The organism is Vibrio renipiscarius, from assembly GCF_000827885.1.
Classification (GTDB): domain Bacteria; phylum Pseudomonadota; class Gammaproteobacteria; order Enterobacterales; family Vibrionaceae; genus Vibrio; species Vibrio renipiscarius.
This window is the reverse complement of record NZ_JTKH01000005.1, coordinates 1-57,671: the sequence shown is the minus strand read 5'-3', so window position 1 is coordinate 57,671 and position 57,671 is coordinate 1. Positions and strand designations below refer to the sequence as shown.

Below are 57,671 nucleotides of genomic sequence, written 5' to 3'. Positions count from 1 at the left end.
GCGGCAACACTGGCGACAATATCTGGGTTTTTGACCATGGTGACGGTCATCGCGTCATTATCAGTCGTCTTTTTGATTTTATTTTCAGCGACGTGCTCTGGTCGGTAATCGGCGACAGCGGCGCAGCTGATAAATACATCGCTCTGCTGTGCGTGATTCATCACGGCCTGATGCATTTCAAGAGCGCTCTCGACATTCACGCGTTCACAGCCTTGCGGTGTGGCCAGTGAGACAGGGCCGCTGACGAGAGTGACTGTAGCGCCCAGTTTTTTGGCCATGTCGGCTAATGCAAAGCCCATCTTGCCTGAGCTGTGGTTGCTGATATAACGCACCGGATCGAGCGCTTCACGGGTTGGACCAGCCGTGATTAATACCGATTTGCCTTTTAGTGGTTTATCGGCAAAAAACTGCTCACACAATCCGACCAATTGCATTGGCTCTAGCATACGGCCAGGGCCAACATCACCACACGCTTGCTCACCAGCGGCTGGGCCCCAGATGTGCATACCACGGCGTGCTAACGTCGCAATATTTTCTTGAGTTGCTAAATTGAGGTACATCTGCTGATTCATCGCAGGAGAAACGGCAATCGGCGCATCGCTAGCAAGTACTAACGTTGTTAGAAGGTCATTACCCATGCCAGCAGCCATGCGAGCAATCAAATCGGCCGTGGCTGGCGCCAATAAAACCAAATCTGCCCACTTAGCCAGTTCAATGTGACCCATTGACGCTTCCGCCGCGGGATCTAACAAGCTGTCCGATACGGGTCTGCCTGAGACCGCTTGCATCGTTAACGGAGTAATGAATTCTTTTGCGGCGTGTGTCATCACAACCTGAACTTGTGCGCCTCGTTCAATGAGACGACGAGTTAACTCTGCGCATTTATAAGCAGCAATACCGCCACTGATGCCAAGTAGGATTTTTTTTCCTGCGAGTGTTTGCATGTTTGAATCTCCAAATTTCTGTCGCAGATAATATCACAACCTTTCGTGGGATCCGGTGGGATTAAATGATGTGAAGTTCACGGAACGGAAGCCTCAGCCGTTATCTTCAAGTTTTATTTTTCTGCGTTTTTTATTCGGTTCAAAAAGACGTTGCCCATCATTGATAGGTTGCACAGTTACATGATGGCGACATCGCAGAAGCGAAACAGCAAAGACGATTTCGATTTTGCTGATGAGTTTTGTCCAATGGACTCTCAAATATCCTCCAAACAGTGAGAGAGTCATGGCGATAAAATGTTTGCCCGATCAATTAATGCCCCGAGAGAAGCTGCTTTCTCATGGCGCATCGGCATTAACGGATGCCGAGCTGCTCGCGATATTCCTTCGTACAGGCACGCAAGGTATGAACGTTTTGGAGCTTGCCGACACGCTATTGCAAAATTTTGGTTCGTTACGAAGTTTGTTTGCTGCCTCTGAATCTGAGTTTTGCGAGCATAAGGGGTTGGGTAAGGCGAAGTATGTACAACTGCAGGCGACGTTGGAGATGAGCCAGCGTTACTTGAGTGAGACGCTAAAGCGGGGTGACGCACTGACTAGCCCGCAACAAACTAAGCTATTTTTATCCAGCTTGTTGCGTGATCGCCAGCGAGAAGCCTTCTATGTTTTGTTTTTAGATACCCAGCATCGTGTGATTTGTGCCGAATTAATGTTTGAAGGCACGATTGATTCTGCCAGCGTTTACCCAAGGGAAGTGGTGAAAAGAACACTAGAACACAATGCGACGGCTTTGATTCTTGCGCATAATCATCCCTCAGGCGTCGCTGAGCCGAGTCGGGCTGATCGACACATTACCCGCCGTTTAAGCGATGCATTGGCATTGGTTGAAGTGAAAGTACTCGACCATTTTGTGGTAGGAGACGGTGAAGTCGTTTCTTTTGTGGAGCGAGGGTGGATATGAATCACAATTTTAGTTGTGAGTTTGAATAAATCTAAGTACAATCCCTCGACATTTTTTAGACTAAATTCAGCTCTGCTTAAAAAAAGATCACTGAAATCTGTAAAAAGGATCTGTTCGGGTATTGAGCAATGCTAACCAAGTTAGTATAATGCGCGACCTTTGATAGCCTTGTATAGATATTCTATAGCGGATCTAAACCTCTATCCTTCTGTTTAAGAAATAGAAGAGGTTCGGCCACCAAGGTTGATATCGAGCTGAAACGATTTTGGAGAAGACATTATATGTCACGAGTATGCCAAGTAACTGGTAAGCGTCCAGTAACGGGTAACAACCGTTCACACGCACGAAATGCTACTAAGCGTCGTTTTCTGCCGAACCTACAAACTCATCGTTTCTGGGTAGAGAGCGAAAAACGTTTTGTTAAACTACGCCTTACTGCAAAAGGTATGCGCATTATTGATAAGAAAGGCATCGATGCCGTTCTTGTTGACATTCGTGCACGTGGCGAAAACGTTTAAGAGGAATATAGGCAATGGCAAAGAAAGGCGTTCGTGAGAAAATTCGTCTAGTATCATCTGCTGGTACTGGTCACTTCTACACAACTGACAAGAACAAACGTAACATGCCTGGCAAATTTGAGATCAAGAAATTTGATCCAGTAGTTCGCCAACACGTTATGTACAAAGAAGGCAAGATCAAGTAATTGATTCTTCTTTGAAGCTTCTTATTAAGAAGTTTGAACGATAAAACCCAGCTCTCGAGCTGGGTTTTTTATTATCTAAAACTCCCATATACTTCGACTAGAGACTTAATCTAGGAAGAAAAGTATGCGGTCTACTCGTCATCGCCGTCGTTGGAACAATCTGCTCATCTTGGGTGTGCTTGCGTTTATGCTCGTACTTAACCTGCCTACCTTGATCCAAACTTACTTATTAGATGACGTCACTGAGAGTGAGCATCCCTTTCTACTCAATCCAAACCAAGATCTGCACGCGTTACATGCGACTCAATGGTCACTAACCAATGAGTACGGTGCATGGAAACTGAATGTTCAATCGACAATTTTGCCTCAAGATCTTGCACAGCGTTGGAATTCACTTGTCGGGACAGAAATTACCGATGAAAACTATCAGTCTCTGAAAGCCAATTTGACATCACCACAATCGATTGAAGTGTGGTATGAGGATCAAGAAGAGCCACAAAGGATCACTTATTACCAGTTACCTCAGTTTTGGCTATTAAAAAACTGGCAAGATAAGTGGATTGCGGTGACCGTTGAGCCAAGTTATTTGTTTCCTACTGAATTATCAGAGAAATAACGGAGATTATCGTGCCTGAGTTACCTGAAGTTGAAGTGAGCCGTATGGGGATTACCCCTCATCTTGTTGGACAAACGATTCGTCGTTTGACCTTTCGAACGCCTAAGCTACGTTGGGATATTCCAATGGAATTAAAGCAGTTAGAAGGGCATGTGATTCGAGATATTCGCCGCCGGGCTAAGTATTTGATTATTGAAACCGATGCGGGCTGCGCGATTGTGCATTTAGGTATGTCGGGCTCATTACGAGTATTGGACGCGGAGTTTTCACCGGCTAAACATGATCATGTCGATTTAGTGCTGACTAATGGCAAAGTGCTGCGCTACAACGATCCACGCCGATTTGGCGCTTGGTTATTTAGCCAAGATGGCGAACATGCTGTCCTTGGCCATATGGGACCTGAGCCTCTGACCGATGATTTTAATGCAGACTATATGCTGAAAAAAGCGGTGAATAAGCGCGTTGCGGTAAAGCAATTTATTATGGATAACAAAGTCGTAGTGGGTGTCGGCAACATTTACGCCAGTGAATCTTTGTTTAGCGCCAAGGTACACCCAACACGCGCTGCAGGCAGCTTAACGCTGGTGGAGTGGCAGACACTAGTCGCCGATATCAAACAAGTTTTGGCCCACTCAATTCAGCAAGGTGGCACCACGTTAAAAGACTTTGCTCAAGCCGATGGTAAACCGGGATACTTTGCACAAGAGCTGCAAGTGTATGGCAAAGCCGGTGAGCCTTGCCCAAGTTGCGGTGAAGAGATTAAAGCGCTTAAGATCGGCCAAAGAAACACATTTTTTTGTTCGTGCTGTCAGTTGTGAGAATTTCTTTATACCGTTATTACTGCATTTGCCCTGATTTTTGAAAGTATTTCTGTGCCACCAGAAGAGATATAAGACGCTCACGTTTCGCATCTTTGAATTGTGCTACCCACTGTTGAGCATTATGGATTATAGCCTCTGCTTTTTCAGGGTGAGAGAGGTAATAGTCCATCTTTTCATCCAGATCGGAAAAGTCATCTTTGATTTCCACAAAATGCGTACCCGCTTGTAGTCTGCCTTCCATAAACCATGTCTCAAAGCGCAGCTTTGGTGTAAAGCACAGTGAATTTGAGGACATGATCCATTTAAGGTTGGTAGCTACATCCATCCCTTCAAGACTGAGAATAAACTTGTACTCTAACTGTTCAGCAATGGTCATGGATTTTTTCACATAGTTGAGTTGCCTCGGATCGCTATCTTTGTTATCGACACGGCCTACATTACAACGTGGGTTTCCACAATGTGTGGCTAATAGAGCTCTTCGGTTCGGTCGAAAACCGGTGCCGCGCCATACCAACATATCTTTCTTTTCACTGTAGGGTTTATCACTATCGATAAAGACATAGTGTCGAACAGCATTCAGTTTTAATAATACTGAGTTTTGATTATCACCTTCAATCGGTCTGCTTTTTAAAAAGCTTGGCACATTAGGCACATCGACAACATCGCCATTAATATACTTAAAGGTGAATTTTTGTGGGAAGCCCTTAATCACTTTGAGTAAATCATAGTAGTAAGCACTTCCACCTGTCTGTTTGAAGTTTTTAACTTTGACTAAATCCACATCGCTTAACGTGAAGTTTATATTGTATTTGCAGTAATAGTTAACGCGGTCATTTAAGTAAGATTGATTGAAGTTACCGCGTTGAGCGATGACTTTTACTCTTACAAATCGAAATAAAGCGGCTGGTAGATGGGGCAGCAATCCATTTGATAAGTAGTATTTGAGTTTTTTCATACTGATTTTAGTTTAGCTAAAATGGCACTATTGACTGACGTTGGCACAAATTGGGCGACATCGCCACCATGGGTCGCGACTTCTCGGACAATGGTCGAAGACAAGAAGGCAAACTCTTCCGCCGGCGTTAAAAATATGCTCTCTAAACCGGGTAGTAATTTACGGTACATGCTGGTAAGGCCAAATTCGTACTCAAAATCCATTGTGGTGCGCAGCCCACGAATCAGCACGTCACTCTGTTGTTCTTTTGCAAAATCAACCAGTAGGCCACTAAAGCCAATGACAGATACATTGCTAAGATGGGCGCATGATCTTTTAACCAGTGTGACCCGTTCGTCTAACGTAAACATAGTTTTCTTAGAAGGGCTTGCCGCGACGCCAATCGTGACAGAATTAAACATGCTGGCGGTACGCTCTATTAAATTCAAATGGCCATTGGTAATGGGGTCGAACGTACCTGGATAGATGACACTTTTACTCATCGCATGATCCCACTGTAAACTGGTTAACACCGTTCTCACAACGAGTGAGTTTATTGTCGATGGTATTTTCTAAGATTGCATCATTCTCAGCTAACGAAGCGCGTGAGTTTTCATTATGATAAAGATGGTAGCCTACGCCAGAGAATTTAAGATATAAGCGTTCTTTTCCTGCATTTAACATACGGTGAACAAATTCACTGTCTTCTCTGCCCCAACCAACAAAATCCTGATTGAAACCATTCACCTCGATCACATCCGCTCGCCAAAATGCCATGTTGCATCCTCGAGTCGCTTTGTCATTATTGCGTACATATGAGAATACTTTACTGAGTAGACGGCTGGTAATGCAGTTTTTACGGTTGCGAATCCCCTTTGTGAAAATAGAGGGTACTAATCCGTGATGCATTATTTCCTGGCTGCAGGTTTCGTCTGTCAGAACTCTACCACCTTGAACAAAACGATTAGCTTGCGCGACTTGTTTGTGGGATTGAATGAAGGTTGGAGATAGCACCATATCGCCATCGACCATGATCAGATAATCACCACTCGCTTTTGCTATTGCTCTGTTACGACTCATGGCGAGCTGGAAGCCATTATCTTCGTGCCAACTGTGAATTAATGGAACGGGGAAGTCTGAGCTAAATTGGTCAATGAGCTGCTTTGTGTCATCGCGGGAACCATCATCAGCAACAATCACTTCATCAGGCATAACAGATTGGCGTTTTACACTCTCAAGTACCGCTTTAAGGGCTTCTTTCCAATTATAAGTGGTAATAATTAAAGTGGTTTTCATGACTTCTTAGCCTGTTCACGTAAGTAGAGATCGATGTATTTGACGAAGGTTGAGTGCATGCAAAGCCATGCGAGGATAAAGCCATGCTTACCATCTAAAAAACCACGCTTGATAATGTACATTTTAACAAAGCTTGCAAGGGCGTGAACAATCGCGGTCGTCAGGCCGGATTTTTTCTTTCCTTCGCGCTCATCTGTCCAAGCTTTTAGGTAGCCTGTGGTTTTATTGATGTAGTGGTGCAAATGCTCATACGTGTAATGATTTAAACGCCCATCCAGCTTAATGGTCTGGAAGCCATCATCTTCGACTTTCTCATGCACTAGTGCGTCATTGTAATGGGTATATTCGGCGCGATATAAACGTACGATCCAGTCAGGCGACCAACCAGAGTGATAAATGAATTTGCCAAATGCGGCGCTAAGGCGATTTACTTTGTAAAGTACATTGGGTTTGTTAGCTTCTACCGCCGCTAAGATACTGGCTTTTAATTCAGGAGTGACCTGTTCATCAGCATCAAGCCAAAGTACATAATCAGAAGTGACGTATTGCTGGGCGAGTTGACGTTGCTTGCCAAATCCTGGCCACTCTGAATGGGTGTAGAATTTATCGGTGTATTGGCGCGCAATTTCTTCTGTGGCGTCTGTGCTGCCAGAATCGAGCAGGACGATCTCGTCAACCCAACCTTTCACGGTATCTAGGCATGCTTGTAGGTGCTTTGCTTCATTTTTGACAATGAGAGCAACGGCTAAAGTTGGTTTAGACAAGAAAGTCTTCCTTTTGAGTCAATTTGAGAGCGTTAAGTTTACTGAGTTTGATGATGCAAATCTTCTACAACGCGATCAAACATTGTGATCACCTGAGCACTCGTGATGCGATTCATCGCTTTTTCATCTTTCGCTCTGGTACGCCAATCTAAATCCACGCTGTATTTTCCTGTTTCATCAAAGATGACCTCTTCATAAACGGAAACAGTGTAGTCTAAGTAGCGATAAGGGCCGACACGTTTAGGGTTGTGGTGAGCATATAGACCAATAATAGGTGTTTGCATGGCGTTTGCCATGTGAGCTGGTCCTGTATCTGGCGCGATAACCATATCAACGATATCGATTAAAGCCAGCATTTGCATGATGCTGCTTTCTCCCACTAAGTTAAGGCATGGCTCAGTAAGTAATGTTTGAATATCTTGCGCTAAATCGATTTCTACTTGAGCTGGACTACCCGCTAGAATAACATTCCAGCCGAGTTGGCGAGCATGCTGAATGACGTCGACATAACCTCGGGCGTTCCAGTTTTTGTAAGCTTTACTTGCTCCAGGTACAACCAATAGGTTTGGTTTTTCGAGGTTAATGTTTGACTCTGCCCACTGTTTGTCAGCATTAGCGTAATGCAGTGACCAATCAGGTTCATTAAGCTCTACACCAATTTGCGTCGCGAAGGCCATTAAGCCATCGACCACATGTAAGGATGAGGGAGAGGGTACTTTACAGTTGGTAAACAGCGTCTGAAAGTCTTGGCTACGCTGTTTATCAAAACCGAGCTTATATTTGGCCTTAATACCAAGGGTCGCAATGCTGGCACGAATCGCGTACTGCATGTGTAATAAGGCGTCGAACTCTCGGTCTTTCAGCTGTTGCCACAATGCTTTGTAGCCTTGCCAACCGGCTTTTTTATCAAACACAATGATTTCAATGTTTGCTACTGCTGCCAGCAATTGCGCTTCAAGCTTGCCTGTTATCCAGGTTATTTGGGTATTTGGCCATTGCTTTTGAATGGCTTGCACCGTTGTGATGGTATTACACACATCACCGATAGCAGATAGCCTTAAGATACAAAGAGATTGCGGGGCTGATTCGAACAACGGCATGAGAAAAACTCTATCAAAATGACCAACAAGAATTATGCAGTTGGGCTAAGGGAATGTAAAATAAAACTACGAAACGAAGTAGGTAGAGATAATGCAAACGCTCAAGTTTGATAACCAAGTCGTGTGGTTTGATGAATCACTGATTGCAGAAGAGCAAGTAAAACAGGCCTTTGATGCTAGCTATTGGCAAGATCAAGACAAAGTGGTTGGCAGCGCTACTGGGCGCGGTACCACTTGGTTTATCCAACTCGACTCGATGCAGGGGGCGTTGCGCCATTACCGACGTGGCGGATTATTTGGCAAACTTGTTAAAGACCATTATTGGTTTTCTGGCTGGGATAAAACGCGCAGCGCAGCAGAGTTTTCTTTGCTATTTAGTCTGAGAGAAGCTGGAGTTAATGTACCTAAGCCTATTGCCGCTCGTGCGGTTAAATCAGGGCTCACCTATCAAGCCGATCTTTTGAGCGAACGCATCCCTGAGGCAAGAGATCTTGTAAGTATTTTGCAGGAAAAACCATTACCAGCGGAAATCTACCAACGAATTGGCCTCGAAATCCGCAAAATGCATGACGCTGGCGTGAATCATACCGACCTAAATATCCATAATATCCTGCTAGATCAGCAAGATAATGTGTGGGTTATTGATTTTGATAAGTGTCACCAGCAAGAGGGTGACACTTGGAAGCAAGCTAATTGGGATAGATTAAAGCGCTCTTTTGAAAAGGAATTAAAGACAAAAGAAATCCATTGGAAACAATCTGATTGGCTCTGGCTTGCTTCCAAATAAGTGATGTTATATTTGTTTGGTAATCTCAATGATCTCAGTGGTTGAAATGGAAGGTGTTCGAGGGAAGTAAACTACTTCACATATGTCGTTGAACTCATCAAACTTACCTTTCCAATCATCACCCATTGCGAGTACGTCAGCTTTAAAAAACTCGATGTATTCTCGTTTTTTTTCAAGAGAATGCTCAACAAACACTTCGTCAACAAACTTTAGAGATTGAATGATCTTTACTCGACTTTCTTGATCATAAATAGGATTACGATTTTTTTTCGAAAAATTGAGTTGGTCACTTGATACTCCAACAATGAGAGTATCCCCAAGGCTGGCACAACGCTCAAGAATATTGACATGACCAATATGGAAAACATCGAAAGTTCCAAATGTGATAATGCGTTTAGACATGATTATTTCGCTCCTCTAAGTCAAAACATACTTCTATTGGATTATGGCAAATTTGGTCTTCTTTCTTAGGAATCACCATATAGTCACCATATTTATCCGTGAGATATTTCTCAATGTTCTTTGGGCATGCGATAGTAATGTCTTCAAAGGGAAGTTGCTGTAAAGGGTAGAGGTCTTCTACATGAATTGCATCTTTAAAAGGTGCATGACCAATAATTTTAGTCCCTTTACCATTATGTTGTCGATGTTTGTTATCTATATCTTTAAATAGCTCAGTAGAGGACTTGAATCCATAGATGGCTTTGTAGAATAGAGTTTTCGCTACTTTAGCTAAAGAGCTACGTTTTCGTTTTGAAAGTAATGTGCGGCGGAATTTACGGGCTGCATTATCAATAAGCTTTTTTTGATCCAATAAATCATCGGATACTTCATCCCATGGAAATATATCGATAAAAATACCGTGATTAATATCAAATGTACTCATTCTATTTTCAATAAATAAAGTATTAGTATCTCTTACTTTACTAAAATAAAGAGAGTACTCACTCTCAGTGCTAAAGTTCTGAATAAAAAGATTTGTTGGTAGCTTGCCTTGAAGCTTTAAAAAACGGTCATAATCATTCCTTGGCATCGCAATATCAATATCATCATCCCAAGGAATAAAGCCTTTATGTCTTACTGCACCTAGAGCGGTACCTCCGATGGCAAAATAAGTTAAGCTTTCCTCTTCAAATAGCTCGATCAATTGTTTGATTATTTTGACTTGATGTAGTTGAACTTGACGCGTTGTATTCATAATTTACTCGAGAAGTTTAAGCGTTTTTTCTATAGCACCGCCATACAGAGACATAAAACTCTCACAGCGTTGTTTCGTTTTAGTTGGGTTTTGCTGCCATAGTTGTTCTATTGACGTTGCAATTTTATTTGGTGCTGAAGCAATGGTAACTAAATTATGCTTTAGCAGTGATTCAGTAATATCTTGAAAGTTAAAGTAACTTGGCCCGGTTACAGAGGCAATACCTGCGGCTGTCGGCTCTAGTAGGTTGTGTCCGCCTACCTTATGGCCGAGTAAGCTCCCTCCCATAAAGCACGCGTCAGCAGTACTTAATAGCGTGAGCATTTCACCCATAGTATCTGCGAGATAGATCTGTGTATCAGGTTCTATATTTACCGCTTTAGTTCTTCTCTCGACTATAAAATCTTCTTTAGCGCATAGCTGTGCCACCTGATCAAAACGCTCGGGATGTCTAGGGACAATTATCAGAAGCGCATTTTTTCGGTGAGCTAAGATAATTTTATGGCTATCCAACATTATTTCATCTTCACCAGCGTGAGTACTTGTTGCGATCCAAACTGGACGAGTCGGGCCTATACTTTCCCTTAAGATCTTGCCTTGCTGTTGGATCTCCTTGGAGATTTTTATATCGAATTTAATCGAACCAGTAATTATAAGCTTGTCTTTATCTACTCCTAATTGAGCAAATCGTTCAGCATCCGCTTGGGTTTGGCAAAGGATTTTGCTGATCTTGCAATGCATATGACTAAATAGATGCTTAATCATTGCGTAATTATGGAATGATTTTTCAGACAGCCGTGCGTTGACAACTATAATAGGGATATTGTTTTTGTGGACTTGATTAAGCGTATTTGGCCAAAGTTCAGTCTCAATGATCAGTAGTTGCTTTGGATTAATCTTGTTGATGAAAGATTGCACGGCACAACTGAAGTCAATGGGCATATAGCGATGCTCTACCATTTCACCAAGTTTGGCTATTTGTGCCGCGCCAGTGCTGGTTGTTGTAGTGACTATAATTGCCTGTTGAGGTTGTTTCTCTTTGATTGCTTTGATTAGCGGGGTTGCCGCAATGCATTCACCGACAGAGACCGCATGAATCCAAATTGGCTTAGTGGGACCAGTATAGGCTGGGCACCACCCAAAGTGCTCTTTCCAGCGAGACCCAAAAGTTGGTTTATTGGGGCGTTTACGATATAAACCAAATAGTAATAATGGTGCTGCTAATATTAATAGTAGCGTGTACAAGGTTCGGGCTAACATGAGCTTATCGTCAATGACTCTAATTTATGAATACTAGAAATAACGGAGTTAGGTGAAAGTTCAGTCAAACATTTTAAATGCTGAAACTGACATTCACGCTTAAAACAAGGGCGACACTCGATATCAGTAGATAGAATTTCAACTCGATCTGTTAATGGTGGTGTATATTTGGGTGAAGTTGAACCATACACAGCCACGACGTTACATTCTACAGCGGCAGCGACGTGCATTAAGCCTGAGTCGTTAGCAACAACAGTTTTACACAGAGCGAGCAAGTCTACGGCTTCAATTAGACTCGTTTCCCCGGCCAAGATATGAATACTTTGCTGGTGCTCTTTCCCAGCTAGAGCGCGAATTTTTTCACAGGTTTCTTTATCTTTATTTGAGCCAAATAGCCAAATGTGTCGGCCTGCTTCGCTCATAGCTTTAGCGACATTAGCATAGTGTTCTTCAGGCCATTTTTTTGCCGGACCAAATTCTGCGCCAGGGCATAAACCAACAATCGATTTCGAAGTATCTAAGCCAAACTTATGGACCGTAGCGTCTTGTATAATCTTATCTATTTGCAGCTTTGGGCGTGGCAACGAATTTAGTCCACCAAGGGAAGAAGAATCGTTCATATGTTCTTTGGGATAAGCGAGTGCTACGTAGCGCTCAACCATATATTGAAATGATTTCATGTTGGGTCTTAGATCATTCAATAACCCGTAGCGAATTTCCCCTTTCCAACCGGTTCTCATTGGAATGTTTGCAAACCAAGGTATCAGCGCTGATTTGGCTGATTTAGGTAAAATATAAGCGTGATCATAGTGACTGTTACGTAACATTTTACCTATTCTACGTCTTGCAAAAAAGTTGAACTCACCGTGACCAATAGGCATATCAATTGCTTGATTTACTTCGGGCATTCTTTCAAGAATTGGCTTACACCAACTTGGTGCGATGACATCAATCAGACTGTTAGGGTTTTGTTGCTTTAAAACAGAGTATAAAGGTTGAGACATAACCATATCACCAACCCAAGACGGACCAATAATTAATATTTTCATGACGAATGAACTCGTGAATTATTATTACTAGAGAATACGGCGCCGGCAAAGATAGCGACGCCGACAGTAAAGAAAATGATACCGGAATGATGAGCAAGGTAGTGCTGGGTTAAACTAAAACCGATAACAGCAGTAACATGAACCGCCCCAGCAAGAGCCAGATAGTATCTATCATTGTACATGTTTAGAGTTCTAATTTTTTTTAAAAATAAAAATAACGGAACACCAAAAAAGGAAAGGATAACAGCAAGTCCAATTCCTCCTTTTGTTTGTAGTTCTTCAAAAAATTGATTGTGAGCGCGGTTATATTTTAAAGCGATAGGAGCAACAATGCCTTGCTTGATTTGTCTTTCTTTCGCAATTTTCACCCCATCAAACCCCTGTCCGAATATCGGATTTTCTTTTGCTGAATACAGAGCTGATTTCCACATTTCAATGCGAGCCCCCGAGGAGCTATTTGAATTTTCAGCTTTATATTTTTGCAAATCTGAAGCAAAGGAATCAATTCTGACTTTGACATTAGGGTATGCAAAAGTAAGGCAAATTAATGTGGAGAATAGCGCTACCCATCGCGATCTATTAGAAAATTGTTTTCTATGAACCCAGAGTAAGGCGATGAGAATGAATGGCAGCGGAACCCATGCTCCACGCACTCCTGAAAGTAGCGTTGTTGTTAATCCTAAAATAACACCAATAGCAGCAGAAATAGTTAAGGCTTGATCATTTATAGATTTTGCGTAGAAAAAAGCAACAATAGATAAAAGGCTTAAACTACAAGCAATGCCACCCGCCTGAATGATCATGTGTCCCACACCATTTAATGCTCTTCCCCCAAGTAGAAAATAATGATAAATAGCAACAAGACCTGCTAAGTTTGTACCGATTGCCACTCCCCAAAATAGCCATTTTGTTTTTGGAGGGTATTGCGTAACATAAAGTAAAATTACAACACCTAAGATAGAGCGGCTGGGCATGTCTAATTGACTTATGTCACCACCATAAATAAATAATGATAGAGCTGAAATTAAAAAATAGGCCACCATTGCCGTGGATATCATAACGATATTACTATTTTTCAATGCGGGCATGGTTTTATACAAAGCAACCATCGCTATTAGAGCTAATGGTATAAATGCATATTTATAACTCGAAGAACTTACCAGTATACAAGAAAAGAAAAAAGTACAGAGGAAAGTAGACAAGGTTGAGGTTATAGATTTTTTAGTCAACATGGTACGTGTTCTTGTTATTTCCAAGTTTTCCAATCATTCTCGTAGCGAGATTTGAAAAGATTATAATAGTTACTATCATCTTGTTGAGTCAGCAAAAGTTGCAAGATCCACATGTATTGCTCAGGCTTTGGTTCCACAAAATGTTCAATAGCGTTATTCATGGCGCGCGCATCTGCTTGATCTGATGATTGAAGTTCGAGCGCTGGTAACACTTCAATTGAAAACTGTCCCGTTTGCGGATCGATAGACGCAAATAGAGGTACAATATGTGCCTTAGAGAGCTTTGCTAACTTGCTTAAGCCAGGAAGTGTCGCTTTGGTTGTCGCAAAAAAATCGACAAATTCACTAAGGTCGGCGCCATGGTCTTGATCTGGCAGGTAGTACCCTAAGTAACCTTCTTTTATCGATTTTATGAATGGTTTGATTCCGCTAGAACGCTCGTAAACTCGACCTCCATATTGAACTCGCTGTCTATGCATTAACCAGTCAGTTACGGGGTTTTTTTGTTTTTTCGCCATGGCAGAAACGGGCATATCCATCGAGGCTAACATGACTGCGGGAATATCAATCGCCCAAGAGTGAGGGACAAGTAATATCACGTTTTCGCCCGCATCGGTTAGCTTAGTGAGGTTATCCTTGTTTACAAATTCACACTGTTGTTGCAACCAGGATTTGGAACGTAACGATAGCAATGAAAAGCGAAGAATGAATACGCCTGCCGTGTAGAGCATTTTATAAACGAGCTCCTCACGTTGCTCAAAACTCATCTCTGGAAAACAGAGCTGCAGGTTGACTCGCGTACGATGCGCGGGGCCCTTTTTTGATTTTGATAGTTTACTCGCTATCTTTTTTGCCAGCCATTGATGAAACGACAATGGGAGTAGTGCAATAGGCACTGAGATTATGGCACCTAGCCAAGTTGGCCAATATTTAGGGGCTAAAAAATGCCATTCAAATGTTGGGTTATAGGCTTTTTCATCAAAATCGTTGCGGGGAGCTGCAGACATAGATTGCTCAATAAGCGCTTAGCGCAATAGTTAGTCAAACGTATTATCAAAAAGTGTATCACGCAATGAAAGGCGATTCCTAGAGCATGGCTCATAAGGTGAGGAGAAAGGTTATCCCTCACCTATATTAGAGCGTTGCGATCTTAATCGCTGCCAAACAAATCGCGTGTGTACACCTTGTTTGCAAAAGGCTGTAATTCATCATTCATACGATTGGAGACAATGGTATCGGAAAGTTTAATGAATTCGTCAAAATCGGTGATAACTCTTGAGTTGAAGAAATGTTCCTCTTGAAGAGCGGGTTCGTAAACTACCACTTCCACGCCTTTGGCTTTGAGACGTTTCATGATGCCTTGAATAGAGGATGCCCTGAAATTATCGGATCCTGATTTCATCACCAATCGATAGATGCCTACAGTCTTCGGATTACGTTTGAGAATGCTCTCAGCAATAAAATCTTTACGCGTTCTATTGGCATCCACGATCGCACCAATAATGTTGTTCGGCACTTCTTGGTAGTTAGCCAATAGTTGCTTGGTATCTTTTGGTAGGCAGTAACCACCGTAACCAAACGATGGATTGTTATAGTGATTACCAATTCGAGGGTCTAACCCCACACCTTCAATGATTTGTCGTGAGTCTAAACTATGCGCTTCGGCGTAAGAATCTAGTTCATTAAAGTAGGCCACTCGCATGGCGAGGTAGGTATTGGAAAAAAGTTTTACCGCTTCTGCTTCCGTCGAGTTCGCTAGTAGAACCGGAATATCTTCTTTTTCAGCGCCTTCAACGAGTAGGTTCGCGAATACCTTTGCACGCTCACTTTGCTCACCCACAATGATGCGTGATGGATAAAGATTGTCATACAATGCTTTACCTTCGCGTAGAAACTCAGGCGAAAAGAGTATGTTCTGGCAATTTAATTCCTGCTTGATACGTTCAGTGTAGCCAACAGGCACCGTTGACTTAATAATCATAACTGCTGATGGATTAATTTGAATGACGTCTTTAATCACAGCTTCAACGGATGATGTATTGAAGTAGTTGGTTTGAGGATCGTAATCAGTGGGTGTGGCAATTACGACAAAGTCAGCCTCATTATAGGCTTCTGCTTTGTCGGTGGTTGCTTTGAAGTTGAGCACCTTTGAGGACAAAAAATGTTCAATTTCTGTATCCACAATTGGAGATTGTTTCAGATTAAGCATGGCTACTTTTTCTTGCACAATATCAATAGCGACAACATCATGCCGCTGTGCCAGTAGCATAGCATTTGATAGGCCAACATAACCTGTTCCTGCAACCGCAATTTTCACAGATTGATCCTCAATATTAATTTTGTATGACGCAGATTTTAAGTCGATTTAGTCGTTAATGAGCGCCATATATTCAGCAACACCTTCAGCGACCGTTTTAAATTTATGCTCGCAACCAGCAGCACGAAGTTTGGTTAAATCCGCTTGAGTGAATTCTTGGTACGCGCCTTTTAGGTGTTCTGGGAATGGGATGTTTTCCATTTCACCTTTACCATGGTGTTTGATGACCGCTTTCGCTACTTCTTCAAATGATTCCGCGTAGCCGGTGCCTAAGTTAAAGATACCCGACACGCCGTTTTCCATAAACCATAAGTTTACTGCCGCAACGTCACCTACATAAACGAAATCTCGCTGGAAGGTTGCGCTACCTGCAAATAGCTTGGGATTTTCGCCCGCATTCATCTGGTTGTTTAAGTGGAAAGCAACGGAGGCCATTGAGCCTTTGTGTTGCTCACGAGGGCCATAAACATTGAAATAACGGAAACCAGTGATTTGAGATAGTGTTTCACCATGTTGCTCAGCATCTTGCCAAACGCGGCGGACGTAGTTATCGAACTGCTGCTTCGAGTACCCATAAACGTTCAGTGCGCCTTCGTATTGCTTTTCTTCCTTGAAGGTATCGGTATCACCGTAGGTTGCCGCTGATGATGCGTATAAAAATGGAATCTCGCGCTCTAAACAGTAATGAAGCAATTCTTTCGAATATTCGTAGTTGTTGAGCATCATGTACTTACCGTCCCACTCAGTCGTGGCAGAGCAAGCACCTTCATGGAAAATAGCGTCGATAGGCCCGAAATTTTCACCCGACATGATTTGAACGAGGAAGTCATCACGATCCATGTAATCCGCGATATCCAGATCAACAAGATTCTGAAACTTTTTGCCATTCTTCAAGTTATCAACGACAAGAATATCATTGATGCCTTGTTCGTTGAGTGCCTTAATGATGTTACTGCCAATCATACCAGCGCCGCCAGTTACGATGATCATACGGTTTCCTATCAATTATATAAGTTCACTAAAGTATATCACTGCTGGTGTAATAGGCGCTATGAATGAAGCGATTCCAAATTAAAGTCTTTTATTAACAATCATTTGTGATGGCTATGCTTGGCAGATATAGGCGCTTTGCTTGAGCTTAAATCAAGCCCTAATTAACACAAAGTGTTTTCTGGAAGTCACGCTATCGGTAATGGTATTCCAATGCTCCTTTAGTAACGCAGGCTTGGTTATGTTAAGGCCAAAGCCCCGCATAGATTTTTTCGTTATCTAAATGACACTTTGATTTTTGGATGGTAGTAACCAGTAATCCAAACTCTGAAGCTGGGCGTCGATATAAGTGTGCCGTGGCGTATTTTTGCGGTGTGTTCATTGTGTCGTTGAGCATTGCGCCTCTTAGCGTTACCTTAAATTTTTGGTCTTAATTGTTGTTTTTATGATGTATTTTTATTAGATTGCAAAGGCTTATTTGGAGGTTTAATTTTGCCCTCTCCACGTACGCGTCCAAGTTAGTATCAATTGTGGTGTTCAATTTGCCGAAACCAAGTATTTCTATAGCTAGCATCGATGATAACGATGGCGATGCGCCTATCAAGAAAAACAGCTTTTAAGTCATTTATAAATCGATCATGGCTTGGTGGTGAGTTATAGTTTTTGTATTGAAGGTTTGTTAATAACGAATCATCGGGTGACAGTTAGTGGCGTGAAGTGCTTTGAAGCGCAATTGTTTACGTACATTAGCCCAATCTATCAATACGATAGGAAAGGGATTCGGACCATAGATGTCACCGATACACATTCAGCCTTTCTCGATGTAAGGCGTGATATCCAAACAATCTATTGATTCGTTTCATTGCGTTTGTTGGGGAGGAGCATTCTTCATAAATTGAATGATATAGAATTTTAATGTTGTTCATGTACTATTCTTTATATCGGGTGTGTTTTCGGTAATTTAATTAGTTCAAAAAGTAAGGTGCGTGTCCCCCCATTTTTTGTTAGATATTATAAACAGGGGGGCGTTAGGAGATTATAGCTAATCATGAAAAAAAAACTATTAATCATTGGCGCAGGTGGTTTTGCTAAATCGATAATCGATAATCGATAATCGATAATCGATAGTATCAACCATACTGAAGTAGAACTAGTCGGTTTTATAGATACTTATAAGCAAGGTTATCATCAAGGTTATCCGATTGTTGCTAACGACATTAATGAAATACTGAATCCTGACGATTATGTCTATTTTATAGGCGTTGGTGATTCACATTCTCGTTATAATTTTCACGAATTGCTAAAAGAAAATAAACTTAAAGTTATTAATATTATCGACTCAAGTGCGATGGTATCCCGTAATGTTGAGTTAGGTGAAGGTATTTATATTGGTAAAATGTGCGTCATTAATAGTGATTCAAAATTGCAAGATGGTGTAGTCGTTAATACCCGTTCATTGATTGAGCATGGCAATGAAATTGGTTGCTGTTCAAACATATCAACGAATGTTGTGCTTAACGGTGATGTCAAAGTCGGTGACCGCACTTTTGTGGGAAGTTGTACGGTGGTAAATGGACAAATAAAGATTGGGTCTCAAAGTATTATTGGTTCGGGCTCAGTTGTTATTCGTAATGTTGCTGATAGAGTTGTCGTTGCCGGATCTCCGACCCATTTGATTCGTAATCTCGTTTAATTATAAGAATCATTTAATTAGAGTGTAATGTAATGAATAAAATATATATTGTAGCAGAAATAGGATGCAATCATAATGGTGATTTCCATCTAGCAAAAAAGATGGTTGATGAAGCAAAAAAATCCGGTGTGGATGCGGTAAAATTTCAAACCTTTAAAGCCGATCAACTAATTTCTAAATTTGCCCCTAAAGCGGAATACCAAATAAAAGTAACAGGCAACGATGAGTCTCAATTAGAGATGACGCGTAAACTGGAGCTACCTTATGATGAATTCATTAAGCTAGAAGAATACGCGAAAGAGATCGGCCTTGATGTATTCTCAACGCCCTTTGATTTTGATTCGATCGATTTCTTAGCATCCCGTGAGCAAAAAACCTGGAAGATCCCATCGGGTGAGCTATTAAATCTGCCTTATTTAGAAAAAATTGCCCGTTTGCCAATTGCAGACAAAGAGATTGTCATTTCGACCGGTATGGCTACCGTGGAAGAGATTCAACTAGCACTGGATGTGCTTGCTAAAAATGGTATAAAGCCAGAGGATATCACTATCCTTCACTGTAATACCGAATACCCAACGCCATTTGAAGATGTAAACTTAAATTCCATTGCTGGTTTTAAAGAAAATTTTAAGAAATATAAAATTGGTTTTTCGGATCACTCGCCAGGTTATTTTGCTGGTATAGCATCAGTCCCTTACGGTATTACTTTTATTGAAAAGCATTTTACCTTAGATAAGAGTTTTCATGGGCCAGATCATAAAGCTTCGGTAACGCCTGAAGAATTAACACTGTTATGCCAAGGGATCCGTGCGATTGAGCAAGCATTGGGTAGCCATAATAAGCTGGTGACAAACTCAGAACGTAAAAATAAGATTGTGGCGCGCAAATCGATAGTGGCAAAGTTTGATATTAAGAAAGGTGATGTGTTTACGCTCGATAATATTACTACTAAAAGACCTGGTAATGGTATTAGTCCTATGTCTTGGTATGAGGTGTTAGGTAAAACGGCAGAACAAGACTTCAGTGAAGATCAATTAATTGCACATTCTGAATTTGTAGCACAAGAGGTATAGCAAATTGACTCTCAAGAAGATAGCGATTATTCCAGCGCGCTCGGGTTCGAAAGGACTAGCTAATAAAAATATTTTGATGCTATTAGATAAACCTTTGATAGCCTATACCATTGAGGCCGCAATAGATTCAGGTATCTTCGAGAGAGTCATAGTGTCTACTGACTCGCAAGAATACAAGAGTATTGCCGAGCAATATGGTGCAGAAGTGATGATGCGTAGCGACGCGTTAGCATCCGATACAGCAACCTCATTCATGGTCATTGAGGATATTCTGCAAAAAGTATCTGGTTTTGATTATTTTGTATTACTGCAGCCAACGTCCCCCTTTCGTCACGGCGCACACATTAAAGACGCTGCATTGCTTTATGAGCAGTCAGATTATGCGAATTTTTTGGTTTCGGTAGCAGAGAGTGGCAAAAATGCTGATTTAATTAAGCCGATAGATACAGATTTAAGCTTGCGGCATTTTGACTTAAATTTTAGTAATTATCGCCGCCAGAACAGTAAAGAATATAGCCCTAATGGTGCAATCTTTATTGGACGAAATCTAGAGTACTTAAATAAAAAACATTTCTTTGGTGCTGATAGTATCGCTTATATTATGAATAAAGCGGATTCAATCGATATTGATGATAAGTTAGACTTTGAATTAGCGATTAGTATTCAAACGCAAAAAAATAAGCAGCAGATATTATTAAAGACAATTCATCAGCGTATTGCCGAGAAGGAGTCTATAATGGATTCCGCGTTACCGATTACATTAATTGGCCACTCAATTTTTGATTACTGGGATATTGATGCTTTGAGTGGCCTACAGGTAAATAACCTGGGTATTGCTGGCATTAGCAGCAAAGAGTATTTAGATTTTATCTTGAAACCGAAATTACTTACTCAGTTAGGTGATAAAGTGGTGCTTTTTGCAGGCACTAATGACATCGTTATTGATGGTTGGACACCAGCGTTAACACTGAAATGGATCACTAAAATAATCAATATATTAACTGCTATCAATCCAAGTGTTGAGATTTATTTGCTTTCAGTACCACCGGTGCGGGGGCGGATAGATCGCAATAACTCTGTGATCAATGAATTAAATGATTATCTTCACGAACACCTAACCAATGTGACCTGGGTGGCATTAAGTTCGGCATTTTATGATAAATTTGGTAACTTGCCGACTGAATTTACGTATGATGGCTTACATTTTTCATCGCAAGCATACCAACAATTAGAACAGGAAATAACGGAAGTGTTGTCATGAAGAAGCTACTTTACGTAACGGGTTCGCGCGCTGAATATGGCATTATGAAGCGTTTATTACGGGCGCTAAAAGATGACAGTGAGATTGAACTAACCTTAGTTGCGACAGGGATGCATTGTGATCCTAAATATGGGTTAACTTACCAAGTTATCGAAAATGATGGTTTTACTGTCGATAAGTTAATTGATATTAAAATCGACACCTCGAGTAACGCTAAGATTTTACATTCGATGTCGATCTGCCAGAGTGAATTTGGGCAGTATTTTCAGAGCCATGACTTCGATGCCCTAATGATATTAGGTGATCGTTATGAGATTTTTTCAGTAGCAATCGCGGCAGCAATGCATAATTTACCTATTATTCATTTGCATGGTGGTGAGAAAACATTGGGTAATTATGATGAGTTTATTCGTCATGCTATTACAAAAATGAGCAAATTGCATCTAGCTTCAACAGAAGAATATCGTCAACGTATAATTCAGATGGGGGAGTTCCCTGATACGGTGTTTAACATTGGTGCTTTAGGAGCCGAAAATAGTTTATTGATGGTTCTTCCATCAAAAATTGAACTGTCAGAAAGTTTTGGTTGTTTAGATAAGCCTTATTTTATGGTTGCTTTTCATCCTGAAACATTAACGTCAGTTTCTGTTGAAGATCAAGTTAACGAACTATTAAGTGCTTTGCGGAGAGTTAGTAACAAATATGACTTTATATTTATTGGGTCTAACTCTGATACTGGATCAGATGAAATTACGGTAAAAGTTAAAGAATTCTGCAATCTAACTCAATCTCGTTATATGACATCAGTAAAACCAGAAGAATATTTAGCACTAAATAAATATTCTATTGGTTTAATTGGTAACTCCTCATCAGGTTTAATTGAAGTTCCATCGTTAAAGGTAGCAACGATTAATGTTGGTGATCGTCAAAAAGGTCGAGTTAGAGGCCAATCGGTGATTGATTGTCTTTGTATTGAAGAGCAGATTGTTAGGTCGATTGCTCTGAGTCAAACTGTTGAATTTAAAGAGCGTTTACGATTAGCGGTGAATCCATACTATCAACAACGAGTTCTTGAAACGGCGTTAATGCGTATCAAGGCATTTCTTAATACACCACTACTTGAGTATAAAGATTTTTATGATATCAATCACTAGTGTTCTCCGTTTGATTCAGTTTAAACGGAAGAACTCTAAATCGGAACGCATACACCTATTTTAGGTGATGTTTACAGTATTACGCCTTAAGTCCCTAAAATCGTGGTATCGCTTCTTGCCTTAAACTCGGCCCGTCCACTTTAACTTACCTTGAGATGCGGCAAATGGCTATGTTGATCAAAGCGTAGCACTAAGGCTGGCTAATATAAGAAGAGTTCGGCTGGTAGCTCGAATATGTTTCATAATTATCGTCATTTAGTTGTATTCATCTGCTCTTAAGTTTTCAAATTTAGCTTTTTTATAGTGAGCTTAAGAGCTTGTAATTTTGTGGGTACTTCGCTAATCACCTGTATGAAATACAAAAGAATGACGTGTAAAAATTAGAAATATTAACTATATTTTCACTATGTGACAGAGGATTAGCCTGTAAGCTTCATCACTCTTTTATAGAGAGCTTTCTATGCTATTTATCTATCGCGTTGATATAGATGGTATGGTATCATACAGCGATTTAAACTCATTATTTCAACCTCTTAAATTACGCGTAATGTATTTAAGAGATACTAAACGAATTCTAATTTGGTGATAGCAGTGAACAATGTATTAATATATTCATTTTATACGGATGATCAATATTATTCTAGAAAGAAAGATGAATTGGTGGCTAATTTAGATAGGCTTAATATTGAATATAAAGTTGACCTACTTAAAATACCCGAAGGTTTAGAGTGGAGTGATGTTTGTAGAAAGAAAATTGAAATGTTTCATCAAGCTTGTGTAGAAAATCCGGATAAAAAAGTATTTTGGATTGACGTTGATTGTCAAATTAATTACTTGCCTGAATACATCGCTAATTTTAGCTCAGATATTATAGGATTTGCCCGAGGATTCTCGTCACCAATGAGAACGGGGTACCACTTACGAAGCCGTTTCTGGGAACCGTGCTTTATCGGTGTAAATAATACACCCAATGCAAGACGTTTTATTAGCGATGCTCTAACTAAAGAAAAAGAGTTTGAAGGAAAAGCTACAGATGATTACTTCTTTGAGGAATCATGGCGCATGAACTGCGATTCTTTGAGTTATCAGATTATCCCTTCAAGAGAAAGAACAACTAGGGAAAATGTAGGATTCTTTAGTTTTGGCGCTTCTGGCAATGTAGAAAACTTTGTTGGTAAAGTTGCTCAACATGAAAAGATAGATAACAGCAAGAGTAAGAAACAAGCTCTGATCAAAACTTTGTCAAAGCTCGGGTTACTTAATTATACCCTGAAAGTTAAAAGGGCTATATCTGGTGGTGTTCAAGAGGCAGAAGTTCATGCTGAAAGGCTATCGGTAAAAAGTTTCAAGCATAAAGTCCTAGTTAGTGCTTTAAATAACAAAGTTGAGCAGATATCTGAACTGAAGAAAAAAAACATCATGGCTCAAGATTCGGTAAAGAACGAAATTCTTGCACAAGCAAGCTCGATTCTTGAGTATCAAAATTATGCTAATGAATCGAACCCTATCCCGCTATGTTGGTGGTTTGACCCGGCACCGGGTAATTTTGGTGATTGGCTAAGTCCTTATATTATAACTAGAATTTCTAAGCGCTCAGTAAAACTGATAACGCCAAATAAAATGAAATCGTTTGATAGCAAGAATATTGTATCGATTGGTTCAATAGCTAAATTTGCTAATAGCAGTTCTATTGTACTTGGTTCCGGTGTGAGTAGAAAAGAAACCGAGTTGAATAATGCTGCTGAGTATCTGATGCTTAGAGGGCCGATTACCCAAAAAGTGTTGGAGTCTAGTGAAGGAACGATGAAAAATGAAGTTTTTGGTGACCCAGCTATTGTTATGCCAAGAGTTTTCGAGTGTGAAAGAAGTTTTAATGGAAGGGTAGCATTAGTTCGTCACTTTTCTCACCTAGGTGTAAATATCACACTTTCTAACAATATGGATGAGCTTTCAATTTTAGCCTCTAGTTCAAGTGATATTGAGTCCTTTATATCTCAACTAAACAAATATGATTCGGTTATTACGAGTGCTATGCACTGTTATATTATATGCCAAGCTTATGGAATACCGGCTGCTTTAGTTAATTGGGAGTCTCATCGTGATGGTGTTGCTGGTGATGGGATGAAGTATATTGATTATGCACTAGGTGTTGGTGTTCAGGCTTTTGAACCAAAGATCATAGCTGAAGACTTTAATGTCATAGATGTTAATGCTTTGTTGAATCATGAGAGAGTATCTCAGGAAAAGATTAATGAGACATATTCATATTTGGTCACTGTACTTAACGAGATGAAAAATGATTTTTAAAGAAAATATTAGACTTAACAAGTCGGATTTTTTTTTCTTTATTAATAATATTAAAAACTACCTTGGTTTAGGTGGTGATAGCGTGTCTGTTTGGTATTTTACTAAAGTTAAAAATGTAGGGGACCTTGTTGGTCCCTATATAATTTCTAATATTTCAAAGAAGCCAATAAAGAAAAATATACTGGGTTTAAGAAAGCACTATTTATCTGTTGGTAGTATTTTAGAGCAAGCAACTAAAAATAGCACCATATGGGGGAGCGGTTTAATTAGCTCAAAGCAAAATGTTCAAGTTCAGATAAATAATGTATTGCTGGTTCGTGGTTATTTAACTAAAAATAAAATACTTAATGGTGAATTTGAGGATAAAATAGCCGTTGGTGATCCTGCCTTAGCCCTCCCTAGGTTTTATACCTCACCTTCTAAAAAGAAGTTTAAGATAGGTGTTATCCCTCATTATGTCGACTTTGATGATGTTACTAGATCAATTCAGTGTGATAGTACTATTGTTATCGATGTTCGTCAGGAGGTGGAAGATTTTATTGATGAACTGGTTTCTTGTGAATATATATTTTCTTCTTCTTTACACGGGTTGATTATAGCAGATGCTTACGGCGTTCCTAATAAGTGGATTAAGTTGTCAAACAAGTTAGATGGGGATGATTTTAAATTTTATGACTATTATTCTGTTTATCCTGGCAGGGTGGTATTACCCCTGGTTCTTAACTATGATAACTTGCACCATATAAATGATGCTTTTGATCTTTGTAGTTACCAGCAAGATGATTTATTAGTTGATAGTATATTAAGAAGCTTTGATTATGATTAGTGTGACAGTTGTTGTCCCTATTTACAATAAAGAAGCTTATATAAAGAGCCTTGTGGAAACGATAAATAGCCAATCCAAATTTCCTAGTGAGGTTATTTTTATAGATGATGCATCTACTGATAACTCATTGAAGATATTAAAATCTATGGATTTGGGGTGTAATTTTAGAATAATCGAAAATCGCGTGAATTTAGGTGTGTCGAAGAGCAGGAATATAGGCGTTTCTTTATCTAAAAATGAAATTATTTGCCTTCTTGATAGTGATGACTATTTTGAGGCTGATTACTTATGCTCTATGTATAAATCAATGTTAAAATTAAATTGTGACCTATTAGGTTCATCTTATGCTTTTGATGTTGATGGTGATGTGAAAACTGCAAAAACAATTGATTGCAATGTTAATGAGGTTAGACCTGTATCTTTAAAGGACTTTTATAAAGTCTCGCTGATATATAATCTACCTTTTACATGCTCTTCTGTTTTTTTAAATAGAGAAAAGTTTTTATCTCTAGGTGGATTCCCTTTAGGTATTGCGATGGGAGAAGACCAGGTCCTTTGGACCAAGTTTTTGACTGAAGGGAGGTGCTATTTTATGAATAAGTCCAAGGCATATTATAGATTGAATGTGGATAACTCTGCGTGTGACAAAAAACTTCCTGTTGGTTGGCTAGATTACCTTCCGCTGTTACAAAGAGAATCTTCAATATATTATGATTTATATATAATGAAGCTGGTTTTCTATCATGCAATATTTATTTTTGATAATAGGTTGAATGTAGATTACAAAGTTATAACTAAGTTAGTTAGTAGGTGGTATGTCCGTATACCTTTGATCCTGGGTGTTAAAGCACTAAGATTTTTTAAAAAAGGCTAGTTATTATGGATGCTATACTTGCAATGGTAAAATTGACTGCTTGTATTGTTCGGAGTATGAGTAATAGGTTTAAGTTGGTGTTTTCACTAATATTAATATATATGCTTGCTCTGCCAGTTTTTGAGTTGGCTATTTTTAATATTATTGCATCTATTCTTTCTGGTGGTGAAACAGAAAAATTATCTTCTTATTATTTGCTTTTTTTAATGGCTGCTATATATGCATTCAATGCTATTCTTAAATACTATACCAAGGTCGGGAAGGTTAAGTGTATAAATAGAATAGTCTCCTTAGCTGACAGTAATAGTGATTCTTTATTGAAGGGTAATATAAATTGGTTGAGAATGACATTTTTAGAGCTTTTCAATGCAATTAATTCACTTGGTCATATTGTTATAATATCTATATTGTCTTTTATGATAAACAATGCGTTCGGTGCTGTTCTTTTGCTTGGTGTTTTTTTGATATTCTATATTTTCAATCTAGAGTTGAAGAAGCAAATACATATTCAAAAAAAGATCAGATATAACGCGTCTCTTTTGAGTTATCAAAAGGGAGAGAATAATGTTTTGGCTCGGACTAAGGCTTCGGAAAAAATAACATTCATAATTAATTCACTTGTGGCTGTGCTTATTGCTGCTTTGTTCTTTTGTCATATCGAGGGATATGTAGACGCTAAAAACGGTTTGATATTGTTGTTTGTTATTCGTTTTATTAGCTCAAATTTATCTAATTTAGGGGCGTGCTTAATGAGATTTAGTCGGGGCTGGGTTAATGTTTTTGACAAGTATAACTTAGTTCTGGAGAAGCAGTTGTGAACCGTATTGTTTATGTTGCCAATGTTGATTGGTATTTCAAGCTCCATTGGCTAAATAGAGCTTTAGCAGCTAAGTCGAGTGGGTATGAGGTCATCTTAGTTACTAGCTTTACAAGTATTGAAAATCGAAATTATTTAGAAGGTCTAGGACTGAAGTGTATTCAATTGTCATTTTCTCGAAGTGGTATAAACCCCCTTTTTGAGTTGAATACCTTGTTAAAAACTTATAAAACTTTGAAAGCTTTGAAACCAAACTTAATACACTGCATTACAGTCAAACCTTCAATATATGGTGGATTGATTTCCAATGTTTTAAAGCTACCCTCGATTAAGAGCATCACAGGACTTGGTGCAGTTTTTTCGAGTCAATCGCCGTTATTTCGTTTATTACGTCCTTTGATTACTAGCCTTTATTATGCTGTGGGTCAATCAAATGCAGGGGCATTCATTTTTGAAAACAATTCCGATCGTAATGTTTTCAAAAACGCTGGGATAGGTAGGAAGCAGCCTTTAGTTCACATTGCTGGAGCTGGCGTAGATACATCCCATTTCTGCGGGCTATCTCTGCCTTTGGTTGGTGTGGGAAGTGACAGGCCCATGGTTGTTTTATTTGCTGCTCGGTTACTAAAAGATAAGGGACTCGATACTTTAATCTCTGCGGTCAGTACACTACGCAAGAGAGGTTTAACCATCGAACTTTGGGTTGCAGGTCTGTTTGATTTGGCGTCAAAAAACTCATACACAGAGAGTGATATCCAAAGTTTGGCGGCAAAAGGTGAGATAAAATGGCTAGGTGCAGTTTCCGGATCAGAAATGCCATCTATCTTAAATTCGGTAGATGTAGTTGCTCTGCCGACGCGTTATGGAGAAGGCATTCCAAGGATCTTAATTGAAGCCGGTGCGACAGCCAGGGTGGTAGTCGCGTCCGATGTTGCTGGATGTAATGAATTCATATCTGATAAGGTCAATGGACGGTTACTTAACCCTTCAATCATTGACGATTGGAGTCAATGTTTCATCGACATTGTTGAAGATCCGTTGAGTTACCAGGACTACGCCAAGTGTTTAGAGAGCGATGTTAAAGCTCAATATAGCGATAAAGTTGTGATCTCTAAGTTTCTCGATTTATACGATTTGCACTGTAGGAAATAGTTTTTTTAGCTTTGGACCCAATAAAATAGTGATAATGTTTTGAATTAGAGCTATATTTAGATTAACTTCATAAGTCTTTTACTTATTTGTTGAGTGTATAGCCTGTTGGAGCTTCTAATAGTATTCTTCGTATACAGTCGACATTAAAATCATGACAGCATTCGTCCAGTTCGTTCAATAGTATCTGCATTTCTGGCCAGCCAAGCTTGCTTTCCATCGCCGTCATGATTTTTTCGTGGCTAGTTCCTTCAACATTGTCACCAATTAGAAGCTCTTCATATAGCTTCTCTCCGGGCCTTAAACCTGTAAATTTGATTTCAACATCACCTTCATCCGAGCTTGAATTAAGGCTTTCCTTCATTCCCATTAAATGTACCATGCGTTTTGCAAGGTCTAGAATTTTAACGGGTTCGCCCATATCCAGTACGAAAACTTGGCCATTGTTTCCCATTGCGCCAGCCTGAATGACAAGCTGTGCAGCTTCTGGTATCAGCATAAAATAACGGATGATATCTGGATGAGTAACGGTAACAGGGCCGCCAGCTTTGATTTGCTTCTTAAAAAGTGGTACTACCGACCCGGAAGAGCCTAAAACATTACCAAACCTGACCATGGTAAAGACAGTATCTGTACCTTTATCTGCAAGTGCTTGAAGAACGAGTTCAGCCATCCGTTTGCTCGCACCCATTACATTCGTTGGTCTTACGGCTTTGTCGGTTGAAATTAGCGTGAAGTTCTTCACACCGCACTCGATAGCGGCTTGTGCGCAGGATAGTGTCCCAAATACATTATTACGAATCCCTTCAACAACATTATCCTCGACTAGGGGAACATGCTTGTATGCGGCAGCATGATACAGGGTCTCAATTTCATATGTATTAATGAGTTTTTCAAGACGGTTCTGTCTTTGGACTGAACCTAGAGCGGCAATTATCTGAGTTTGGCTCTTTAAGTTTTTCTTTGTAGAAAGTAGTTCTTGTTCAATTTTGTATAGGTTGTACTCATTGAGTTCGAATAGAACTAATATTTTAGGTTGCTGCGCCAAGATTTGACGACACAGCTCTGAACCAATGGAGCCACCGGCACCGGTCACCATGACACACTTGTTATGAATATTCTTTGCCAGCAATTCACTGTCAGGTGTGATAGGCGCTCTTCCCAAGAGATCAGCTACGTCGAGATCTTTGATTTCTGTCGCAGTCGCTTTACCTGCTGCTATGTCCTCTACCGATGGGACGGACTGAATAGCAATAGGCCAATCAGATAATTTTTCAACGAGTCTTAACCGTTTACCTTTATTAATATTATTAATAGCCAGTAATAGCTTTACTGGTTGATAAAGAGATTGAAGGTGCTCAAATTCATTGGGATGATGGACTTTTAACCCAAATAAAATGTTACCTCTTTTACTTGGGTCGTCGTCTAGTAGGATAACTGGGTTATATTCATCACCTTGTATTAGCGCATATACAAGTTCTCGGCCAGTAGCTCCTGCACCGTAGATAAATACATTTGGTTTTTTGCGCTTGATCATCTGATCATAGACAGAGCGGATCATGATTCTTGGTCCACCTAACGTAAGAATCGCTAATCCAGCGTAGATAAATGGAACGCTCCTTGGGATAAAAGTATGAAAAAAGAATCCGCTTATAACTAGTGTGAGAGATGAGATAAAGACAGCAAGAAATATGTTCCCGACAGCTGGAAACATCATGTAGCGCAGTACCGCTCGATACATGCCAAGTTTTGCGAACGTGAATACGGTGACTGAAATTGTCAGAAGTAATGTTACCCACTCATCTAAACCTAGCTCGAAAGTGTATGTACCTAACCTTAAAGCGATCGCTAAATAAATGGAGATAACTATTGCGAATATGTCGTAACCAATACTGATTAAGCGTTTGTTCTTTCGCTTGGTGTTGAGAATAGCTCGTATCGGCTTGATCATTATATTCCTTGTTAATTTCTAATTCAGTTTATTATCTGTAGCTAGATGATCGTATATTTAAGATATTTTAATGCTCTTAAGTTCGGTAAGCTAGTTGTAATTTATTGTTATGTGCCACTCGGTACCTTTACTGTCAATCTTGTTTGTTATTTGTTCTACATTTAGGCTTTTTGCATTATGAAAATTTTGGTCACAGGTAGCAATGGTTTTGTCGGCTCTAGAGTCGTTGATTTAGCTAGAGAGCGTTACTGGGAAGTCATTCCGGTTGTGCGTAAGCAAATAGAGCCACTAATTAATAGCTTGGTTGTTACTTCCATTGATGCTTCTACCGATTGGTCTGGTGCATTCGAGAATATGGATTGTATTGTTCATTGTGCTGCTCGAGTGCATCAAATGAATGAGAGTGAGCAAGATGCCTTAACTGCTTACCGAGAGACAAACACGCTTGGTACTTTGAACCTCGCGAGGCAAGCCGCTGAAGCGGGCGTTAAAAGGTTTGTATTTGTTAGCTCTATTAAAGTTAATGGTGAATTTAGTGAGCCCAATTTACCCTTTGAACCGAATTTAAAGAATACTCCGCAAGACCCTTATGGCTTGAGCAAGTATGACGCCGAAGTTGAGTTGGTTAAGCTTTCAAAAGAGACAGGGCTAGAAGTGGTCATCATCAGGCCACCATTAGTTTATGGGCCTGGCGTAAAAGCGAACTTCCTATCAATGATGCGTATGATTGAAAAAGGCATCCCGTTACCGTTTGGGGCTATAAAAAACCAAAGAAGTTTGGTTTATTTGGATAATTTATCTGATTTGATACTGACGTGTTGCGATCATCCTTTAGCTCCAGGGCATACATTCTTAGCTTCTGATGATCAGGATGTATCGACAACTCAATTAATGCGAACAATTGCTCTATCTATGGGTAAATCACCGCGATTAATTCCAATCCCAATGTCATTGATACAAGCCGGAGCGTTAGCTTTAAATAAAAAGCACATAGCGCAAAGAATATGCAGCAACCTCCAAGTGGAGATAGGTTTGACGAAAGAGATCTTGGGATGGAAACCTTCTGTAAGTTTTGAGCAAGGGATAAAAAGAACAGTAGAAGCTTACTTGAAGTCGCATTGATTGTGGTATAAATGCGTTTTAGGTAGCTTATGGTTTTCTTATCCATAAATTTTTCAGGTATCCTTTATTGACTCGTGGTGATTATAGCGCCCGCGTTTTCAATCTGAATTTGATAGGACACATATTTTGACCCGTTTATTGGACTTCTTTTTTGCTTTCTTTGGTCTGTTGTTCCTATGGCCAGTATTTCTCGTTATTTGTATCCTTGGTTACTTTGATACTGGGTCGCCTGTCTTTTTTCAAACGCGTGTAGGTCGTAACAAAAAACCTTTCACCTTGGTTAAGTTCCGCACAATGCCTGTGGAGACAAAGTCTGTAGCGACTCATTTAGTTGGAGCGAGTTCAGTGACTAAGCTCGGTGGATTCTTGCGTAAGACCAAGCTTGATGAACTGCCTCAACTATACAATGTTTTGACAGGTGACATGAGTTTGGTTGGCCCAAGACCTTGCCTGTTCAATCAGCAAGATTTGATTCAAGAGCGACAAATGCGAAATGTCTTTAATGTTCGCCCAGGGATCACTGGATTGGCGCAAATAAATGAGATTGATATGTCAACTCCTAAGTTATTAGCTGAGTGGGATGAACGAATGATTAAGACGATAACGATTAAGAGTTATTTTAGCTATATAGTACAAACAGTAGCCGGAAAGGGTGCGGGAGATAGAGTTTAGGATGCTAATTTAGATGGTTTATTGATAAAAATCAGCCTCAATATGTGAGGCTGAACCAGTATAGTTATTTTAAGTGTCTGTAATATTTACAAAATCTGCTTCAACACTCGATCCGCTTTTACTCGCGTGACCTTGCGCATTAACTTCTGTACTACCTCAGGGTAGTCTTCTAGCTTCTCCAGCTGCTTATAAGTACAAATTAGCTGGGTGTTTTGTAGAATGTTCTCTACTTCGTGCTCAAATTTTTCAGTCAAATGGTCGTAATGATCTTGCACCAGTAGGGCGTTTTCTAAATCTAACTTCCAAGCGCGGGGGTTGAGGTTATTGCCGGTGAGCAGCATATAACGCTTATCCACCCAAATACCTTTTAAGTGGAAGCTATTGGCATCGTGTTTCCACAAGTGGATCGAAAGTTGTCGGCTGGCGATGTGCGCCTCGTTCGCTTTGGCAAACTGGCGTAAGTTACGCTCGTACAGATACGGTAAGCCGCCAATGGTTTTGAACTCTTGCTCTGGCGCGATGTAAAAGTCATTCGCGGTTTTATCGCCCACCACAATAGTTACTTTTACGCCGCGTTTAATTGCGCGTTTGATCTCTTTCGCCACGCTGCGTGGGAAATTGAAGTAAGGGGTACAAATGAAAATTTCATCTTTCGCCAAAGCCACCAATTGATTGATACTTTGATTGAGGCGGTTACGCTTTTTACCTACCCCAACCAATGGCGTGACGGCGACCTGCTCAGTCGAGATCTCTTGGCTATCGAATTGATAAGCCGCCTTCGCCAGTGATGCACGCAGCTGGCGAATGCTGGTCTTAATCTCTTTGGTGTCTGGCTTTTTAGGGCAAGAAAGAACATTAACTGCTGGGTGAGCAATCATTTCTTCTTGCACAAAAGAGACCATGGTGTCCGCTAGGGTTGGGTTGGTCAGCATGTGGTAGCGGTCAAAACGGTACTTATCGTTATAATTGAGATAAATGTTGTTTAAGCTTGCGCCGCTGTAGATCACCGTATCATCGATGATAAAACCTTTCAGGTGCAGTACACCAAACACTTCTCGGCCTCGAACCGGTACACCATAAACGGGCACCTTGTGTTCGTATTGCTCGGAGAACGCTTTATACATACACGCGTTGGTTTTACTCGCTTCTGCACCAATTAAGCCGCGTTGAGCGCGATGCCAATCTACACAGACGTTAATATCTAAGCCCGGGTTTCTTTGCTTCGCTTGATAGAGTTCACTTAAGATCTCTCGTCCTGCTTCATCATCTTCCAGATACAGTGCGACCAAGTAAATACGCTTACTGGCTTCACGAATCGCTTGAATTAATCGGGTGCGAAAATCTTGCGCCGCGTAAAGAACCTCAAACTGAGCAGGATCCTGGGCGATAGTCGGGAGATGCTGCAAAGAATACCTATTAGCAATCATAGTGAACGAGTAACCTCAAAAATGGCGACAAAAGCGTCGGCCAAACAAGCTGAAGATGAATATTAGCAAATCTCACTAAGCAAGTACTAGTAATGACGCAGACTTCATAACAAAACCGTTTGATAATGCATCGGAATGAGCGCTTTGCCGCTTGCGCTGTAGCGTTCAAATAACTGCTTTAAACTTGCTGGCAACGCGGATGGTTCTACAGTGGCAAAGTCGTGCTGCTGATAGAATGCTTCAAGATGCGGATAGGCAAAGCAGTAGGTATTGTCATCACAGTTTGCGTGCTGGCAATGTAATAACAATGCATGGGCAATGTTTTTTCCGCGCTGTTCCGGAACCACGAGCATGCCGGTGAGAAGCTGATATTGCTCTATTGGCCTAAAGCGCACCACGCCAACCAGTTGTTGTTCATTATAAGCAACGATGGTTTGTTCGTTTTTTTTCGCTTTACCTGAAGGGTAGTGGGCTTTGTATAAACGCGACACCAGTGGCAGTTTTATTGGGTCAAGCGTTTCTATTCTTAGCGCATTCATTCTCTATCCACCGATATCTATGTAGAATGGCGGCAGTGTAAATGACTTAACTTACCTGATGCAAACGAATCCCATGCAAATACAAACGAATGCCAGTCTACGTCCACATCATACTTTTGCTATTGAACAATCGTGTGAGGTACTTGTTGAGGTCTCTTCTAGCAAAGATATTCAGCAGGTATACCAAAATCCATTATGGTCAACATTACCAAAGTTGATGTTAGGTAAGGGCAGTAACATGCTTTTTACGGAGCATTTTTCAGGTGTAGTCATGATCAACCGCTTACAAGGTATTGAAGTGGTGGAATCTGACACAGCTTGGCATTTGCATGTGGCTGGCGGTGAGGATTGGCCTAACTTTGTCAAATGGTCGGTTGAGCAGGGCTACGCAGGGTTAGAAAACCTAGCATTAATTCCCGGCTGTGTCGGCTCGGCACCGATTCAAAATATCGGCGCGTATGGTAAAGAGCTGAAAGATGTCTGTGAATATGTTGATGTACTGGATCTCGATGGCTTTACGACTCGCCGTTTAACCGCAGATGAATGCGAGTTCGGTTACCGAGATTCCATCTTCAAACGCCAACTGTTTGAAAAGGTCATCATCGTTGCGGTTGGGATCAAGCTTGATAAAGCGTGGCAACCGCAAATTGAATATGGGCCACTGAGAGCCTTTTCTGCTGAAACCGTCACCGCACAACAAATTTTTGACCAAGTCTGCGCGGTGCGTAATGAAAAACTGCCAAATCCTGCAGTGACGGGCAATGCCGGCAGTTTTTTCAAAAACCCAGTGATGAGTAAAGAGCAATATCAAACGCTACTGGAAGCCGTCCCAGATGTCGTCGCCTTTGAAGTTGATGAAGGGGTTAAGTTAGCGGCGGGCTGGCTAATCGATCAGTGTGGCTTAAAAGGGTTTGAGCAAGGTGGTGCTCAAGTGCATCCAAATCAAGCGTTGGTGCTAGTAAATAAGCATCAAGCGACGGCGCAAGATGTGATCCTGTTAGCGGACCATATTCGCCAAACGGTTTGGAAAAAATATGGGGTTGAACTGGAACATGAGGTGCGCTTTATGGGCTCGCGATGTGAAACCAATCTGGTTGAACTAAGGGGCTCGCTTGTACAAGGTGAAGCGTCATGAAAGAGCATGCAATCAAGCTCAATATTTTAAAGCAACTGGCTGACGGTAGTTTTCACTCAGGTGAAGCGCTGGGTGAAATGTTGGGGATCTCGCGCGCGGCGGTAAGTAAGCATGTCAAAGGCATTCAAGCGTGGGGCGTAGATGTTTTTAGTGTCCAAGGTAAGGGCTATAAACTCTCTGAGCCAATGCAATTGCTCAACCAAGCATGGCTTCAATCCCATGTTGAGTCGCCAATCGAATTAATGCCGGTGATTGATTCGACCAATCAGTATTTGTTAGATCGTATTCATACTCTTGAATCGGGCGCAGTGTGTCTTGCCGAATATCAATCCAAAGGGCGTGGACGTCGCGGCCGTGAGTGGGTATCGCCATTTGGTAGTAACCTCTATCTTTCGATGTATTGGCGTTTAGAGTCAGGTATGGCGGGTGCGATGGGGCTCAGTTTGGTGGTTGGTGTTGCCATTGTTGAAGCGCTAGAAAAGCTAGGTATTGAAGGCATCAAGCTAAAATGGCCGAATGACCTTTACCACCAAGACAAAAAGTTGGCCGGTATTTTGGTTGAAATGTCAGGCCAAGCAGGTGCAGCCGCGCACCTTGTAATTGGTATGGGCATGAATCTGATGATGGCTAATCAGTCTAGCGGTGCGACTCAAGATATCACCCAACCATGGACGTGTTTGTCTGATGTGACGCAAGGTGCCATCGACAGAAACCAATTGGCGGCGACATTAATCAATACGTTGCAAAATGCGCTAAGTGAATACGAAATCACCGGCATGCATGGCTTTGTTGAGCGCTGGAATCGACTTGATAACTTTTTAGATCGTGAAATTAAGCTCATTATGGGCAATCGAGAGGTCGTGGGTATCTCTCGTGGTATCAATGAGCAAGGCGCAGTGTTGATTGATACCGCACAAGGATTAGAAACGTACATTGGCGGTGAAATTTCACTGCGAGGTGTGTCATAGCGAGTTGAATATTTAATATTCTAGCATAAAAGTATGATCTAAAAAGAAGACGCCTTATTACATCTCAATCTCATTTATGAGCTAGGCTCAATAGTATATGAGTGATAGAAAGTAATGAGGTTGCGATGAATCGATCAGCGCAGAAGTTACCGTCGTTTGATGAGTTGGTAAAGCTAGCTTTAGAAGATGAAGCCGCGTTTGAGCAACTCAAACGAGAAAAATGCGAAGAGATGATCCAGTCCGCCTCAATCGATATGCAGCCAAGGCTTTGGGCTCAGCAAAGCCACATTGATCGCGTGGTCGGCCAGTGCAAAAATCCCAATCATGTCAATGTAGTGTTGATGCAAGAGTTAGTAAAACAAGTGCAAAAATTTCAAGCTGCTTTGCAAGGTGGTGACGCTTCACTGGTTTCTGCTCGCAATGACAATATTAACGGTGATAAAACAAACGTTGTTTCTATCTCGAAGCGCCATCCAGATTGGCGTTAATCGCAAGCAATTTGTTCTAAGGGCTCTTTCGAGCCCTTTTTGTTGTCTGCTTCACAAAAAAATACCCTCTCTGCCCTTGGTATTGCTGCACTTGCCCACATATCGTTATCACAAGGCTTTGAATCCTCTTCAAAGTAATTATCAAATCACATGAAAATTTCAGGAGAGACGACCGATGAACATTCGTCCATTACACGACCGAGTTATTGTAGAGCGCCAAGAAGTTGAATCTAAATCTGTTGGTGGCATTGTATTAACGGGTTCTGCTGCGGAAAAATCAACGCGCGGCGTTATTCTAGCTGTTGGCAAAGGCCGCATCTTAGAAAACGGCACAGTGTTACCGTTGGACGTAAAAGTGGGTGATGCGGTTATCTTCGCTGAAGGCTACGGTACGAAGACTGAAAAGATCGATGGCAAAGAAGTGTTGATCATGTCTGAAAACGACATCATGGCAATTGTTGAATAATAGCAATCGTTGAGTAATTAACTCAGATAAAAAATACCCTAATGATTTGGTTTGTCACGTCGACGAATACCATTCAATACCACTGAACATTCAAATCGGTCAGGGAAAAGAATTTAGAAAAGGAAACTAAAGATGGCTGCTAAAGACGTTAAATTTGGTAATGACGCACGTATTAAAATGCTAGAAGGTGTCAACATTCTAGCTGACGCAGTAAAAGTAACACTGGGCCCTAAAGGCCGTAACGTAGTACTAGACAAATCATTTGGTTCACCAGTGATCACCAAAGACGGTGTATCTGTTGCGCGTGAAATTGAATTGGAAGATAAATTCCAAAACATGGGCGCACAAATGGTGAAAGAAGTCGCTTCTAAAGCAAACGATGCGGCGGGTGACGGTACGACAACAGCAACGGTACTTGCTCAAGCGATCATCGCTGAAGGCCTAAAGGCGGTTGCTGCGGGCATGAACCCAATGGATCTTAAGCGCGGCATCGACAAAGCGGTTATCGCCGCGGTAGAGCAACTGAAAGAACTGTCAGTTGAATGTAACGATACTAAAGCGATCGCTCAAGTGGGTACCATCTCTGCAAACTCAGACTCAACCGTGGGCAACATCATTGCAGAAGCAATGGAAAAAGTAGGCCGTGATGGCGTAATCACAGTCGAAGAAGGCCAAGCACTGCAAGATGAGCTCGATGTAGTTGAAGGTATGCAGTTTGATCGTGGTTACCTATCGCCTTACTTCATCAACAACCAAGAAGCGGGTTCGGTTGATCTAGAAAGCCCATTCGTATTACTTGTTGATAAGAAAGTCTCAAACATTCGTGAACTCCTACCAACACTTGAAGCGGTAGCAAAAGCCTCTCGTCCACTGCTTATCATTGCAGAAGACGTTGAAGGCGAAGCGCTAGCAACATTGGTTGTGAACAACATGCGTGGCATCGTGAAAGTGGCAGCGGTTAAAGCGCCTGGTTTTGGTGACCGTCGTAAAGCAATGCTGCAAGATATCGCTATCCTAACCGGCGGTACGGTGATTTCAGAAGAAATCGGTCTAGATCTTGAAAAAGTAACGCTAGAAGATCTTGGTCAAGCGAAGCGCATTGCGATCACCAAAGAAAACACCACCATCATCGATGGCGCGGGTGAAGAAACAATGATCCAAGGTCGCGTAACGCAAATTCGTCAACAGATCGAAGATGCAACGTCTGACTACGACAAAGAAAAACTTCAAGAGCGTGTAGCGAAATTAGCTGGCGGTGTTGCGGTGATTAAAGTTGGCGCAGCAACTGAAGTTGAAATGAAAGAGAAGAAAGACCGCGTAGAAGATGCATTGCATGCAACTCGCGCTGCGGTTGAAGAAGGTGTGGTTGCAGGTGGTGGCGTAGCGCTAATTCGCGCGGCATCAAAAGTGGCGAACCTGACGGGTGACAACGAAGAACAAAACGTAGGTATCCGCGTTGCTCTACGTGCAATGGAAGCGCCGATTCGTCAAATCACCAAAAACGCAGGTGATGAAGAATCAGTGGTTGCGAACAATGTACGTGCAGGCGAAGGTAACTACGGTTACAACGCGGCAACGGGCGAGTACGGCGATATGATCGAAATGGGTATCTTAGACCCAACGAAAGTAACGCGTTCTGCGCTTCAGTTTGCAGCTTCGGTTGCAGGCTTGATGATCACCACAGAAGCGATGGTGACGGATAAGCCACAGAAAGAAAGCGCTGGCATGCCTGATATGGGTGGCATGGGCGGAATGGGTGGTATGGGCGGCATGATGTGATCATCGCCTTCACTACTTTATAGTGACTTTGATAAAACGGTTGAAGGTGATCGGAGATACGCATACACTCCACGCCTTCAACTGAAAGTGACTATTTCAGTGCAGATTTTCAAAAAAGCCGAAGCAATTGCTCCGGCTTTTTTAGTGCTTGTAGCACCCAAATAAGGTTTAAATTACGCCTTAAAGAGCAGTAACTCAGTGTAAACAACGAGTTATAAATTGATATTCCAATTCAGTCATACTGAGTGATAAATAAGTGAATGCGTACGGTGAATTAGGGATTAAACGACAGCTTGTAGGGATCACAATAGTATTTCTGTTGATATTCATGTTTCTGGTCTTAGATTCAGAAGATGAAGTCAGAGAAAGATACGGCAATGAACAACAACGCGTTGAGCGATTACTGGAAGATACAACCCAAGTTATCAACGCCTTAGAGTACAGTATTACAGCATTATATCCGCTGCAGAATGAGCGATACGTTCTACCGCACACCATTCAGTTAAATGGAATCACTTGTAACTTTGGTGGGCAATCTCACCAAGGGCAAGATTACGACTTCATGTTTTCTGGCCCAGCAGAGATGTGTGATACCAGCTCAGAGCTTTATTCGCTGGCGTATAAACGCATGTTTGTCGCTCCCTCAATGGCCTACTTTTCTAAAACCATCAGCCATATTTCGGCCATTTATTTTATATCAAAAGATAAATTCATTATTTCTTCGCCTAAAACATTCGCTGAATCGATCGAAGGGGATGCGTTTGATGTTGTTGTCAGAACTCGTCCATATTGGATTAATACCATGCAGCAATTGCAGGACGATAAAGTGGTTTATACCGGTGATTATCAAGATTACATGACGGGGCGTCGTGTGATTACGCTGACGCGTGCGATTTATGTTGATGGCGAGTTTAGAGGCGTACTAGCCATCGATAGTTATCTTGATGACTTAGTGGCAGATCGACATTCCAGTTACCGATTGACCTCAGAGCAGATGGAGAATGATCCTAAAGCCTTTGATTTTACGTGCTCAAGTCCCGTCATGGTGAATAACCAAGAGACAGGTCTCTACCTCACGGTGAAAGAATCGAAGCGAACACACTTAAAGCTCATCTTCCAAGCGGAGCAAAAACAGTTTCTGGCTCTACTGCTCGTGTACATCCTTTGCCTTTGCCTGATTTGGTTGCGCGATACACGTTCTACTCATACACGGTTAAGGTCATTGGCCATGTGTGACCCAATGACCGGAATGCTCAATCGACGAGGTTTTGAATTTTACTTAAAAGATATTGAGCTACGAGAGTTTATCGCTTTAGCGGTATTCGATATTGATGATTTTAAGACGATTAATGACAGCCTAGGCCATGATGCTGGGGATGAAGTGATTTGTGCGATATCAGTTTTGCTCGGCACCAGTTTAAGGCAGACCGATCTTATTGCGCGCTTTGGTGGTGAAGAGTTTGTGATTGCCATTACAGGGGAATCATATGAGAAAATCCAGTCTGTCGTTGAGCGAGTGCAACGTGAGATCAGTACCACCATTCGTTTGTCTGACGGTCAACAGGTCTCAGTCACGGCAACTGGCGGCGCGGCGATTTATGCTCGTGAAAATATTGAAAGCCTAGAGTGGTTATGGCAGGAGAAGGGGATTCGCCAAGCGGATGCGCTTTTGTACCAAGCGAAGGTCGCGGGAAAAAATCGCGTGTTTGTTGGCGTCGGTGGCTAATGCCAGCGGTTAGGCCCGGTGATTAGTTTTGCTGATTAGTTTCGGCGATTAGTGTCGCTGCGCTAGATTGTCGAGATAGGCTGCCTATCAAAAAGAACAAAAAAGGATGGCTCAAAGCCATCCTTTTTATTTTGTCATCGAGAGTCGATTATAAAATGATATCGCGTACTTCAGGATCTTTACGCTCTAGGTAGTGCGTCGATTTAATGCGACGAATCGTACGGCAGCGGCCGCGGATCAGCAGAGTTTCGGTGGTCGCGATGTTGCCTTGGCGAGAGATACCTTCAAGCAGATCGCCTTTAGTAATACCGGTCGCAGCAAAAATAACATTGTCGCTGCGCGCCATGTCTTCCATCTTCAATACGATGCCCGCTTCCACGCCCATCTCTTTACAGCGAGCAAGCTCTGCCGCGCCGTAAATACGGTTCTCTTCGGTATCGCCTTTCACGTCATGACGCGCCAGCAAACGGCCGTTCATGTCGCCGTCGAGTGCGCGAATAACGGCAGCAGACACCACGCCTTCTGGCGCGCCGCCAATGCAGTACATCGCATCCACTTCGCTATCGGGCATGCAAGTCAGGATAGAGGCAGCTACATCACCATCTGGCACGGCAAATACGCGCACGCCCATCGCTTGCATTTCAGCAATCACGCCATCGTGGCGAGGTTTGGCGAGTGTTGTCACCACTAGCGTATCAAGTGGTTTATTCAGGGCCTTAGCAATGTTCTCTAGGTTTTCCTTTAGTGGTTTGTTTAGGTCAATACAACCTTTCGCACCAGGGCCAACCACCAATTTTTCCATGTACATATCAGGGGCTTTTAGGAAGCTGCCTTTTTCGCCTGCGGCAAGCACTGCGAGTGCGTTAGACTGGCCCATCGCGGTCATACGAGTGCCTTCAATTGGGTCAACTGCGATGTCGACTGCATCGCCACCCACACCGACTTGCTCACCAATGTACAGCATTGGCGCATCATCAATCTCGCCTTCACCAATAACGATTTCACCACTAATCTCAGTTTTGTTGAGTAGGATGCGCATTACTTCTACAGCAGCACCGTCTGCGGCATTTTTATCGCCACGGCCAAGCCATTTGTAGCCAGCGAGTGCTGCGCCTTCAGTAACTCGGGAAAATGCCATTGCTAAATCGCGTTTCATGATGACTCCAATTAGTAGCAGGAAAGGAAGAAAAATTTTTCGCGATTTTATCACAACGAATAGTAAACGTTTGCTTTTTTGCTTTGTTGAGATTGAAGTTGATCAATAAAGCGCTGTAAAGTAGTGCTATAGCAGGGGAACTTGAGTGACTGGGCGGTTAACGTTAGGTAAATGTCAATAACTGGCTAACTTTTAAGCAAGTAACGCAAAATATCAAATATAGCGCGTGTTTATCCATCCAGTGCTGAGTAGAATGAAGGCAATACGTGAAGCAAGCTTCACCTCAATCGAACAAACAAAGGTAGGCTAAGATGTCTTTTGAAGTACTAGAACAACTAGAAGCAAAAATTCAAACTGCAGTAGATACAATTTCACTTCTTCAGATGGAAGTGGAAGAGCTTAAAGAAGAGAAAGAGCAGCTAGTTTCAGAAGCAAACGAGCAACGCGCGATCCGTGAAGATCTTGAGCAAAAAGCCGTTGCTATGAACCAAGAGCACTCTGCATGGCAAGACCGTATCCGTAACCTACTTGGCAAAATGGACGAAGTAGAGTAACGATTTCATTGAGTTTTAGCTCTTTGAATACCGAATTGAAAAAGCAGCCGAATGGCTGCTTTTTTTATCTCTCGTGTCCTCACTAGGCTTTTGGACGAACACCGAGCGTATGGCACATCGCATAGGTCATTTCTGCGCGATTGAGTGTATAAAAGTGGAAGTCTTTTACCCCTTCACGGCTCAAAATTCTTACCATGTCGAGCGCTTGGCTTGCCCCCACTAGTTGACGAGTGGTGGGATCATCATCCAAGCCTTGGAACTGTTTCGCCATCCATCCAGGCACTTTTACGTGGTTTTGCGCGGCAAATCGAGCGGCTTGATTGAAATTAGACACCGGTAAAATACCTGGAACGATTTCCACATCAATACCCGCCGCGACACAACGATCACGAAAGCGTAAGTAACTCTCCACATCAAAGAAAAACTGCGTGATCGCACGGCTTGCGCCTGCATCGACTTTTCGTTTTAGGTTAAGCAAATCCGCTTGAGCACTTTTCGCTTCAGGGTGCACTTCAGGGAAGGCGGCCACAGAGATATCAAAATCATGACGAGATTTTAGCAGCTCAACTAAATCAGAGGCGTACATATCTGGCGCGCCGCCACCCGGTGGAATATCCCCACGCAGAGCAACGATACTTTCGATACCGTTTGACCAGTAGTCATCGGCGATTTGAATTAATTCCTCACGAGAGGCATCAATACAAGTCAGGTGAGGCGCGGCGATAAGGCCCGTTTCTGATTTGATTTCTTTAATGATGGAGTGGGTACGATCGCGTTCACCTGAGTTTGCCCCGTAAGTGACGGAAACAAATTTAGGCTTGAGGGCTTTTAGTCGGTGTACAGAATTCCACAAGGTCTCTTCCATTTTTTCACTGCTAGGCGGAAAAAACTCAAAGGACACATTAATATCGTCAGACAACTCTGCAACATTCTGATTCAAAGCGTCGATATGACTGGCGTGCGTATATCCCATCTTGCTCTCCCTGTGACGATCATTGTCACTCTCTTAAATTATTCCATTACCGACGTTTGGCCGTCTATATGTCTACCACAATGAATTGTATAGAAGTTAATGTCAACAAACCGAACATGAATTTTTTTCAACTTAATAATGAGTCATATTCAAGTGGTTTGGACGAGCACGATAGAGCACTCGTCCATTGCTGCTGATTATTCTAAGGCTCATTTCAAGTGCCTTATTGGCACTACTGGCTGCGATTGACTACTAGAGCCGATAGGCGTGTGGCTCGTGTGAGATGGTCGTCGGTGAGCTAGAGCCAAATTATGACTACAGCTGACTCGACAACAAATTCAAATCCGATTGAATCGCCCCCGCAGTCACTTCTCGTCCTGCGCCCGGTCCACGGATAACCAATGGGTTGTCTTTGTACCATTTGCTCTCAATGGCAAAAATATTGTCACACGGCAGGAGGTTCGCCAAGGCGTGCTCTTTAGCCAGCGCTTCCACACTGACCGTGGCTTTGCCATTTTTTTCTAAGCGAGCGACATAACGCAGCACTTTGTCTTCTCGTTGTGCTTTCTGCAGGCGTTCAGCAAGACGCTCACTCAGTAATTGGCCATTATCCAGAAAGTCATCCAGCGGCAGATGGGCTAATTCCTCAGGCACCAAACTTTCGACTTTGACCGCTTCAGGTTCAATGCTTAAGCCGGATTCACGCGCCAGAATAACCAATTTTCGCATTACATCAGAGCCGTCGAGGTCATGACGAGGATCCGGCTCTGTTAAACCTTGTTGCCAGGCTAAATCAACCAAATCGGCAAAGGGAACTTGGCCATCGTATTGCTGAAATAACCACGAGAGCGTGCCAGAGAAGATGCCGGATAGGGCGACAATTTCATCCCCACTCTCACGTAAATCTCGAACGGTATGGTTAATCGGTAATCCTGCGCCCACCGTGGCATTGTATAGCCAGTGGCGATTGATTTTTGCGAAGGCATCTTGCACCTGATGGTAGTACTCGCTAGAGGATGAACCGGCGACTTTGTTGGCTGAGATAAGGTGCATGCCTTGCTCTGCGATATCGACATAACATTCTGCCAATTCTTGGCTGGCGGTGACATCCAATACCACCGCATCATCAAATCCTTGTATGGCACCAAGTTGCGTGATCCATTCATTGGCACGATAAGGAATCGCTTCCGTCTCGAAGTTTTGATTCACCAAGGACGCATCAATGCCTTGTGAGTTGAACCAATAGGTTTTGCTATCAATGACCGCGACGAGTTCGAAGTTCATACCGCGGCGTTTTTCGAGTTCACTTTTTTGCTCGGCAAACAAATCGAGCCAACGGCTACCAATGTTGCCTTTGCCACATAACGCAATCGCAACGCGTTTTTGCGCTTGGAAGAGTTGAGTATGAATGCCTTGTACGAGGATTTCGGTTTTTGTTTTGCGCAAAATGGCGACTAAACTGAGCCCTGATTGAGACTCGCTAATGAACTCGACAGGGGAATTTTTAAGTTGTTGATAGAAGCCGTAACAGTGATTGGCATTTTTGGTCACGCCCGCACCGACCGCCGCGACCATCGAAAAACCTTCTTTGAGTTTGATTTCCGCTTCGGTGGCAATATCTTGTAAGTGGCGTAGTGCGCCTCCGGCAATTTCGGCGGTGTACGCTAAATGTAAGCTGTGTTGATCGTCTTGAGCTTCAAACGCCAAAGGTTCGAGTTGAGCGCGCTTTAGATTGGCTAAGGTTTCTTGATATAAGCGCTTAAAATCGTGGCCAGAAGCAAAATTGAGTTGGATCAGCATGACTTCATCGAGCGAAGAGATGATCTTAGCCCCACGGCCTGAAGCGAGGACGCGTTCAATGCGTGTTGAACCGGATTCCGGTTGATAGCTGCAACGCAAATGGCAATCCATGGTACTTTGAGCGACCGGCTGTAAGGTTCTGCTGTGTAGAACGGGCGCGGCGAGGCGAGCTAATTCACTGGCTTCATCTAAACGCAATAGTGGCAGTAAGCAGGCATCGGCAACTAATCGTGGATCCGCACTGTATACCCCAGCGACATCGCTCCAAATGGTGACGCGAGAGACTTGCGCCAAAGCGCCAATCACGGTTGCCGAATAGTCAGAGCCATTACGACCAAGTAGGACGGTATCGCCTTTGTGGTCTTGCGCCATAAATCCGGTGATGACCACACGATGGTGAGCGTGTTGGGCCAGTACCTCTTTTAATAATGGATAGGAAGCGCCGCGATCCACTTCGGGTTGCGTTCCCGCTTCTGCCCGTAAAAAGGCGCGCGCATCTTGTGCTTTGGCTGGAATTTTGTGTTGATTGAGCAAAGCAGAAAGCAAACGCGATGACCAACTCTCGCCATGCCCCAATACCGCCGCTTGCTGCGCTTCGGTTAATGGCGCGACGAGTTCACCCAGCATGCTGATTTCGTGATTTAGGAGAGTGTGCAAACGAACCTGTTCATCACCTTCGATCAAAGCACTGATTAAATGCGCTTGAAATTGTTTTAGCTGTTGCAGTTCCTCATGCGCAAGACGGCCATCTTTGTTTAAGCCTTCTAAAAACGCAATGAGGTGGTTGGTGGTTTTCCCCGCGGCAGAGACGACGACTAAATCATCAGCACTGGAGTATTCTTTTAAGATATTCACCACACGTTGATAGCATTCGGGATCTGCTAGGCTACTGCCACCAAATTTATGTAATTGGCGTTCAACACTCATTAACGGCTCTCCAAAACAACATTAAAGGCGTGTACTAAATCTTCAATAAGATCTTGAGGGTCTTCTAAACCAACCGATAAACGCAGCAATTGTTGCGATACGCCCGCTTCGGCAAGCGCCACGTCTCCCATCGCACGATGCGTCATGGATGCAGGGTGGCAAATCAAACTTTCCACTCCGCCTAATGATTCGGCGAGAGAGAACAGCGTTAACGCCCCAACAAAGGTTTTTAGCTCGTCAAAGCTGCCGCCAAACTCAAAACTCAACATGGAGCCAAAGCCAGATTGCTGCTTCAAAGCAATGTCGTGGCCTGGGTGGTCGGGAAGGCTAGGGTGATAAATGCGCTCAACCAAAGCGTGACCGTTTAGATAATCGAGAATCGCGTTGGCCCCTTCTTCATGCGCTCTCATGCGAGCGCCCAAGGTGCGGATGCCTCGTAAGGTCATGTAGCTATCAAACGGTGTCCCCGTCGCGCCAATGCAGTTTCCCCACCACGCTAAATCTTCGGCGTGCTGCTCTGTTTTGGTAATGATGACGCCGCCAATCACATCCGAATGGCCATTAATAAATTTTGTCGTCGAGTGAATGACAAAATCCGCGCCGAGGTCTAAAGGCTTTTGGTACACGGGTGTCAAAAAGGTATTGTCGACGGCTACCAAGGTATCGACTTGATGCGCAAGTTGGCAGACATGTTGAATATCCACGACGCGCACTAATGGGTTGGAAGGGGTTTCGATAAGCAATAATTTCGGCTTTTGGGCAAGGGCCGCTTCAAGCGCTTGGGGATCGGATTGATCGACAAACAGAACGTTGAAGTCCCCTTTTTGAGCGCGAGTGTTAAAGAGGCGGTAAGTACCGCCATAACAATCATGCGGCGCCACGATAAGATCGTCTGGGCCAAGGAAAGTCGTCACCCACAAGTTGAGTGCGGAAGTACCACAGTTGGTCACTACCGCCCCTTTACCTGATTCAAGCTCGAATAAAGTTTGTTCTAATAAACCGCGATTTGGATTGCCAGAACGGGTATAATCGTATTTCGGAACTTCACCAAATGCGGGAAAGCCATAATTGGTTGACAGGTAAATAGGTGGAACGACGGCATAATGTTGAGTGTCGGACTCAATGCCTGTGCGAACAGCAATGGTAGCAGGCTTGCGGGTGCTCATAAGTGTTTCCTTCCGAACAATAGTAACTTGTCAGTACGAATGCGTTTTTACCTGTTTTCGACCTGATTGGCGGCCGAATGACGATTTGATACAACGTATTCACAATCCATTCACTCTACTTTACTTCTCATTTTTTGAGCCGTCAAGACATCTAGACGTCCAAATGTCTTTGCTTGTAGCCTTAAAAGCCGCTAAAATTACACTTTGTAAAACTTAAATCTAACCACAACATGAAGGTGCGTAATGGCAGACTGGAATGGCGAATACATAAGTCCATATGCTGAACATGGAAAGAAAAGCGAACAAGTAAAAAAAATTACCGTTTCAATTCCATTAAAAGTATTGAAGGTATTAACCGATGAGCGCACTCGCCGTCAGATTAATAACCTACGCCATGCGACGAACAGTGAACTACTTTGTGAAGCATTTTTACATGCTTACACTGGTCAGCCACTGCCAACGGATGAAGATTTGAGAAAAGATCGTCCGGATGATATTCCAACTGAAGCCAAACAGTTGATGACCAATATGGGCATCGAGTTTGAAGCGTTCGATGACTAACGATAGTGATATCGTTTTAGTTGGAGTTTGCACCAATCCAATGAGCAATTATTAAAAAGCCGCAGTTTGATACTGCGGTTTTTTTATGCGCGGTATTTTTCTTTTTTGTATGTGAGAAGAGAAGGTTTGGGAGGTGTTGGTGGGAAATCAAGACAATAAAAAAGGACGCCGTAGCGTCCTTTTAATTTTTTATCAAAGCAGAAATTACTTCTTGCTTGATAGAGCACCGAAACGCTTGTTGAAGCGATCAACACGGCCGCCAGTATCAACGATACGTTGCTTACCAGTGTAGAACGGGTGACATTTGTCACATACGTCTAGGTGGATTGAATCTTTAGCTAGAGTCGAGTTGAACTCAAAAGAGTTACCGCAAGAACAAGTAGCGCTTACTGCTTTGTATTCTGGGTGGATACCAGTTTTCATGGGAGAACCTCAAATAGGCCGTGTCGCTATCCGAATCTAAGCCGGACACCACACGTAGTTAATAAAAAATTTCGCGCTACCGCTTGATGAATGAATCATCGAGCCATAGTGCTAAGGCGCAGTATAGTAATGAATCCTCGTTTGAGGATCAACTGATTTACCCAAAAAGGCGCTACTTTTTTCACCAGCAGTGAGCGACGAAACGCTCTCGTTGGCATTTGCGCAGCGTCGGTGGTCCGTCGGCTTAAAATAGAATCGTTGCGGGTTTTGCTTTAGACTGTTTCCCGTGTCCTATTAACTCATACTGCCAAACTTATATGCGCCCAACTATTGCTCGAGTGGCCTTGCCTGTTCCACTGGATAAGCAATTCGATTACTTGATCCCAAATCACCTCTTTCCGATTATTGGTGGGCGAGTATCGGTACCTTTTGGCCGCCAATCTTTGATTGGCATTGTGACGGAACTGACCAATCATTCCTCTTTCAGTGAAAGCCAGTTAAAGCCAATCAAGCAAATCTTAGATCAGCAACCGGTTTGGCCTGAGCCTCTCTATCAGCTACTAAAATGGTGTAGCCAGTTTTATCAATACCCACTAGGCGAAACGCTCGCCAATGCGATGCCCTCGGCGTTACGCAAAGGGAAAGCGGCTGATTTTTCGTCGTTGGTTGAGTGGCAACTGACTGAGCAGGGTAAAAACCAGTTAATGCAAGGGTTTGGCCGAGCGGTTAAACAAGAGCAAGCGATGCGAGCCTTACAATATGGCGCGGTTTCTCATCAGCAGTTGCTTGAACAAGAGATTGGCGGCAGTGTGCTAAAAACATTGCACGAAAAAGGTTGGGTAGAATCGATCGAGAAAAAACCGACGATCAAGCCTTGGCCGCGTGATATTGAAGCGGAAGTGGATAAGCCGAAACTCAATCAAGAACAGGCGGTGGCGATCGCAACGGTGAACAGCGCCGATGGCTTTGGTTGTTATTTACTTGAAGGTGTTACTGGCTCGGGCAAAACCGAAGTTTATCTGAATTTGATTAAGCCAATATTGGAAGCGGGAAAACAAGCGCTCGTCTTGGTGCCTGAGATTGGGTTAACCCCACAAACCATCAACCGTTTTCGCAAGCGCTTTAATGTGCCTGTTGAAGTGGTGCATTCCGGTTTAAATGATACCGAACGTTTAAATGCGTGGTTGTCAGCACGAGATAAAGTGGCGGGTATCGTGATTGGTACGCGCTCGGCATTGCTCACGCCTTTTGCGGACTTAGGCATTATTATCGTTGATGAAGAGCATGATGCTTCGTACAAGCAACAAGATAGCCTACGCTACCATGCACGTGATGTGGCGGTGATGCGCGCTAATAAAGACCAAATTCCGATCGTCTTGGGCTCGGCGACACCGGCACTCGAAACGCTTCATAATGCACTGAGTGGCAAATACCATCACCTAGAACTCACCCAGCGCGCGGGTAATGCCAAACCCACCATCAATAAAGTATTGGATGTGAAAGGGCTGTATTTAGAGTGCGGGTTATCAGCGCCGTTGATTGCTGAGATGCGCAAGCATTTGTTGGCAGGCAACCAGGTGATGCTATTTTTAAACCGCCGTGGTTTTTCTCCCGCCTTAATGTGCCATGAGTGCGGCTGGATTGCGGAATGTAAACGCTGCGATGCTTACTATACCTACCACCAATACAGCAATGAAATTCGCTGCCATCACTGTGGTTCTCAACAGCCTATCATTCATCAATGCCAAGGTTGCGGCTCGACCAACTTAGTCACCGTCGGGGTGGGAACAGAACAGTTAGAAGCGCAACTCGGCCAGTTATTCCCTGATTACAAAACGATTCGCATTGATCGCGATAGCACGCGTCGTAAAGGCAGCTTAGAAAGTGCATTACTGGCGATACGAAAGGGGGAATACCAAATATTGATTGGTACGCAGATGCTGGCAAAAGGCCACCATTTCCCTGATGTCACCCTGGTTGCTTTACTGGATGTGGATGGTTCGCTGTACAGCAGCGACTTCCGAGCATCAGAACGTTTGGCGCAGTTGTTTATTCAGGTGGCAGGGCGTGCAGGGCGCGCAAGTAAGCAAGGCGAAGTGGTTTTACAGACTCACCATCCTGAGCATACTTTGCTGCAAGCATTGCTGAATCACAGTTATCATCATTTTGCCCAAACGGCGTTGCAAGAGCGTAAGATGGCCATGTTGCCTCCGTTTACTTATCTCACGCTGTTTCGTGCAGAAGCCAACAGCAGTGATTTGGTGGAAGATTTTTTACGCCAAGTACGCTACACGCTGGAAGCGCATCCGTTATTTGATGAATATTGCCAAGTACTAGGCCCGACACCGGCCCCATTGGCTAAAAAAGCCGGTAAGTATCGTTGGCACTTGTTATTGCAAACGCAAACGCGGCCGCTAATGCAACGATTACTGATGAGCGCAAAACCGGCGATTGATTTACTTCCTATTAGCAAAAAGGTGCGTTGGTCGCTAGACATAGAACCGCAAGATCTAAGCTAGCTGCCACTTTATAATGTTACGTCGGTTAGGTTGGAACGTCATTTTGTGATGCAAATCTCAACCTTGGGTTAGATTTTGTTAGATCTCCCGTAACTTTATGGTGTGAAACCAATACACTAGGGGGCAGCAGCTTACGCATCTCAATGAATAATTGTAAATACACGATGACAAGGCTCGTGACTGACGCATTATGTTGTTTAACATAATCAAGAGTGAACGTCAGTTCATCGGTATTTTCACTAGGTTTAGGTGGCAAGACGCTACCAGCAAAGGAACTAACTAAGAGGATTACACTTATGGCGACAATGAAGGATGTTGCCCAGCTCGCGGGGGTTTCAACAGCGACGGTATCGAGGGCGCTGATGAATCCAGAAAAAGTCTCTTCTGCTACACGTAAACGTGTTGAAGATGCTGTATTAGAAGCTGGCTATTCTCCAAATTCTTTAGCGCGAAACCTGCGCCGCAATGAATCAAAAACGATCATCGCGATCATTCCAGACATCTGTGATCCTTACTACACCGAAATTATTCGAGGGATTGAAGATGCCGCAATGGAGCACGGCTACATAGTATTGCTGGGTGACAGTGGGCAACAAAAAAGACGCGAAAACACATTTGTAAATATGGTCTTTACCAAACAAGCTGACGGGATGTTGCTGCTTGGTACCGATTTGCCATTTGATGTGAGCAAGCCTGAACAGAAAAATTTACCGCCGATGGTGATGGCGTGTGAATTTGCTCCTGAACTTGAGTTACCTACCGTTCATATCGATAACTTGACGTCGGCTTTTGAAGCGGTGAACTATCTTACCCAGCTAGGGCACAAGCGCATTGCTCAAATCTCTGGACCAGAACATGCCACCTTATGTCAGTTCCGTCGCCAAGGTTATCAGCAAGCACTGCGTCGTGCGGGCATCACGATGAATCCGACCTACAGTGCCTTTGGTGAAGTTCACCTTTGAGGCGGGCGCCAAAGCCATCCGTCAATTGCTGGCCTTGCCAGAGCCACCAACCGCGATCTTCTGTCACAACGATGCCATGGCGATTGGTGCCATACAAGAAGCGAAGCGTTTAGGTTTGCGCGTACCGCAAGATTTATCCGTAGTGGGCTTTGATGATATTCAATTCTCGCAATACTGCGATCCGCCGTTAACGACGATTTCTCAGCCTCGCTATGAGATCGGTCGTCAAGCCATGCTGATGATGCTCGAGCTACTTAGAGGGCATGATGTGCGGGCTGGCTCGCGTTTGCTGGAAACGCAATTGGTTGTGCGTAAGAGTGCCGCGCCACCAAGAAGTCTCTAGCGCAGAAAGAGAGAAATGGCCCAGTGAAAGCCATCGAAAGCGACGTATTTATCAGCGTCGCTTTTTTGTGGATTCGTGAGGTCATCATAATCGTCGCCCGTTATGTCAAGATTGTGTTTTTAACCCACATAACGTAAGGCAATAGATTGTGATCGGAGGGTAATCTGGATTACCATGTTGAAAGAAATGGCTGACTTGAAAAACGATCGTGGCGAATAGAGATTACGTAAAACGTGGGGCAAATAAAAAGCCTACCAAAAAGAAAGTAGCACCTAAGCGTAAACCATGGCGCAGTGGCATTTTGGCCATACTGTTGGTGGGCGTGTTTGGTTTTGGCATCTACTCATTAAGCCAAGATCCGGAGCCTCAACAACCAGTGTCGCAACCGCCAGTGAAAGCGAAACCTAAGCCTGAAAAAGTTTTACCACCGCCACCGGAAGAGCAGTGGGATTACGTTGAAACGTTACCAAGTCGCAAAGTGGAAGTGGAAGCGAAAGAGCAAGTCATTTCGGCGATTCCCTACATCATGCAGTGCGGCGCTTACAAAACAGAAGCGCAAGCTGAAGCTCGCAAGCTGGATGTGGCTTTCCAAGGGATTAAAAGTGAAATCCGCAAGAAAGACGGCAGTTCTTGGTATCGTGTCGTACTTGGCCCATATGTACAAAAACGCGATGCTGAGCGAGATAAGCACAAATTACAGCGTGCGAAAATTGAGCCATGCGCGATTTGGAAAGAATCGCAGTAAGGGCACAACGAATAAAAAAACCAGCTACGGTGACCGTCGCTGGTTTTTTTTGTCTCCGATTTGGTATCACAGCCAAGCACGCGGATTCAGACCGACGTGCATTGAAGGCTAAGCATCAAAATTGTGACTGTGATTATACCAGAGGCTACATAACATCTTACTGATTTATAAAACAATGCAATAGATCATTCCGCTAAGCTATTGTAGCCCTTACACTTATGAATATAAGATTTTATAACTGGTATAATTTGGTCAGTACGATTTATATTTGAGCTGAATACCCTAATGCATGTACAATCTGTGGAATAACGAGCGCATTAATCGAGTGCCAAAGCGATGTTTTATCAGTGTGCTGATCAATCCTTTAGTCTGCCAATAAAGATTAATAAAGATTAAGTGAAATCGAAGTTGCTCACCATGGCAGAGTCTACTCTCGCAGTACAAGCTGGAAACCGCGGTTCTTTGTTTGATACAAATCTAAACAAGAGCAATATGAGAACGTCACCGCGATCTTTTTAGAAGCAGAAAGTGAAAACGAAGCCTTTTGTTGATTGAAATACTCAATCAACCCGCGACGCTGCGTGTAGACAGTAACGCGATTAGGCTAGTGGCTAGTTAAGATGCGATATGAATAAAATACAATTTGGTAAAACCATCAGCTTTTAGGGGTTGCACACCTAAGGGCGGTAGCGCATCTGGAGATAAATAAAAAAGCCGATTGGATCTGGTTTGGCAAGATAGGTAAAAACGCAAAGTGTTACTGGCTGAGAAAGATCGTTTAAACGGACAAGTGCAAAAGCTACCAAAAACTCAACGTGAAGTGCTGCGCATGCAGCGTGATGTAGAGCTAAACCAAGAGGTCTACATTCAGTTACTGAACAAAACCCAAGAATTAAACATAGTGAAAGCCGGTACTGTAGGTAACGTGCGCATTTTAGATACCGCACAGGCTGATCCGCACCAGTAGTTTTGGACACTGAGTTAAGTGAGTAAAATCACTAACGAGGTGAAACATGACAAATCAAAAAAACAGAATCAGACACACGCCTGAATTTAAAGCCGAAACTCTGAAGCTAGCCGAGAAAGTGGGTGTGGCCGAAGCAGCAAGACAGTTATCGTTATATGAGTCTCAAATCTATGCATGGCGTAAAAGCTCGAACAAAAACACCGAGACCAGTCAACGAGAGCAAGAACTCGCGGCACAGGTAGCTAAACTCAAAAGGCAGTTGGCAGAGCAAGCAGAAGAGTTAGAAATCGTAAAAAAAGCCACCTACTTCGCGAAAAATCTAAAGTAAATTGCTATGAATTTATGCTCGAACATCTTTTAAGTTTCAGTGTTGTCCGTATGGCAAAGGTGTTCGACGTGTCACGAAGTGGGTTTTATTACTGGATTGAAAATCGCCACAAAGCGAGCCAGCGTGAGTCGGCTCGTCAACAGCTCGATATCATAGTCAAGAAAGCCTTTGACGACAGCAAAGAACGAGATGGCTCAAGACGCATTCAAAAAGAACTGGCCGATAACGGGGATAAGCTCAATATTAAAACCATAGCTGCTAGTATGAAGCGTCAAGGTTTAATAGCGAAAGCGGCTCGTAAGTTTAAGTGCACAACGGATAGCAAACATGAAATGCCAATTGCTCCTAACCTGCTTGCCCAGGATTTTAGAGCAGAAGTCCCCAATCAAAAGTGGGCGGGAGATATCACTTATCTTGTGACAAGCGAGGGTTGGTTGTATTTAGCCGTAATTATCGACCTTTACTCAAGGCAAGTAATTGGCTGGTCTATGGATACAAGAATGACAGCATCATTAGTTTGCGATGCTCTATCGATGGCATTGTTTCGCCGAGGATTTCCTGAGCAGGTTATTGTTCATAGCGATCGCGGTAGCCAGTATTGCTCAAAAGACTATCGAACGATGATAAGTGGCTATAATCTAAAGCAAAGTATGAGTAGGAAAGGGAATTGTTGGGATAACGCTTGTGTCGAAAGCTTCTTTCACTCAATGAAAGTTGAAGCGATTCAATATGAGCCAATGATGACAAGAGAAGAGATGCGCCAAACGGTTTTTGAATATATCGAGGTTGATTATAATAGAACAAGAAGGCACAGTGCTCTTGGGTATTTAAGCCCAGTTAACTTTGAAAATCAAAATGTCGCTTAATGAAGTGTCCAGTCTAGCTGGAGCAGATCAGAACATTAAAACGCCAACAATTGAAATGCGCGTTAAATACTGAGTTTCGAGAGAGAGTTTTGTTTGGCACTTAAGTGCTTTTAACAACTTTGAAACTCATGCGGGAACCCCGCTGGCAAGCCTTTATTGACGGGGAAGTTCATGATTTTTCCGTGCCGATTGAATAATAAGAAATGTACCAATGATGAAGACTAAAAATATCGCATTCATAATGAGTGTATATAAAAAAGATTGTCCAGAGAAACTTAGAGCTTCTTTGGAAAGTATGCTATCGCAAACGATTGAAAGCGATATACTGATTTATAGAGATGGCTTGGTTTCAAAAGAGCTGAGTATAGTGTTAGAAGACTATAAAACTTATCAAAATATATTTATTTACGAAGATGATGAAAATAAGGGCTTGGCATTCGCATTGAATTACTTAATCGATGTTTCAATTGGCCGGGGCTATGAATTTTTAGCTAGAATGGATAGTGATGATCTGTCACGCCCAGGAAGACTAGAAAAACAAGTTGAATTTTTATTTAATAATGACGATGTAGACGTTGTTGGAGCTTCTTGTCGAGAGTTCGGTGCTAGTTTTGCGTTAGCGGAAAAACATCTTCCTACAACACATAAAGAGCTAATGGAATTTAGTATTACACGCTGCCCATTCGTTCATCCTACCGTGATGTTTAGAACTAGTGTTTTTGAAAACGGTAGTAGATATCCGACAAACACGAAACTAACAGAAGATATGGCTTTGTGGTATGAATTATTAAAGAAAGGTGTTAAGTTTTCCAATTTAAATGAAGTGCTTTTAGACTATTATTTAGATGAAAATACAATATCAAGACGACAAGGAATTGGTAAAGCTATTAGCGAATTTACGATAAGAATTGAAAACATGCACGCTCTGAATAAAACCAGTTTTCGTAATTACTTACTAATTAGTTCAAGATTGATTTTTCATATATTGCCAAACTTTATGGTTAAGTATATGTATAAAAATAAGAGATAGCATGTTATATACGATAATGTTCTTTATTATGTTAATTAATGTGGTTCTTTCTTTTAGTAGCTGGGAAAGATATAAGTATTTTATTATATCAATGTCAACCATCTATTGTATATGGCTAATGTTGTACTCTGGCTTAAGAGAGCCCGGATCTTCCCCTGATGACATAAATTACATTTACAACCTTTATTATGGAAAATTAGACTTTGAATGGGCGTTTGCGTGTGTAACTGATTTTTTTAGATTTTATAGAGCAAATGAGTCTAATTATTTTTTATTTGTTTCGATGTTAACTCAAGTTAGCCTTTTTGTAGCAATATATATTTATTCGCCAAGATTTCTTGCGTTTGCATTATTGATTTATTCTTCACATGTTTATCTTTACAGAGATCTTGTACAAATTAGAGCAGGTGTAGCTTATAATATTTTACTGTTGTCAATGATACTATTGATTAATCGTAAGCATCTTTTATCTATGATTCTATATTTTTTTTCGATCGGGTTTCACAAGACATCATCACTTTCTTTAATTCCTATCATATTAAATAAAGTTCATGTAAAAACTAAATATGTCGTAATGATTGCACTACTTATTTACTTTAGTAGTTTTATTAACTTTGGAACTTATTTAATAAACCATTTCCCACTTTTAACTAGTATGTTATCGGAAAATGCGATTGCAACGTATTTGGAGGAGGGGAATGAATATGCAAAAGAGTTGTCTCCATTAAACCCGACAACGATAAAGCTATTAGTAGTGTTTATGTGCGTATCATATTTTCGAGATAGAATCCCTGAGATTAAAGAGAATAACCTACTGTATTATAGCTATGCTTTATCCCTGATTTTTATCAGTTTCTTCAATTCATTTAATGTGTTTGCTTCAAGAATGTCATCGATGTTTGCAATTGTCGAAATAATATTGATTCCGGCAATGGTTTTTTATTTGAGAAGTAAACTGTTATTGTTTGTTTTTATTTCTATCTACACATTACAGTTTTCAATTAATTATTACCTCAAGGGTATGTCATTTGGTGGGTTTTTATATTTATTATGAATGTATTATATATATGCTCTAGTTTAGAAAGAACTGGACCTTCAAATCAACTTCTAAACATCGCTAATAACATTAAGTCGGATTTTGATGTCACAATATTGACGCTTAAGCCAGAAAAAAGCAATAGTATGCGTAATGATTTTAGTGATTTTAATATAGTTTTTGGATATGAACTTTCTTTTTTTTATATGCTTCGCTTCATAAGAGGTTTCGATATCGTCCATAGTCAAGGCATTAAAGCAGATACACTCTCTGCGTTATTTTCTAGAAAAGGGATTTCTACTTTGAGAAACTATCCTTACGAAGACTACCCTGCTTTGTACGGAAAGTTGTTAGGTAGTTGCATGGCTTTTTTTCATTTTCAAATACTAAAAATGGTCAAAAAACGAGTAACTATATCAGCTTCGACTAGAGAGAAAAACCAAAACAAATCAGGTTTGAAGTTCGAGTTAATTTATAATGGAGTTGATACTGAACGATTTCATAAAAAAAACAGTGTTAAAAATAAAAACTTAATAGAATGTAAAGAAAAATACAAAAAGACTTTTATTTATACAGGCCCTCTTATTGAGCGGAAAAATGTCACTAAGTTAGTTAGTGTTATGAATAATTACCCAGACTACTTACTTGTCATTCTGGGAGGAGGACCTTGTTTAGATGATTTGAAATCGCATGCTAAGTCTAATATTTTATTTCTGGGGAATGTTGATAACGTCGTGGATTACTTGTCATTGGCTGATGTATTTATAATGTTTTCAAAATCTGAAGGGTTTCCCAATGCAGTTCTAGAAGCGTTATCTACTGGCCTTCCATGTATATTAAGTAATATTCCATCTCATGCTGATGTAAAGGAAATTATGGGCGATTGTATTACACTTATAGAAGAAGATGATAATAACTT

At 42.1% G+C, this 57,671-nt stretch carries 53 protein-coding genes and 2 pseudogenes (1 of these 55 running past the window's edge); 33 read left to right on the top strand and 22 right to left on the bottom strand.

Annotation, left to right across the window (positions count from 1 at the left end):
- Positions 1 to 944, bottom strand: the 5' portion of a protein-coding gene (gene coaBC / locus OJ16_RS02890) for a bifunctional phosphopantothenoylcysteine decarboxylase/phosphopantothenate--cysteine ligase CoaBC (RefSeq protein ID WP_040987279.1). Its footprint begins 256 nt before the window's first position; only the first 944 of its 1,200 coding nucleotides appear in the window; its start codon is at positions 942 to 944; the stop codon falls past the left edge of the window.
- Between the two features lie 283 nt (positions 945 to 1,227).
- Between coaBC and radC the strand changes: the two genes are divergently transcribed.
- The 5 genes from radC (at position 1,228) to mutM (ending at position 4,039) form a co-directional block, all read left to right on the top strand.
- On the top strand, positions 1,228 to 1,902 hold the full coding sequence (radC, locus tag OJ16_RS02885) for a RadC family protein (protein WP_040987276.1): 675 nt from the start codon (positions 1,228 to 1,230) through the stop codon (positions 1,900 to 1,902).
- Between the two features lie 281 nt (positions 1,903 to 2,183).
- Entirely contained in the window at positions 2,184 to 2,420 is a 237-nt protein-coding gene (rpmB, locus tag OJ16_RS02880; RefSeq protein ID WP_004728407.1) for a 50S ribosomal protein L28, read from the top strand.
- A 14-nt stretch (positions 2,421 to 2,434) separates the two neighbouring features.
- Positions 2,435 to 2,605: a 50S ribosomal protein L33 gene (gene rpmG / locus OJ16_RS02875; RefSeq protein ID WP_005596979.1), complete on the top strand. Its 171-nt coding sequence runs from the start codon at positions 2,435 to 2,437 to the stop codon at positions 2,603 to 2,605.
- 124 nt (positions 2,606 to 2,729) lie between these two features.
- Positions 2,730 to 3,221 (top strand): hypothetical protein, encoded by a 492-nt coding sequence (locus OJ16_RS02870; protein ID WP_040987263.1) that lies wholly within the window; start codon positions 2,730 to 2,732, stop codon positions 3,219 to 3,221.
- 11 nt (positions 3,222 to 3,232) lie between these two features.
- Complete coding sequence (mutM, locus tag OJ16_RS02865; RefSeq protein WP_040987260.1) at positions 3,233 to 4,039, top strand: bifunctional DNA-formamidopyrimidine glycosylase/DNA-(apurinic or apyrimidinic site) lyase; 807 nt, start codon at positions 3,233 to 3,235, stop codon at positions 4,037 to 4,039.
- Positions 4,040 to 4,058: 19 nt separating this feature from the next.
- Here mutM and OJ16_RS02860 read toward each other — a convergent pair whose 3' ends face one another.
- From OJ16_RS02860 to OJ16_RS02840, 5 genes are read right to left on the bottom strand one after another with little or no spacing between them, the layout of a single operon-like run.
- Positions 4,059 to 4,997, bottom strand: coding sequence for a glycosyl transferase family 90 (locus OJ16_RS02860; RefSeq protein WP_082030207.1), 939 nt, complete (start codon positions 4,995 to 4,997; stop codon positions 4,059 to 4,061).
- The gene (gene coaD / locus OJ16_RS02855; protein WP_040987256.1) at positions 4,994 to 5,479 is read right to left on the bottom strand and encodes a pantetheine-phosphate adenylyltransferase; all 486 of its coding nucleotides are present in this window, start codon (positions 5,477 to 5,479) and stop codon (positions 4,994 to 4,996) included. Before coaD ends, OJ16_RS02860 begins: the two co-directional genes overlap by 4 nt.
- Complete coding sequence (locus OJ16_RS02850) at positions 5,472 to 6,272, bottom strand: glycosyltransferase family 2 protein (protein WP_040987254.1); 801 nt, start codon at positions 6,270 to 6,272, stop codon at positions 5,472 to 5,474. Before OJ16_RS02850 ends, coaD begins: the two co-directional genes overlap by 8 nt.
- The gene (locus OJ16_RS02845; protein WP_040987252.1) at positions 6,269 to 7,036 is read right to left on the bottom strand and encodes a glycosyltransferase family 2 protein; all 768 of its coding nucleotides are present in this window, start codon (positions 7,034 to 7,036) and stop codon (positions 6,269 to 6,271) included. Before OJ16_RS02845 ends, OJ16_RS02850 begins: the two co-directional genes overlap by 4 nt.
- A gap of 38 nt (positions 7,037 to 7,074) precedes the next feature.
- Positions 7,075 to 8,130, bottom strand: a complete 1,056-nt coding sequence (locus OJ16_RS02840; RefSeq protein WP_040987374.1) for a glycosyltransferase family 9 protein — start codon at positions 8,128 to 8,130, stop codon at positions 7,075 to 7,077.
- Positions 8,131 to 8,227: 97 nt separating this feature from the next.
- Between OJ16_RS02840 and OJ16_RS02835 the strand changes: the two genes are divergently transcribed.
- Positions 8,228 to 8,923 (top strand): 3-deoxy-D-manno-octulosonic acid kinase, encoded by a 696-nt coding sequence (locus OJ16_RS02835; RefSeq protein ID WP_408063497.1) that lies wholly within the window; start codon positions 8,228 to 8,230, stop codon positions 8,921 to 8,923.
- Positions 8,924 to 8,929: 6 nt separating this feature from the next.
- Here the strand turns inward: OJ16_RS02835 and OJ16_RS02830 are convergent, their stop codons facing one another.
- The 8 genes from OJ16_RS02830 to rfaD form a co-directional block, all read right to left on the bottom strand.
- The gene (locus OJ16_RS02830) at positions 8,930 to 9,325 is read right to left on the bottom strand and encodes an adenylyltransferase/cytidyltransferase family protein (RefSeq protein WP_040987248.1); all 396 of its coding nucleotides are present in this window, start codon (positions 9,323 to 9,325) and stop codon (positions 8,930 to 8,932) included.
- The gene (locus OJ16_RS02825; protein WP_052810297.1) at positions 9,318 to 10,121 is read right to left on the bottom strand and encodes a LicD family protein; all 804 of its coding nucleotides are present in this window, start codon (positions 10,119 to 10,121) and stop codon (positions 9,318 to 9,320) included. Before OJ16_RS02825 ends, OJ16_RS02830 begins: the two co-directional genes overlap by 8 nt.
- A 3-nt stretch (positions 10,122 to 10,124) precedes the next feature.
- Positions 10,125 to 11,381: a lipid IV(A) 3-deoxy-D-manno-octulosonic acid transferase gene (gene waaA / locus OJ16_RS02820; RefSeq protein WP_040987246.1), complete on the bottom strand. Its 1,257-nt coding sequence runs from the start codon at positions 11,379 to 11,381 to the stop codon at positions 10,125 to 10,127.
- Positions 11,375 to 12,430, bottom strand: coding sequence for a lipopolysaccharide heptosyltransferase II (gene waaF / locus OJ16_RS02815; RefSeq protein WP_040987244.1), 1,056 nt, complete (start codon positions 12,428 to 12,430; stop codon positions 11,375 to 11,377). Before waaF ends, waaA begins: the two co-directional genes overlap by 7 nt.
- Positions 12,427 to 13,662, bottom strand: a complete 1,236-nt coding sequence (locus OJ16_RS02810) for an O-antigen ligase family protein (RefSeq protein ID WP_040987242.1) — start codon at positions 13,660 to 13,662, stop codon at positions 12,427 to 12,429. The genes waaF and OJ16_RS02810 overlap by 4 nt, the downstream gene beginning before the upstream one ends.
- A 14-nt stretch (positions 13,663 to 13,676) precedes the next feature.
- Positions 13,677 to 14,669, bottom strand: coding sequence for a lauroyl-Kdo(2)-lipid IV(A) myristoyltransferase (lpxM, locus tag OJ16_RS02805; RefSeq protein WP_040987240.1), 993 nt, complete (start codon positions 14,667 to 14,669; stop codon positions 13,677 to 13,679).
- Between the two features lie 143 nt (positions 14,670 to 14,812).
- Entirely contained in the window at positions 14,813 to 15,979 is a 1,167-nt protein-coding gene (locus OJ16_RS02800) for a nucleotide sugar dehydrogenase (RefSeq protein WP_040987238.1), read from the bottom strand.
- Positions 15,980 to 16,027: 48 nt separating this feature from the next.
- On the bottom strand, positions 16,028 to 16,969 hold the full coding sequence (gene rfaD, locus OJ16_RS02795) for an ADP-glyceromanno-heptose 6-epimerase (RefSeq protein ID WP_040987236.1): 942 nt from the start codon (positions 16,967 to 16,969) through the stop codon (positions 16,028 to 16,030).
- A gap of 1,117 nt (positions 16,970 to 18,086) precedes the next feature.
- Here rfaD and OJ16_RS02790 point away from each other — a divergent pair.
- The 9 genes from OJ16_RS02790 (at position 18,087) to OJ16_RS02750 (ending at position 28,126) form a co-directional block, all read left to right on the top strand.
- Positions 18,087 to 18,662 carry a NeuD/PglB/VioB family sugar acetyltransferase gene (locus OJ16_RS02790; RefSeq protein ID WP_201773361.1) on the top strand — a complete coding sequence of 192 codons (576 nt, stop codon included), beginning with the start codon at positions 18,087 to 18,089 and terminating at the stop codon, positions 18,660 to 18,662.
- Positions 18,663 to 18,694: 32 nt separating this feature from the next.
- The gene (neuB, locus tag OJ16_RS02785; RefSeq protein ID WP_040987234.1) at positions 18,695 to 19,735 is read left to right on the top strand and encodes an N-acetylneuraminate synthase; all 1,041 of its coding nucleotides are present in this window, start codon (positions 18,695 to 18,697) and stop codon (positions 19,733 to 19,735) included.
- Positions 19,736 to 19,739: 4 nt separating this feature from the next.
- Positions 19,740 to 20,996: a cytidylyltransferase domain-containing protein gene (locus tag OJ16_RS02780; protein ID WP_040987232.1), complete on the top strand. Its 1,257-nt coding sequence runs from the start codon at positions 19,740 to 19,742 to the stop codon at positions 20,994 to 20,996.
- Positions 20,993 to 22,150: a UDP-N-acetylglucosamine 2-epimerase gene (neuC, locus tag OJ16_RS02775; RefSeq protein WP_040987230.1), complete on the top strand. Its 1,158-nt coding sequence runs from the start codon at positions 20,993 to 20,995 to the stop codon at positions 22,148 to 22,150. The genes OJ16_RS02780 and neuC overlap by 4 nt, the downstream gene beginning before the upstream one ends.
- A 591-nt stretch (positions 22,151 to 22,741) precedes the next feature.
- Positions 22,742 to 24,457, top strand: a complete 1,716-nt coding sequence (locus OJ16_RS02770; RefSeq protein WP_152613813.1) for a polysaccharide pyruvyl transferase family protein — start codon at positions 22,742 to 22,744, stop codon at positions 24,455 to 24,457.
- Positions 24,447 to 25,283, top strand: a complete 837-nt coding sequence (locus OJ16_RS02765; protein ID WP_040987226.1) for a polysaccharide pyruvyl transferase family protein — start codon at positions 24,447 to 24,449, stop codon at positions 25,281 to 25,283. The genes OJ16_RS02770 and OJ16_RS02765 overlap by 11 nt, the downstream gene beginning before the upstream one ends.
- The gene (locus OJ16_RS02760) at positions 25,276 to 26,157 is read left to right on the top strand and encodes a glycosyltransferase family 2 protein (RefSeq protein WP_040987224.1); all 882 of its coding nucleotides are present in this window, start codon (positions 25,276 to 25,278) and stop codon (positions 26,155 to 26,157) included. The genes OJ16_RS02765 and OJ16_RS02760 overlap by 8 nt, the downstream gene beginning before the upstream one ends.
- A gap of 5 nt (positions 26,158 to 26,162) precedes the next feature.
- Positions 26,163 to 26,975 carry a hypothetical protein gene (locus OJ16_RS02755; protein WP_040987222.1) on the top strand — a complete coding sequence of 271 codons (813 nt, stop codon included), beginning with the start codon at positions 26,163 to 26,165 and terminating at the stop codon, positions 26,973 to 26,975.
- The gene (locus OJ16_RS02750) at positions 26,972 to 28,126 is read left to right on the top strand and encodes a glycosyltransferase family 4 protein (RefSeq protein WP_040987221.1); all 1,155 of its coding nucleotides are present in this window, start codon (positions 26,972 to 26,974) and stop codon (positions 28,124 to 28,126) included. Before OJ16_RS02755 ends, OJ16_RS02750 begins: the two co-directional genes overlap by 4 nt.
- An 82-nt stretch (positions 28,127 to 28,208) precedes the next feature.
- Here the strand turns inward: OJ16_RS02750 and OJ16_RS02745 are convergent, their stop codons facing one another.
- Positions 28,209 to 30,074, bottom strand: a complete 1,866-nt coding sequence (locus OJ16_RS02745; RefSeq protein ID WP_040987219.1) for a nucleoside-diphosphate sugar epimerase/dehydratase — start codon at positions 30,072 to 30,074, stop codon at positions 28,209 to 28,211.
- A 177-nt stretch (positions 30,075 to 30,251) separates the two neighbouring features.
- On the opposite strand from OJ16_RS02745, the gene OJ16_RS02740 reads away from it, so the two are divergent.
- Both OJ16_RS02740 and OJ16_RS02735 read left to right on the top strand, forming a co-directional pair.
- The gene (locus OJ16_RS02740; RefSeq protein WP_040987217.1) at positions 30,252 to 31,196 is read left to right on the top strand and encodes a UDP-glucose 4-epimerase family protein; all 945 of its coding nucleotides are present in this window, start codon (positions 30,252 to 30,254) and stop codon (positions 31,194 to 31,196) included.
- A gap of 123 nt (positions 31,197 to 31,319) precedes the next feature.
- On the top strand, positions 31,320 to 31,868 hold the full coding sequence (locus tag OJ16_RS02735) for a sugar transferase (protein WP_173424995.1): 549 nt from the start codon (positions 31,320 to 31,322) through the stop codon (positions 31,866 to 31,868).
- Positions 31,869 to 31,954: 86 nt separating this feature from the next.
- Here OJ16_RS02735 and pssA read toward each other — a convergent pair whose 3' ends face one another.
- On the bottom strand, positions 31,955 to 33,295 hold the full coding sequence (gene pssA, locus OJ16_RS02730; protein ID WP_040987213.1) for a CDP-diacylglycerol--serine O-phosphatidyltransferase: 1,341 nt from the start codon (positions 33,293 to 33,295) through the stop codon (positions 31,955 to 31,957).
- Between the two features lie 104 nt (positions 33,296 to 33,399).
- Positions 33,400 to 33,834, bottom strand: coding sequence for a GNAT family N-acetyltransferase (locus OJ16_RS02725; protein ID WP_040987211.1), 435 nt, complete (start codon positions 33,832 to 33,834; stop codon positions 33,400 to 33,402).
- Between the two features lie 73 nt (positions 33,835 to 33,907).
- On the opposite strand from OJ16_RS02725, the gene murB reads away from it, so the two are divergent.
- The 6 genes from murB to OJ16_RS02695 all read left to right on the top strand — a co-directional run bounded on the left by murB (position 33,908) and on the right by OJ16_RS02695 (position 40,396).
- On the top strand, positions 33,908 to 34,969 hold the full coding sequence (murB, locus tag OJ16_RS02720; RefSeq protein ID WP_040987209.1) for a UDP-N-acetylmuramate dehydrogenase: 1,062 nt from the start codon (positions 33,908 to 33,910) through the stop codon (positions 34,967 to 34,969).
- Positions 34,966 to 35,937: a bifunctional biotin--[acetyl-CoA-carboxylase] ligase/biotin operon repressor BirA gene (birA, locus tag OJ16_RS02715; protein ID WP_040987207.1), complete on the top strand. Its 972-nt coding sequence runs from the start codon at positions 34,966 to 34,968 to the stop codon at positions 35,935 to 35,937. The genes murB and birA overlap by 4 nt, the downstream gene beginning before the upstream one ends.
- A 125-nt stretch (positions 35,938 to 36,062) precedes the next feature.
- The gene (locus OJ16_RS02710) at positions 36,063 to 36,425 is read left to right on the top strand and encodes a DUF3135 domain-containing protein (protein ID WP_040987205.1); all 363 of its coding nucleotides are present in this window, start codon (positions 36,063 to 36,065) and stop codon (positions 36,423 to 36,425) included.
- Positions 36,426 to 36,600: 175 nt separating this feature from the next.
- Entirely contained in the window at positions 36,601 to 36,891 is a 291-nt protein-coding gene (locus OJ16_RS02705; protein ID WP_040987203.1) for a co-chaperone GroES, read from the top strand.
- 132 nt (positions 36,892 to 37,023) lie between these two features.
- Positions 37,024 to 38,670: a chaperonin GroEL gene (gene groL, locus OJ16_RS02700; protein ID WP_040987201.1), complete on the top strand. Its 1,647-nt coding sequence runs from the start codon at positions 37,024 to 37,026 to the stop codon at positions 38,668 to 38,670.
- 328 nt (positions 38,671 to 38,998) lie between these two features.
- Entirely contained in the window at positions 38,999 to 40,396 is a 1,398-nt protein-coding gene (locus tag OJ16_RS02695) for a sensor domain-containing diguanylate cyclase (protein ID WP_236688399.1), read from the top strand.
- Between the two features lie 148 nt (positions 40,397 to 40,544).
- Here the strand turns inward: OJ16_RS02695 and glpX are convergent, their stop codons facing one another.
- Entirely contained in the window at positions 40,545 to 41,552 is a 1,008-nt protein-coding gene (glpX, locus tag OJ16_RS02690) for a class II fructose-bisphosphatase (protein WP_040987197.1), read from the bottom strand.
- 311 nt (positions 41,553 to 41,863) lie between these two features.
- Here glpX and zapB point away from each other — a divergent pair, with 311 nt between their 5' ends.
- Entirely contained in the window at positions 41,864 to 42,106 is a 243-nt protein-coding gene (gene zapB, locus OJ16_RS02685) for a cell division protein ZapB (protein WP_040987195.1), read from the top strand.
- Positions 42,107 to 42,188: 82 nt separating this feature from the next.
- On the opposite strand, the gene metF is transcribed toward zapB, so the two are convergent.
- From metF to OJ16_RS02670, 3 genes are all read right to left on the bottom strand, one after another.
- Positions 42,189 to 43,079 carry a methylenetetrahydrofolate reductase gene (gene metF, locus OJ16_RS02680; RefSeq protein ID WP_040987193.1) on the bottom strand — a complete coding sequence of 297 codons (891 nt, stop codon included), beginning with the start codon at positions 43,077 to 43,079 and terminating at the stop codon, positions 42,189 to 42,191.
- Positions 43,080 to 43,394: 315 nt separating this feature from the next.
- A complete protein-coding gene (locus tag OJ16_RS02675) occupies positions 43,395 to 45,806 on the bottom strand; it encodes a bifunctional aspartate kinase/homoserine dehydrogenase II (RefSeq protein WP_040987191.1) in 2,412 nt (803 codons plus the stop codon).
- On the bottom strand, positions 45,806 to 46,972 hold the full coding sequence (locus OJ16_RS02670; protein WP_040987189.1) for an O-succinylhomoserine (thiol)-lyase: 1,167 nt from the start codon (positions 46,970 to 46,972) through the stop codon (positions 45,806 to 45,808). Before OJ16_RS02670 ends, OJ16_RS02675 begins: the two co-directional genes overlap by 1 nt.
- Positions 46,973 to 47,215: 243 nt before the next feature.
- Here OJ16_RS02670 and metJ point away from each other — a divergent pair, with 243 nt between their 5' ends.
- On the top strand, positions 47,216 to 47,533 hold the full coding sequence (gene metJ, locus OJ16_RS02665) for a met regulon transcriptional regulator MetJ (RefSeq protein ID WP_040987187.1): 318 nt from the start codon (positions 47,216 to 47,218) through the stop codon (positions 47,531 to 47,533).
- Between the two features lie 204 nt (positions 47,534 to 47,737).
- On the opposite strand, the gene rpmE is transcribed toward metJ, so the two are convergent.
- Entirely contained in the window at positions 47,738 to 47,956 is a 219-nt protein-coding gene (rpmE, locus tag OJ16_RS02660) for a 50S ribosomal protein L31 (RefSeq protein WP_040987186.1), read from the bottom strand.
- A gap of 317 nt (positions 47,957 to 48,273) precedes the next feature.
- Here rpmE and priA point away from each other — a divergent pair, with 317 nt between their 5' ends.
- The 8 genes and pseudogenes from priA to OJ16_RS02615 form a co-directional block, all read left to right on the top strand.
- A complete protein-coding gene (gene priA / locus OJ16_RS02655; RefSeq protein WP_040987184.1) occupies positions 48,274 to 50,475 on the top strand; it encodes a primosomal protein N' in 2,202 nt (733 codons plus the stop codon).
- Between the two features lie 296 nt (positions 50,476 to 50,771).
- Positions 50,772 to 51,780 (top strand): annotated as a pseudogene (gene cytR / locus OJ16_RS02650) (DNA-binding transcriptional regulator CytR).
- A 208-nt stretch (positions 51,781 to 51,988) separates the two neighbouring features.
- Positions 51,989 to 52,525 (top strand): SPOR domain-containing protein, encoded by a 537-nt coding sequence (locus OJ16_RS02645; RefSeq protein WP_040987182.1) that lies wholly within the window; start codon positions 51,989 to 51,991, stop codon positions 52,523 to 52,525.
- 745 nt (positions 52,526 to 53,270) lie between these two features.
- Positions 53,271 to 53,477: pseudogene (locus OJ16_RS02640) on the top strand (GNVR domain-containing protein); the annotation flags it as partial.
- Between the two features lie 61 nt (positions 53,478 to 53,538).
- Positions 53,539 to 54,686 (top strand): IS3 family transposase gene (locus OJ16_RS02630; RefSeq protein ID WP_408063496.1). Its coding sequence is split into 2 segments (ribosomal slippage): positions 53,539 to 53,797 and positions 53,797 to 54,686, totalling 1,149 coding nucleotides; the frame shifts between segments, so codons are not numbered across the junction.
- 211 nt (positions 54,687 to 54,897) lie between these two features.
- Positions 54,898 to 55,716 (top strand): glycosyltransferase, encoded by an 819-nt coding sequence (locus OJ16_RS02625; RefSeq protein WP_040987176.1) that lies wholly within the window; start codon positions 54,898 to 54,900, stop codon positions 55,714 to 55,716.
- 1 nt (position 55,717) lies between these two features.
- Positions 55,718 to 56,770, top strand: a complete 1,053-nt coding sequence (locus OJ16_RS20275) for an EpsG family protein (RefSeq protein WP_040987174.1) — start codon at positions 55,718 to 55,720, stop codon at positions 56,768 to 56,770.
- 128 nt (positions 56,771 to 56,898) lie between these two features.
- A partial coding sequence (locus OJ16_RS02615; protein WP_160289860.1) for a glycosyltransferase occupies positions 56,899 to 57,671 on the top strand: 773 nt, incomplete at its 3' end.

Coding starts and splice junctions, on each gene's coding strand:
- OJ16_RS02825 (WP_052810297.1), bottom strand. CDS start 10,121: ATGAATACAACGCGTCAAGTTCAACTACATCAAGTCAAAATAATCAAA.
- OJ16_RS02710 (WP_040987205.1), top strand. CDS start 36,063: ATGAATCGATCAGCGCAGAAGTTACCGTCGTTTGATGAGTTGGTAAAG.
- neuC (WP_040987230.1), top strand. CDS start 20,993: ATGAAGAAGCTACTTTACGTAACGGGTTCGCGCGCTGAATATGGCATT.
- OJ16_RS02870 (WP_040987263.1), top strand. CDS start 2,730: ATGCGGTCTACTCGTCATCGCCGTCGTTGGAACAATCTGCTCATCTTG.
- OJ16_RS02765 (WP_040987226.1), top strand. CDS start 24,447: ATGATTTTTAAAGAAAATATTAGACTTAACAAGTCGGATTTTTTTTTC.
- OJ16_RS02745 (WP_040987219.1), bottom strand. CDS start 30,074: ATGATCAAGCCGATACGAGCTATTCTCAACACCAAGCGAAAGAACAAA.
- OJ16_RS02760 (WP_040987224.1), top strand. CDS start 25,276: ATGATTAGTGTGACAGTTGTTGTCCCTATTTACAATAAAGAAGCTTAT.
- neuB (WP_040987234.1), top strand. CDS start 18,695: ATGAATAAAATATATATTGTAGCAGAAATAGGATGCAATCATAATGGT.
- birA (WP_040987207.1), top strand. CDS start 34,966: ATGAAAGAGCATGCAATCAAGCTCAATATTTTAAAGCAACTGGCTGAC.
- rfaD (WP_040987236.1), bottom strand. CDS start 16,969: ATGATCATCGTAACTGGCGGCGCTGGTATGATTGGCAGTAACATCATT.
- OJ16_RS02755 (WP_040987222.1), top strand. CDS start 26,163: ATGGATGCTATACTTGCAATGGTAAAATTGACTGCTTGTATTGTTCGG.
- waaF (WP_040987244.1), bottom strand. CDS start 12,430: ATGAAAATATTAATTATTGGTCCGTCTTGGGTTGGTGATATGGTTATG.
- murB (WP_040987209.1), top strand. CDS start 33,908: ATGCAAATACAAACGAATGCCAGTCTACGTCCACATCATACTTTTGCT.
- glpX (WP_040987197.1), bottom strand. CDS start 41,552: ATGAAACGCGATTTAGCAATGGCATTTTCCCGAGTTACTGAAGGCGCA.
- OJ16_RS02830 (WP_040987248.1), bottom strand. CDS start 9,325: ATGTCTAAACGCATTATCACATTTGGAACTTTCGATGTTTTCCATATT.
- metF (WP_040987193.1), bottom strand. CDS start 43,079: ATGGGATATACGCACGCCAGTCATATCGACGCTTTGAATCAGAATGTT.
- OJ16_RS02850 (WP_040987254.1), bottom strand. CDS start 6,272: ATGAAAACCACTTTAATTATTACCACTTATAATTGGAAAGAAGCCCTT.
- OJ16_RS02695 (WP_236688399.1), top strand. CDS start 38,999: ATGTTTCTGGTCTTAGATTCAGAAGATGAAGTCAGAGAAAGATACGGC.
- OJ16_RS02675 (WP_040987191.1), bottom strand. CDS start 45,806: ATGAGTGTTGAACGCCAATTACATAAATTTGGTGGCAGTAGCCTAGCA.
- OJ16_RS02740 (WP_040987217.1), top strand. CDS start 30,252: ATGAAAATTTTGGTCACAGGTAGCAATGGTTTTGTCGGCTCTAGAGTC.
- pssA (WP_040987213.1), bottom strand. CDS start 33,295: ATGATTGCTAATAGGTATTCTTTGCAGCATCTCCCGACTATCGCCCAG.
- rpmE (WP_040987186.1), bottom strand. CDS start 47,956: ATGAAAACTGGTATCCACCCAGAATACAAAGCAGTAAGCGCTACTTGT.
- OJ16_RS02860 (WP_082030207.1), bottom strand. CDS start 4,997: ATGAAAAAACTCAAATACTACTTATCAAATGGATTGCTGCCCCATCTA.
- lpxM (WP_040987240.1), bottom strand. CDS start 14,669: ATGTCTGCAGCTCCCCGCAACGATTTTGATGAAAAAGCCTATAACCCA.
- OJ16_RS20275 (WP_040987174.1), top strand. CDS start 55,718: ATGTTATATACGATAATGTTCTTTATTATGTTAATTAATGTGGTTCTT.
- priA (WP_040987184.1), top strand. CDS start 48,274: ATGCGCCCAACTATTGCTCGAGTGGCCTTGCCTGTTCCACTGGATAAG.
- groL (WP_040987201.1), top strand. CDS start 37,024: ATGGCTGCTAAAGACGTTAAATTTGGTAATGACGCACGTATTAAAATG.
- OJ16_RS02725 (WP_040987211.1), bottom strand. CDS start 33,834: ATGAATGCGCTAAGAATAGAAACGCTTGACCCAATAAAACTGCCACTG.
- metJ (WP_040987187.1), top strand. CDS start 47,216: ATGGCAGACTGGAATGGCGAATACATAAGTCCATATGCTGAACATGGA.
- zapB (WP_040987195.1), top strand. CDS start 41,864: ATGTCTTTTGAAGTACTAGAACAACTAGAAGCAAAAATTCAAACTGCA.
- OJ16_RS02810 (WP_040987242.1), bottom strand. CDS start 13,662: ATGTTGACTAAAAAATCTATAACCTCAACCTTGTCTACTTTCCTCTGT.
- OJ16_RS02835 (WP_408063497.1), top strand. CDS start 8,228: ATGCAAACGCTCAAGTTTGATAACCAAGTCGTGTGGTTTGATGAATCA.
- OJ16_RS02705 (WP_040987203.1), top strand. CDS start 36,601: ATGAACATTCGTCCATTACACGACCGAGTTATTGTAGAGCGCCAAGAA.
- rpmB (WP_004728407.1), top strand. CDS start 2,184: ATGTCACGAGTATGCCAAGTAACTGGTAAGCGTCCAGTAACGGGTAAC.
- waaA (WP_040987246.1), bottom strand. CDS start 11,381: ATGTTAGCCCGAACCTTGTACACGCTACTATTAATATTAGCAGCACCA.
- rpmG (WP_005596979.1), top strand. CDS start 2,435: ATGGCAAAGAAAGGCGTTCGTGAGAAAATTCGTCTAGTATCATCTGCT.
- OJ16_RS02625 (WP_040987176.1), top strand. CDS start 54,898: ATGATGAAGACTAAAAATATCGCATTCATAATGAGTGTATATAAAAAA.
- OJ16_RS02670 (WP_040987189.1), bottom strand. CDS start 46,972: ATGAGCACCCGCAAGCCTGCTACCATTGCTGTTCGCACAGGCATTGAG.
- coaD (WP_040987256.1), bottom strand. CDS start 5,479: ATGAGTAAAAGTGTCATCTATCCAGGTACGTTCGACCCCATTACCAAT.
- radC (WP_040987276.1), top strand. CDS start 1,228: ATGGCGATAAAATGTTTGCCCGATCAATTAATGCCCCGAGAGAAGCTG.